The sequence below is a fragment of the Pseudomonas sp. CFII64 genome (assembly GCF_000416235.1).
Taxonomy (GTDB): Bacteria; Pseudomonadota; Gammaproteobacteria; order Pseudomonadales; family Pseudomonadaceae; genus Aquipseudomonas.
This window is the reverse complement of sequence record NZ_ATLO01000042.1, coordinates 1-55,741: the sequence shown is the minus strand read 5'-3', so window position 1 is coordinate 55,741 and position 55,741 is coordinate 1. Positions and strand designations below refer to the sequence as shown.

Annotated in this window: 56 protein-coding genes (1 of these 56 cut by a window edge); 33 read left to right on the top strand and 23 right to left on the bottom strand. The window is 57.1% G+C overall.

Annotated elements, in window-relative coordinates; genetic code table 11:
* Positions 1 to 663 carry the 5' portion of a LysR family transcriptional regulator gene (locus CFII64_RS18185; protein WP_020292284.1) on the bottom strand. Its footprint begins 189 nt before the window's first position, so the window shows 663 of its 852 coding nt (coding positions 1-663); it begins with the start codon at positions 661 to 663; the stop codon falls past the left edge of the window.
* A gap of 18 nt (positions 664 to 681) precedes the next feature.
* Here CFII64_RS18185 and CFII64_RS30160 point away from each other — a divergent pair, with 18 nt between their 5' ends.
* The 4 genes from CFII64_RS30160 to CFII64_RS18160 all read left to right on the top strand — a co-directional run bounded on the left by CFII64_RS30160 (position 682) and on the right by CFII64_RS18160 (position 5,665).
* Complete coding sequence (locus CFII64_RS30160; RefSeq protein WP_218187610.1) at positions 682 to 2,664, top strand: NAD(P)-binding domain-containing protein; 1,983 nt, start codon at positions 682 to 684, stop codon at positions 2,662 to 2,664.
* A gap of 9 nt (positions 2,665 to 2,673) precedes the next feature.
* On the top strand, positions 2,674 to 3,159 hold the full coding sequence (locus tag CFII64_RS18170; RefSeq protein ID WP_020292282.1) for a nuclear transport factor 2 family protein: 486 nt from the start codon (positions 2,674 to 2,676) through the stop codon (positions 3,157 to 3,159).
* A 207-nt stretch (positions 3,160 to 3,366) separates the two neighbouring features.
* On the top strand, positions 3,367 to 4,842 hold the full coding sequence (locus CFII64_RS18165) for an MFS transporter (protein ID WP_020292281.1): 1,476 nt from the start codon (positions 3,367 to 3,369) through the stop codon (positions 4,840 to 4,842).
* A 64-nt stretch (positions 4,843 to 4,906) separates the two neighbouring features.
* A complete protein-coding gene (locus CFII64_RS18160) occupies positions 4,907 to 5,665 on the top strand; it encodes an SDR family oxidoreductase (RefSeq protein ID WP_020292280.1) in 759 nt (252 codons plus the stop codon).
* A gap of 42 nt (positions 5,666 to 5,707) precedes the next feature.
* Here the strand turns inward: CFII64_RS18160 and CFII64_RS18155 are convergent, their stop codons facing one another.
* A complete protein-coding gene (locus tag CFII64_RS18155) occupies positions 5,708 to 6,370 on the bottom strand; it encodes a hypothetical protein (RefSeq protein WP_020292279.1) in 663 nt (220 codons plus the stop codon).
* A gap of 363 nt (positions 6,371 to 6,733) precedes the next feature.
* Positions 6,734 to 7,324, bottom strand: coding sequence for a TetR/AcrR family transcriptional regulator (locus CFII64_RS18150; protein ID WP_020292277.1), 591 nt, complete (start codon positions 7,322 to 7,324; stop codon positions 6,734 to 6,736).
* A 176-nt stretch (positions 7,325 to 7,500) separates the two neighbouring features.
* Here CFII64_RS18150 and CFII64_RS18145 point away from each other — a divergent pair, with 176 nt between their 5' ends.
* From CFII64_RS18145 to CFII64_RS18135, 3 genes are all read left to right on the top strand, one after another.
* On the top strand, positions 7,501 to 8,241 hold the full coding sequence (locus CFII64_RS18145; RefSeq protein ID WP_020292276.1) for an SDR family NAD(P)-dependent oxidoreductase: 741 nt from the start codon (positions 7,501 to 7,503) through the stop codon (positions 8,239 to 8,241).
* 135 nt (positions 8,242 to 8,376) lie between these two features.
* On the top strand, positions 8,377 to 8,862 hold the full coding sequence (locus tag CFII64_RS18140; protein ID WP_020292275.1) for a nuclear transport factor 2 family protein: 486 nt from the start codon (positions 8,377 to 8,379) through the stop codon (positions 8,860 to 8,862).
* A 53-nt stretch (positions 8,863 to 8,915) separates the two neighbouring features.
* Positions 8,916 to 9,644: an SDR family oxidoreductase gene (locus tag CFII64_RS18135; protein WP_154232587.1), complete on the top strand. Its 729-nt coding sequence runs from the start codon at positions 8,916 to 8,918 to the stop codon at positions 9,642 to 9,644.
* A gap of 175 nt (positions 9,645 to 9,819) precedes the next feature.
* On the opposite strand, the gene CFII64_RS18130 is transcribed toward CFII64_RS18135, so the two are convergent.
* Positions 9,820 to 10,464 (bottom strand): ABATE domain-containing protein, encoded by a 645-nt coding sequence (locus CFII64_RS18130; protein ID WP_020292273.1) that lies wholly within the window; start codon positions 10,462 to 10,464, stop codon positions 9,820 to 9,822.
* A gap of 32 nt (positions 10,465 to 10,496) precedes the next feature.
* Here CFII64_RS18130 and CFII64_RS18125 point away from each other — a divergent pair, with 32 nt between their 5' ends.
* Positions 10,497 to 11,438: an alpha/beta fold hydrolase gene (locus CFII64_RS18125; RefSeq protein WP_020292272.1), complete on the top strand. Its 942-nt coding sequence runs from the start codon at positions 10,497 to 10,499 to the stop codon at positions 11,436 to 11,438.
* A 109-nt stretch (positions 11,439 to 11,547) separates the two neighbouring features.
* On the opposite strand, the gene CFII64_RS18120 is transcribed toward CFII64_RS18125, so the two are convergent.
* Positions 11,548 to 12,525 carry a LysR family transcriptional regulator gene (locus tag CFII64_RS18120; protein ID WP_020292271.1) on the bottom strand — a complete coding sequence of 326 codons (978 nt, stop codon included), beginning with the start codon at positions 12,523 to 12,525 and terminating at the stop codon, positions 11,548 to 11,550.
* A 153-nt stretch (positions 12,526 to 12,678) separates the two neighbouring features.
* Between CFII64_RS18120 and CFII64_RS18115 the strand changes: the two genes are divergently transcribed.
* From CFII64_RS18115 to CFII64_RS18100, 4 genes are read left to right on the top strand one after another with little or no spacing between them, the layout of a single operon-like run.
* The gene (locus CFII64_RS18115; RefSeq protein WP_020292270.1) at positions 12,679 to 13,983 is read left to right on the top strand and encodes an MFS transporter; all 1,305 of its coding nucleotides are present in this window, start codon (positions 12,679 to 12,681) and stop codon (positions 13,981 to 13,983) included.
* Positions 13,983 to 14,738 carry a class II aldolase/adducin family protein gene (locus CFII64_RS18110; RefSeq protein WP_020292269.1) on the top strand — a complete coding sequence of 252 codons (756 nt, stop codon included), beginning with the start codon at positions 13,983 to 13,985 and terminating at the stop codon, positions 14,736 to 14,738. The genes CFII64_RS18115 and CFII64_RS18110 overlap by 1 nt, the downstream gene beginning before the upstream one ends.
* Before the next feature lie 2 nt (positions 14,739 to 14,740).
* Complete coding sequence (locus tag CFII64_RS18105) at positions 14,741 to 15,673, top strand: glyoxylate/hydroxypyruvate reductase A (protein ID WP_044901492.1); 933 nt, start codon at positions 14,741 to 14,743, stop codon at positions 15,671 to 15,673.
* A gap of 27 nt (positions 15,674 to 15,700) precedes the next feature.
* Positions 15,701 to 16,717 carry a histone deacetylase family protein gene (locus tag CFII64_RS18100; protein WP_020292267.1) on the top strand — a complete coding sequence of 339 codons (1,017 nt, stop codon included), beginning with the start codon at positions 15,701 to 15,703 and terminating at the stop codon, positions 16,715 to 16,717.
* A gap of 60 nt (positions 16,718 to 16,777) precedes the next feature.
* Here the strand turns inward: CFII64_RS18100 and CFII64_RS18095 are convergent, their stop codons facing one another.
* From CFII64_RS18095 to CFII64_RS18090, 3 genes are all read right to left on the bottom strand, one after another.
* The gene (locus CFII64_RS18095; RefSeq protein WP_020292266.1) at positions 16,778 to 17,647 is read right to left on the bottom strand and encodes an oxaloacetate decarboxylase; all 870 of its coding nucleotides are present in this window, start codon (positions 17,645 to 17,647) and stop codon (positions 16,778 to 16,780) included.
* Between the two features lie 315 nt (positions 17,648 to 17,962).
* Complete coding sequence (locus CFII64_RS29425) at positions 17,963 to 18,118, bottom strand: hypothetical protein (protein ID WP_020292265.1); 156 nt, start codon at positions 18,116 to 18,118, stop codon at positions 17,963 to 17,965.
* 26 nt (positions 18,119 to 18,144) lie between these two features.
* A complete protein-coding gene (locus CFII64_RS18090) occupies positions 18,145 to 19,455 on the bottom strand; it encodes an MFS transporter (RefSeq protein WP_020292264.1) in 1,311 nt (436 codons plus the stop codon).
* 105 nt (positions 19,456 to 19,560) lie between these two features.
* Between CFII64_RS18090 and CFII64_RS18085 the strand changes: the two genes are divergently transcribed.
* A complete protein-coding gene (locus CFII64_RS18085; protein WP_020292263.1) occupies positions 19,561 to 20,526 on the top strand; it encodes an AraC family transcriptional regulator in 966 nt (321 codons plus the stop codon).
* Positions 20,527 to 20,609: 83 nt separating this feature from the next.
* Here the strand turns inward: CFII64_RS18085 and CFII64_RS18080 are convergent, their stop codons facing one another.
* The gene (locus CFII64_RS18080) at positions 20,610 to 20,855 is read right to left on the bottom strand and encodes a hypothetical protein (RefSeq protein ID WP_020292262.1); all 246 of its coding nucleotides are present in this window, start codon (positions 20,853 to 20,855) and stop codon (positions 20,610 to 20,612) included.
* Between the two features lie 233 nt (positions 20,856 to 21,088).
* On the bottom strand, positions 21,089 to 21,481 hold the full coding sequence (locus tag CFII64_RS18075; RefSeq protein ID WP_020292261.1) for a RidA family protein: 393 nt from the start codon (positions 21,479 to 21,481) through the stop codon (positions 21,089 to 21,091).
* 709 nt (positions 21,482 to 22,190) lie between these two features.
* Here CFII64_RS18075 and CFII64_RS18065 point away from each other — a divergent pair.
* The gene (locus CFII64_RS18065; protein WP_020292259.1) at positions 22,191 to 23,564 is read left to right on the top strand and encodes an IS1182 family transposase; all 1,374 of its coding nucleotides are present in this window, start codon (positions 22,191 to 22,193) and stop codon (positions 23,562 to 23,564) included.
* A gap of 257 nt (positions 23,565 to 23,821) precedes the next feature.
* Here the strand turns inward: CFII64_RS18065 and CFII64_RS18060 are convergent, their stop codons facing one another.
* Positions 23,822 to 24,592 (bottom strand): helix-turn-helix transcriptional regulator, encoded by a 771-nt coding sequence (locus CFII64_RS18060; protein ID WP_020292258.1) that lies wholly within the window; start codon positions 24,590 to 24,592, stop codon positions 23,822 to 23,824.
* 93 nt (positions 24,593 to 24,685) lie between these two features.
* Here CFII64_RS18060 and CFII64_RS18055 point away from each other — a divergent pair, with 93 nt between their 5' ends.
* From CFII64_RS18055 to CFII64_RS18045, 3 genes are all read left to right on the top strand, one after another.
* Positions 24,686 to 25,591 carry an ATP-binding protein gene (locus CFII64_RS18055; protein ID WP_044901521.1) on the top strand — a complete coding sequence of 302 codons (906 nt, stop codon included), beginning with the start codon at positions 24,686 to 24,688 and terminating at the stop codon, positions 25,589 to 25,591.
* A 208-nt stretch (positions 25,592 to 25,799) separates the two neighbouring features.
* On the top strand, positions 25,800 to 26,861 hold the full coding sequence (locus CFII64_RS18050; protein WP_177325430.1) for a siderophore-interacting protein: 1,062 nt from the start codon (positions 25,800 to 25,802) through the stop codon (positions 26,859 to 26,861).
* A gap of 162 nt (positions 26,862 to 27,023) precedes the next feature.
* Positions 27,024 to 28,001 (top strand): alpha/beta hydrolase, encoded by a 978-nt coding sequence (locus tag CFII64_RS18045; RefSeq protein WP_020292255.1) that lies wholly within the window; start codon positions 27,024 to 27,026, stop codon positions 27,999 to 28,001.
* Positions 28,002 to 28,186: 185 nt separating this feature from the next.
* Here CFII64_RS18045 and CFII64_RS18040 read toward each other — a convergent pair whose 3' ends face one another.
* Entirely contained in the window at positions 28,187 to 29,176 is a 990-nt protein-coding gene (locus CFII64_RS18040; RefSeq protein ID WP_020292254.1) for a LysR family transcriptional regulator, read from the bottom strand.
* 128 nt (positions 29,177 to 29,304) lie between these two features.
* Between CFII64_RS18040 and CFII64_RS18035 the strand changes: the two genes are divergently transcribed.
* A complete protein-coding gene (locus tag CFII64_RS18035) occupies positions 29,305 to 29,565 on the top strand; it encodes a DUF2798 domain-containing protein (RefSeq protein WP_020292253.1) in 261 nt (86 codons plus the stop codon).
* A gap of 43 nt (positions 29,566 to 29,608) precedes the next feature.
* Here CFII64_RS18035 and CFII64_RS18030 read toward each other — a convergent pair whose 3' ends face one another.
* From CFII64_RS18030 to CFII64_RS18015, 4 genes are all read right to left on the bottom strand, one after another.
* Positions 29,609 to 29,830, bottom strand: a complete 222-nt coding sequence (locus CFII64_RS18030; RefSeq protein WP_020292252.1) for a tetratricopeptide repeat protein — start codon at positions 29,828 to 29,830, stop codon at positions 29,609 to 29,611.
* A gap of 211 nt (positions 29,831 to 30,041) precedes the next feature.
* Complete coding sequence (locus CFII64_RS18025) at positions 30,042 to 31,355, bottom strand: NTP/NDP exchange transporter (protein ID WP_020292251.1); 1,314 nt, start codon at positions 31,353 to 31,355, stop codon at positions 30,042 to 30,044.
* Between the two features lie 66 nt (positions 31,356 to 31,421).
* Positions 31,422 to 32,477 carry an SDR family oxidoreductase gene (locus CFII64_RS18020; RefSeq protein ID WP_020292250.1) on the bottom strand — a complete coding sequence of 352 codons (1,056 nt, stop codon included), beginning with the start codon at positions 32,475 to 32,477 and terminating at the stop codon, positions 31,422 to 31,424.
* A gap of 150 nt (positions 32,478 to 32,627) precedes the next feature.
* On the bottom strand, positions 32,628 to 32,849 hold the full coding sequence (locus tag CFII64_RS18015; protein ID WP_371106454.1) for a DUF2790 domain-containing protein: 222 nt from the start codon (positions 32,847 to 32,849) through the stop codon (positions 32,628 to 32,630).
* 247 nt (positions 32,850 to 33,096) lie between these two features.
* Here CFII64_RS18015 and CFII64_RS18010 point away from each other — a divergent pair, with 247 nt between their 5' ends.
* Positions 33,097 to 34,011, top strand: a complete 915-nt coding sequence (locus CFII64_RS18010) for a LysR family transcriptional regulator (RefSeq protein ID WP_020292248.1) — start codon at positions 33,097 to 33,099, stop codon at positions 34,009 to 34,011.
* A 93-nt stretch (positions 34,012 to 34,104) separates the two neighbouring features.
* On the opposite strand, the gene CFII64_RS18005 is transcribed toward CFII64_RS18010, so the two are convergent.
* A complete protein-coding gene (locus CFII64_RS18005) occupies positions 34,105 to 34,623 on the bottom strand; it encodes a nuclear transport factor 2 family protein (RefSeq protein WP_020292247.1) in 519 nt (172 codons plus the stop codon).
* Between the two features lie 301 nt (positions 34,624 to 34,924).
* Here CFII64_RS18005 and CFII64_RS18000 point away from each other — a divergent pair, with 301 nt between their 5' ends.
* Positions 34,925 to 35,824: an AraC family transcriptional regulator gene (locus tag CFII64_RS18000; protein WP_020292246.1), complete on the top strand. Its 900-nt coding sequence runs from the start codon at positions 34,925 to 34,927 to the stop codon at positions 35,822 to 35,824.
* Positions 35,825 to 36,246: 422 nt separating this feature from the next.
* Here CFII64_RS18000 and CFII64_RS17995 read toward each other — a convergent pair whose 3' ends face one another.
* Complete coding sequence (locus CFII64_RS17995) at positions 36,247 to 37,413, bottom strand: MFS transporter (RefSeq protein WP_020292245.1); 1,167 nt, start codon at positions 37,411 to 37,413, stop codon at positions 36,247 to 36,249.
* Between the two features lie 94 nt (positions 37,414 to 37,507).
* On the opposite strand from CFII64_RS17995, the gene CFII64_RS17990 reads away from it, so the two are divergent.
* Positions 37,508 to 38,401, top strand: coding sequence for a LysR family transcriptional regulator (locus CFII64_RS17990; RefSeq protein WP_044901489.1), 894 nt, complete (start codon positions 37,508 to 37,510; stop codon positions 38,399 to 38,401).
* Between the two features lie 9 nt (positions 38,402 to 38,410).
* On the opposite strand, the gene CFII64_RS17985 is transcribed toward CFII64_RS17990, so the two are convergent.
* Positions 38,411 to 39,409 carry an EamA family transporter gene (locus CFII64_RS17985; RefSeq protein ID WP_020292243.1) on the bottom strand — a complete coding sequence of 333 codons (999 nt, stop codon included), beginning with the start codon at positions 39,407 to 39,409 and terminating at the stop codon, positions 38,411 to 38,413.
* The gene (locus CFII64_RS17980) at positions 39,406 to 40,686 is read right to left on the bottom strand and encodes an MFS transporter (RefSeq protein WP_020292242.1); all 1,281 of its coding nucleotides are present in this window, start codon (positions 40,684 to 40,686) and stop codon (positions 39,406 to 39,408) included. Before CFII64_RS17980 ends, CFII64_RS17985 begins: the two co-directional genes overlap by 4 nt.
* A gap of 137 nt (positions 40,687 to 40,823) precedes the next feature.
* Between CFII64_RS17980 and CFII64_RS17975 the strand changes: the two genes are divergently transcribed.
* Entirely contained in the window at positions 40,824 to 41,282 is a 459-nt protein-coding gene (locus CFII64_RS17975) for a helix-turn-helix domain-containing protein (protein ID WP_020292241.1), read from the top strand.
* A gap of 147 nt (positions 41,283 to 41,429) precedes the next feature.
* On the opposite strand, the gene CFII64_RS17970 is transcribed toward CFII64_RS17975, so the two are convergent.
* Positions 41,430 to 42,443, bottom strand: a complete 1,014-nt coding sequence (locus tag CFII64_RS17970; RefSeq protein WP_020292240.1) for an NADP-dependent oxidoreductase — start codon at positions 42,441 to 42,443, stop codon at positions 41,430 to 41,432.
* A gap of 89 nt (positions 42,444 to 42,532) precedes the next feature.
* Here CFII64_RS17970 and CFII64_RS17965 point away from each other — a divergent pair, with 89 nt between their 5' ends.
* The 6 genes from CFII64_RS17965 to CFII64_RS17940 all read left to right on the top strand — a co-directional run bounded on the left by CFII64_RS17965 (position 42,533) and on the right by CFII64_RS17940 (position 46,914).
* Entirely contained in the window at positions 42,533 to 43,435 is a 903-nt protein-coding gene (locus CFII64_RS17965; RefSeq protein WP_020292239.1) for a LysR family transcriptional regulator, read from the top strand.
* A 143-nt stretch (positions 43,436 to 43,578) separates the two neighbouring features.
* The gene (locus tag CFII64_RS17960; protein ID WP_044901517.1) at positions 43,579 to 43,881 is read left to right on the top strand and encodes a helix-turn-helix transcriptional regulator; all 303 of its coding nucleotides are present in this window, start codon (positions 43,579 to 43,581) and stop codon (positions 43,879 to 43,881) included.
* A 61-nt stretch (positions 43,882 to 43,942) separates the two neighbouring features.
* On the top strand, positions 43,943 to 44,917 hold the full coding sequence (locus CFII64_RS17955) for a zinc-dependent alcohol dehydrogenase family protein (RefSeq protein WP_044901488.1): 975 nt from the start codon (positions 43,943 to 43,945) through the stop codon (positions 44,915 to 44,917).
* Between the two features lie 41 nt (positions 44,918 to 44,958).
* Positions 44,959 to 45,309 (top strand): antibiotic biosynthesis monooxygenase, encoded by a 351-nt coding sequence (locus CFII64_RS17950; protein WP_020292236.1) that lies wholly within the window; start codon positions 44,959 to 44,961, stop codon positions 45,307 to 45,309.
* A gap of 36 nt (positions 45,310 to 45,345) precedes the next feature.
* On the top strand, positions 45,346 to 45,570 hold the full coding sequence (locus tag CFII64_RS17945; protein WP_020292235.1) for a hypothetical protein: 225 nt from the start codon (positions 45,346 to 45,348) through the stop codon (positions 45,568 to 45,570).
* Positions 45,571 to 45,708: 138 nt separating this feature from the next.
* Positions 45,709 to 46,914, top strand: coding sequence for an MFS transporter (locus CFII64_RS17940; RefSeq protein ID WP_020292234.1), 1,206 nt, complete (start codon positions 45,709 to 45,711; stop codon positions 46,912 to 46,914).
* Between the two features lie 33 nt (positions 46,915 to 46,947).
* On the opposite strand, the gene CFII64_RS17935 is transcribed toward CFII64_RS17940, so the two are convergent.
* A complete protein-coding gene (locus CFII64_RS17935; RefSeq protein ID WP_020292233.1) occupies positions 46,948 to 47,844 on the bottom strand; it encodes a LysR family transcriptional regulator in 897 nt (298 codons plus the stop codon).
* A gap of 127 nt (positions 47,845 to 47,971) precedes the next feature.
* Here CFII64_RS17935 and CFII64_RS17930 point away from each other — a divergent pair, with 127 nt between their 5' ends.
* Entirely contained in the window at positions 47,972 to 48,886 is a 915-nt protein-coding gene (locus tag CFII64_RS17930; protein WP_020292232.1) for a dihydrodipicolinate synthase family protein, read from the top strand.
* Positions 48,887 to 48,980: 94 nt separating this feature from the next.
* Positions 48,981 to 50,183: a mandelate racemase/muconate lactonizing enzyme family protein gene (locus CFII64_RS17925; protein WP_044901487.1), complete on the top strand. Its 1,203-nt coding sequence runs from the start codon at positions 48,981 to 48,983 to the stop codon at positions 50,181 to 50,183.
* 84 nt (positions 50,184 to 50,267) lie between these two features.
* On the opposite strand, the gene CFII64_RS17920 is transcribed toward CFII64_RS17925, so the two are convergent.
* Complete coding sequence (locus tag CFII64_RS17920; RefSeq protein WP_020292230.1) at positions 50,268 to 51,164, bottom strand: LysR family transcriptional regulator; 897 nt, start codon at positions 51,162 to 51,164, stop codon at positions 50,268 to 50,270.
* A gap of 228 nt (positions 51,165 to 51,392) precedes the next feature.
* Here CFII64_RS17920 and CFII64_RS17915 point away from each other — a divergent pair, with 228 nt between their 5' ends.
* From CFII64_RS17915 to CFII64_RS17905, 3 genes are all read left to right on the top strand, one after another.
* Positions 51,393 to 52,049, top strand: coding sequence for a hydrolase (locus tag CFII64_RS17915; RefSeq protein ID WP_020292229.1), 657 nt, complete (start codon positions 51,393 to 51,395; stop codon positions 52,047 to 52,049).
* Between the two features lie 290 nt (positions 52,050 to 52,339).
* Positions 52,340 to 53,923, top strand: a complete 1,584-nt coding sequence (locus CFII64_RS17910; protein WP_020292228.1) for a ShlB/FhaC/HecB family hemolysin secretion/activation protein — start codon at positions 52,340 to 52,342, stop codon at positions 53,921 to 53,923.
* A gap of 7 nt (positions 53,924 to 53,930) precedes the next feature.
* On the top strand, positions 53,931 to 55,703 hold the full coding sequence (locus tag CFII64_RS17905) for a filamentous hemagglutinin N-terminal domain-containing protein (RefSeq protein WP_020292227.1): 1,773 nt from the start codon (positions 53,931 to 53,933) through the stop codon (positions 55,701 to 55,703).
* Positions 55,704 to 55,741: the final 38 nt, after the last annotated feature.

Sequence of the window (55,741 nt, the reverse complement as noted above, 5' to 3'; positions counted from 1 at the left end):
CATCTGCGCCTGAACGGTTCGGCTGCTGCTGGTGAACACGGTATTGGCGAGCGGAAACATCTCTTTTAACCAGAGTACGTCGGGATAGTGCGCCTGTGCTGTGTTCATGAGGATCAGCCCCTGGCCGTCTGCATTTTGCGCGGCAGAAAAGGGCAGGTGCGCTGCGACGTACAGTCCGTAGCTCAGTGTCGTCAGTCGACGTTGAACAATGTCCGGCTCGGTGAACGGCACGATGCGAAAGGCGATATCTGCATCGCGGCGTGTCAGATCGAACAGCCGGTGTCCGGCGATGACCTCTGGAACAATCAGCGGGTACCGGCGCGACAGTTCGCTGAGGACTGGAGCCAACACATAACCGGCGAACCAGTCCGCCGATGAGATCCGCAACAGCCCCTCAGGTTGATCGCTGTCTCCCGCCAGGTGCCGCTCGATGGAAAGAGCGCTTCGCTCCATTTCCTCGGCCAGGCCCAGAATTTTTTCGCCGCTGTCCGTCAGTACAAGACCTTGGCCGGTGCGGCGGAAAAAAACCTGTCCGCTGTGCTGCTCAAGAACATGCAGCCGTCGTCCTACGGTGGGATGGCTGACGCCAAGTTGCTTCGCGGCAGCGCCCAATGAGCCGGTACGGACAATCGCCAGAAAGACGCGTAAGTCGTTCCAGTCCATGGGTCACCCCTAACAAAAATGAACGGCGAAGATGCAGCAATGACAGTCGCGTTGCAACCCCATCCCCCCAGACAATTGATCCACGAATATTCAGGCGGCAAGCAAGAGGGGATTCACATGAATATCGGATTTGTAGGTGTCGGGAGGATGGGACAAGCGATGATTCCTTTGCTGGTTCGGGCAGGCCATCGGGTGAGTGCATGGAATCGCAGTGCCGACGCGCTCTGCGGGTTGGACGAAATCGATGTGCTTGCATCCGCGGCGACTGCGTTTCAACAGCCGGTGGTCATCAGCATGCTCGCCGATGACGCTGCGGTGCGCGAGGTACTGCTCGAGTCTGCGGTATTGAAAACAGCCTGTGACGGCTGCATCCATATCGTCATGTCGACGCTGTCGCCAGCGCTGATGGAGCAATTGCAGAAGGAGCATGACGAGGCAGGTCTGGTGTTGATTGCCGCGCCGGTTTTCGGCATACCTGCTGTCGCGGCCACGGGTGAACTGAACATTCTCGCGGCCGGCCCCGAGGCAGCCATTGATCGTGTTCAGCCATTGTTGGATGTGCTCGGTAAACAGACCTGGAGGCTGGGTGATCAACCCGTGCAGGCCTGCATCGCAAAAATCGCCGGCAACATGATGATCGCCCAAGCCATCGAATCATTGGCTGAGGCAAGCTTGCTCACCGAGCAATATGGCCTTGGCCCATCAGCATTCATCGAAGTCGTCACTCAGACCCTGTTCGCTTGCCCCAGTTACCAGCGTTATGGGCAGAACATTGCCAACGAGCGCTACGAGCCAGGTTTCAAGCTGTTCCTCGGCTTAAAGGACGTGAATCTCGCGTTGCAGGCAGCCGAGGAGCGGGGGCTCTGTCTGCCTGCCGCAAATGTGGTTCGGTCGAGAATGGAAACGGCCGTCGCGAACGGTTTGGGTAGCAAGGATTGGTCAGCGTTTTCAATCATGAGCAAGCGCCTTCGCCCGGCCGCGCTGACTCCAGAGCCATGGCATATGAACCCTGCAAAGACTTCCCGTCGAGGGCATTTCTGGATCACTGGCGAGCGGGTCAATCAAGACGGCAAGCAATTCCAGAAAGGCCCTATGTACGTGGAATGGGAGTCCCCGGAGTTCATTACCCAACCTTATCCTGTGGTGCTGGTGCATGGCGGCACGTTTCAGGCCACTGAATGGTTCGATACACCGGACGGTCGACCCGGTTGGGCTCAGCGTTTGGTGGAGTCCGGTCACGTGGTGTTTTGCGTCGACAGACCTGGCCATGGGCGTTCTCCTTACCACTCGGAGATATTAGGGGCGATGGGGCCAGCGTTTTCCTATGAGCGTGCACAAGAGGTCTATTTCCCGGAGGGTGGGAGCGGGACCCAATGGCCCTTTACTGCGGATGACGATGCTGCTTTCGATGCGTTCATTGCGGGATATGGCCCGATGCCCAAAGACCTTGCGGCCTCCCAAGAGATGGACGCGGATCGATTGGCGCAGCTATTGGACCGAATCGGCAAGGCAATCATTGTCACCCATTCAGCCTCCGGCCCTGATGGCTGGTTATTGGCAGATCGCAGGCCTGGGCTTATCGCAGCCATTGTCGCTGTGGAACCGATGGGCCCGGTCTTTGGCGATACGCCCGGTATCGGCGCTCTAGGCTGGGGACTGACAGCGACTGCGATTACGTACGATCCGCCACGTGCATCGGCGCAGGAGGTGCAAGCCGCTGATCCATCCACGCTACAGATACCGGCCCTCAAAGGAATACCTGTAGCGCTGCTGACGGGGGAGACGTCGAAATTCGCAACTTTCGCCACCAGCATCGTGCCGTTCCTGCGCACCGCTGGCGCTCGTGTCGACCACTTGGACCTGCCTGCTTTGGGCATTCATGGAAACGGTCACGGCTTGATCTACGAACGCAATTCTGACGAAGCGCTCGGGGTGGTTTTGCGCTGGTTGAGCCAGTCACTGCCACAGGTCAACCCACACCAACCGGGTTTGGTTGAGTAGGAGAAAGGCATGAATCTCAAAGCACTGGTCACCCGACTGGACCTCCTTGAAAGTCGTCTGGCAATCGAAACGCTCATTTCTGCTTATGCAAATGCCTTCGACCGTATGAACGGCGATGTTTTGCAGCAACTTTGGCACGAGGATTCAATCCTTGATCTGCCCGGATTCGGATCTGCGGCGAGTCGAAACGAAATCATTGCAATGGCCCAACAGAGCTGGCGACAGATGCCGCACATGCATCACTGGATGGCCAACCCTTTGATCAAGATCGAGGGCGACAGCGCTGTTGGGACAGTGGCCGCCAATTGCTTGTTTCACGACATCGAGCAAGGCCCGGTGCAAGTCAGTGGCCTCTATCACGACAGCTTCGAGCGTCGTGACGAGCAGTGGAAGTTTGTGTCTCGGCGCTTCGAGTTGCACTACCTGACGCCTCTCAAAGACTGGGTTCCCGTTGCTGGAAGCGAGCATTTCAAGTCGGCTTTTACTCCTGACTGAAGAAACTGCACAACGGGTGGCGGCCTTACAAAAATGCACGAAGAACGTGCAGCTATGGCAGTGCTGCCGTCGCTCGTTGATCCGGACAATAGACCGTCAACCACGGCAACAAACCCTAAGGCTTGCCGTTTTATCTGCCAGGCAGCGGACATGAATGAATATGAAGTCTGCCTGTGCTAGCTCGCTGTGTCTTTCTGGAGTTACCCAATGACATCCAAACTGGATTGCGCCCCGGCAGCCGATTCGCGCCGATGGTATGCGTTTGCTGTTCTTCTGGTCGGCGCCTTTCTTCCACCACTGGATTTTTTCGTCGTCAATGTTGCGTTGCCGTCAATTCGTAGCGGGCTGGCGATTACCCCCGCGCAGGTCGAATGGGTCATTTCAGGCTATGCCGCCAGCTACGCCGTCTTCCTTATCACGGGCGGTCGGCTGGGTGACCTGTTTGGCCGCCGCCGAGTGTTCGTTGCGGGTATGGCCGGCTTCGGCATTGCCTCCTTGATCTGTGGCCTTGCCAACTCGCCGACGATATTAATCTGCGGACGTGTGTTGCAAGGTTTGAGCGCGGCGGCAATGGCACCTCAGGGACTGGCGTCCATTCATGCCCTGTTTCCGGAGCATGAGCGTTCGCGTGCGTTAGCGGTGTATGGCGCGACGATTGGCTTCGCGGCAGTTGTCGCCCAGGCACTTGGAGGCTTGCTGATATCGATGAATGTCTGGGGCCTGCAATGGCGTGCAGTTTTCTTGATAAATCTGCCCATCATCATCGCTGTTTTTATTGGCGGAATACGGCTGCTTCCCGATACCCGGAGCCAGACTCCGGCGCCACTGGATCGCATTGGAGTACTGCTGTGTGCGCTGACGGTTGGGCTGCTGGTTGTACCGTTGGTTGAAGGCCGGGAAGCAGGTTGGCCATGGTGGCTTTGTCTGTTGCTGCTCAGTTCGCCAGCAGTCGCGGCGGCCTTTTGGCGCCACGAGATCGCGCTGGAGCGTCGAGGCGGCACACCACTGGTCAGTCCGCAACTCAGTCGAGCACCCGGGCTGGTCGCCGGGCTGACGGGCGTACTGTTTTTCTACGTGATATCGGCATTCTTTCTAACGTTTTCGATTTACCTACAGGACGCGCTGGGGGCAACGCCATTGACCTCGGGAATGATGTTCGTCCCGTTTGGCGTGGGCTTTCTGATTGGCCCTTTGACAACTCCCTTTGCCATCCGCTTGTTCGGCCGTTTTGTTCCCGCCATTGGAATGATGCTTGAGGTACTGGGATGTCTGATCCTGAGCGCAGCGGTCGCTATCGCTCCGGCAGGGGAGAGCCCTCAATTGGCGCTCATGATCCTCGCGGTGGGGTTACTCGGGTTTGGCCAGGGTTGGGCGCTGCCAACACTTATTCGAACCGTGATAGATCGTGCACCACCCGGCGGATCAGGAATGATCTCCGGCGTAGTCAATTCGGCATTGCAGATCAGCGCCGCGCTGGGGGTGGCAGTACTCGGTGGCGTGTTTTACGCACTGGCTACTCCTGCGCAAACCCCTTCCTCGCTAGCCGCCGGATTCATTGCCAGCCTGCTGGGCATCGTTGCCTGCCTGGTCGTTTCAGCGCTGCTGTCTGTGTATGCCTCGATGCCTCGTTTACCAAAAGCAACGGCTCCTTTCGGCGTTTCGGTCAGCCCGAACCTTGACTGACTCCAGCGCCGAGCAGTTGCCAAATTTTCAACTCACCATAAATGCGTTACTCAGGAGTCAAAACATGTCTGGTAAATTTATCAATCAAGTAGCAGTCGTCACGGGCGGCTCGACTGGAATCGGCTTCGCGATTGCCCAAGCGCTGTTAGCCGAGGGCGCTAAACGCGTTTATATCACCGGGCGCTCGGCGGCAACGTTGGACGCTGCGGTTGCCGCACTGGGCGATAATGCCGTGGCGGTGGTGTCTGATGTCGCTCAGCAGGCCGATCTCGATTCGCTCAAAGCATTGGTCGAAGCTCGGGACGGTCAACTCGACGCAGTCTTCGCCAATGCCGGTGTCTGCGAAAAAAACCCAGTGGGCGAAACGACTGAAGCCGCTTACTACAACATGTTCGATATTAACGTTAAGGGTGTGTTTTTCACTGTCCAGACGCTGTTGCCGTTGATGAAGGATGGCTCGTCAATCGTTCTGACCGCTTCCATTTGTTCTGTCACCGGGATGGAAGGTCTTAGTCTTTACAGTGCTTCGAAGGCTGCGGTGCGCTCATTCGCACGAACCTGGGCCAATGAACTTAAAGGTCGGAAAATACGCGTGAATGCGCTAAGTCCTGGTTTTACCAGAACACCGTTGATGGATAACGGGCTGAAGATGGACGAGAGCCAGATTCAGGCATTGAAAGACCATGTGGAGCAAACCGTTCCGCTGGGCTACATGGCCCAGCCTGAAGAAATTGCGTCGTCCGCACTTTTCCTTGCGTGCGCTGACGCTAAATATGTGAACGGTGTGGAGTTGATTGTCGACGGCGGCCTCACTCAAATCTAAGACTTGCCTGTCTGCGCAACGTGGCGGGGACTCTGCTTATAGTCACCCATTGGTGCTGACATCCGCATCCGGCTGATCAGCATGATGAGCCTCGGCGGAAGGGGGCTTGCGCCGGGGCCAGAATCGTACCCGTGGCGATTGCAATGGCGCTCGAACCGTTTCAAACGGTAGCCAGATGAGGGTGGTTCCCGACAGCGCCACGGCGATTGCTGAAGCATTAAGTCCGCTCCCGTATGGAGCGCCTTCAATAACATCGCTCCCGCAGGAATCGGCACGCCACACGCTCTGATCCTGGACCTGCTCTGGACACATAGCAGTCTTGTGCTCGTCAGTGTGAGCAAGGTTGATCGTCTCCGCACAGGCCTGAAAAATCTGATCGTCGATACTGTCGCTTGAGATCGCCCAGCTATTTGCTGAGGCCGAAGGTGCCAATCGACCCATCTTGTTCGGCGCATTGAACGTGATCTTGCGCCAAGCCAGCAATTGAAGCATCGCTTCCACGTCCGCCCGCCGAGAATCACTTTCGGCCAACTCCGCTGGCGCCTGTGCACTTGCTGGACCGGGTGGCAACGAAGCAGGCTTGGAATGAGTCTTCAATTGGGATTGAAAATCTGGGGTAGTGGTCGGCGCCCGCGGTTTGTTTTCGACCCCGGCAGCATTCGATAACACAGCAAAAGCTGGCGGCAGGCCAGGAATGCTGGTCATGAGATCGCCTCTTGACCAGAGGCTGGCGTGGCACTGGTGATGTCTTTCTTTCTGCCTACACATGCCAAAGGTTGCGAGATGATTATCAGCGGCGCATTGGGTAGGTCGAGAGTGAGCAACTTAGGGAACTGGGGCTGGTCCATGGGGCTCTCCGTTGCGGGCGGGCACGCTTGAAGGGTACGAAGTCCGTGGCCCAAGCCGTCATTGTCTACCAACTAGTAGGTTTGTTCAATGGCAGGTGACGTGACAGTCGTGCTGACAGGCACTGAATGAATCTTCGAGGTTTTTTTTAGTTTTAAGCCTGGAGACTTTCTCCCGGCCTCACGGCACAGGCATTGAGTGCAGCCAGTGAACGGTTGATGCTCAAGCCTGCGGGTTTTCCAGTTCGTAGGCGATGAACCTGCCAGCGGTCTGCGCTACTTCGATCAAGCGTTTGCGCGGCATGCCATTACAGGCCGCTGCCGACAGGCCGCGCAGTGTGACTGAAACATAATCCGTAAGCGTTTGGGCTCGTTGCGGGTGGACCTCGTCCAGATAGCTGCGAACGACCATCAAGCCCCCATCGGCGAGAGCTTCTGCGATCTTGCGAGCAATTGCGTCGTCTGCGCGCATGCCCTCGGCGACCATGCAGCCGCGCAAAATACTGTCCTTGCCATATTGCTTCGCCGCAGCCACCAGCAGCGCAGCCAGCGCTTCGCCCGGCGGTCGGTCAGGCGAAAGCAATTTGTCCATGGGCAGTGCCTTTTCGCTGACATATCTGAGAATCGCTCGCTCGAACAGCTCAGCTTTGCTGCCGTAGGCGGCGTAGAAGCTGGGAGGCTTGATATCCATGGCTTCGACCAGGTCCGTCAGACTCACCGCATCAAAGCCGTGCTCGTGGAACAGTGCCTGGGCAATGGCAACGCCCGCTTCTCTATCGAAAGCAGGGCGGCGCTGGCGGACCTTGTCGTTCATGTTGACCTCGTCTGTAGGATCAGCAGTGTAGCGACCGCTATATCCGAGATCAATTGCCTGGCAACCAAAGCGTTGAATATGTAGCAGTTACTAAATAGTTTGCATCTCCCTCTGTGCGTATGTAGTGTTCACTACATGATTTTATCGGTCTTCGATACAAACAGAGGTACAACGCTATGCAATTCCAGGACAAAGTCGCACTGGTCACCGGCGGTTCATCGGGCTTGGGGCTCGCCATCGCCAAGGAACTCGTAGAGCAGGGCGCCCATGTGGTAATCACCGGGCGTCGCCAGCAGCAACTGGACGAGGCTCTATCCAGCCTCGGAAACCGCGCCAGCGCGGTAGTGGCTGATGTTTCAAGCAGCACGGACCTCAGCGGCTTGTTCAGCGAGATCAAATCGCGTCACGGCCGGATCGACGTGCTCGTCGCTAACGCGGGGATGGGCGAGCTTGCGCCGCTAGGCAGCATTACCGAGGAGCATTTCGACCGAGTGTTCAATACCAATGTGAAAGGCGTGACGTTCACCGTACAGGGTGCGCTGCCGCTCATGGGCGATGGCAGCAGCATCGTGATCATTGGTTCTACCGCTTCCATCGATCCCGGTCCCGGCTTGAGTGTCTACGGCGCGACCAAGGCAGCGTTGCGAACGTTGGTGAGGAGCTGGGTTCTCGATATCAAAGGTCGCGGGGTGCGGATCAATCTGTTGAGCCCCGGCCCCGTCGACACCGATTCGTTGCGCAATATGCTGGCTGAACACGCAGAAGCCGTCATCAAGTCGCTGAGCGAAAAAAGCACCATCGGGCGCATCGGCCAAGCGCATGAAATCGCCAAGGCGGTGGCTTTCCTGGCCAGTGATGCCGCCAGCTATATCAATGGCGTGGAACTGTTCGCTGATGGTGGAGCTTCCCAGGTCTGAAGCAGCAGTGTTGCCTGACAGAACTGATTCTCGGGACGGCATTGGGTGTTAGCCAAGGCGCCTTGTCGAGTTCACGAAACCGTTTAGCCGATCCTCAACTCCATCCACCGCCGGCCTAGAGCCCTGGAGAAAAACATGAGCAACAATCTGGATATCGTCACCCGCCTTGCGGCCGAGAGCGCGATTCATCGACTTCACGCCACTTACATTCATCGTTTGGACAGCGGTGATTTCCCCGGCGTAGCAGACGTGCTTCAGCATGCCGTGATTCATGTGCTGGGCAATGAGGCGTCCACGCTGGAGGGACTGTTGACGTTTTTTCAGGCCGGTCTTCAGGTCCATTCAGATGGAACCCCGCGCACCTGGCATTCCATCACGAACGTGCTGATTGACGTGGCTGCGTCGGGCGATAAGGCGAGTTCGGCAAGCTACTACACCGTGCACCAGCAGCTCGATGATTTTCCCTTGCAGCCTATCTGTGCCGGCAAGTACCTGGATCAGTTTGAACTTCATGACGGTGAGTGGCGGTTCAGTCGCCGTGAAGTGACGTTACGCTTTGCCGGCGACCTTCGGCACCACGTTCAAGGTACGCAAAGCGAAGCGGTGGCGCAGACAGCCTGAAGCACAACACAGGCTTCATGATGGCAAAACTCCCAAACGACCAGGATAAAACCGTGAATGACAAACGACAGGCGCTGGTCACTGGCGCCAATAAAGGGATTGGTCTGGCTATCGCCAGAGGCCTCGCAGAGGCTGGCTTTTTCGTCTGGATCGGTGCTCGCGACAGTGCGCGTGGCGAGCTGGCCGTTGCCGATTTGCGCGATAAGGGACTCGATGTGGGCTTGCTTGAACTGGACGTTGCCGACGAAGCCAGCGTGCATCGCGCCACCGCCACCTTAACCTCTCAAATTACCTCGCTCGATATATTGGTCAACAATGCCGGCATTGCCGTCGATATGACGAAGCCGCCTAGCGAAGTTCAGATGAAGGATATGAAAGCGGTTTTCGAGGTCAACCTGTTTGGTCCTGTTCGCGTTACCCAGTCCTTTCTTCCTTTGCTCAAGGCCGCCGACCAGGCACGGATCGTGATGATGAGCAGCGGGGTTGGTTCGCTGACCTTGATAACTGATCCTACTTCGATCTACTCAAGCGTCAACCTTCTCGACTACACCTCTTCCAAGGTGGCGCTGAACGCCGTCACGGTGTCTTTCGCAAAAGAGTTGGAGCCGCTGGGAATCAAGGTGAACGCGGTCGAACCCGGACATGTGCGCACCGATCTCAACGGCAATTCAGGTGTGTTGACGCCTGAAGAGGGCGCAGCCACGGCAATCAGAATGGCATTGCTTGGACCGGAAGGGCCCACGGGCGGTTTTTTTGGCAGTCATGGTCGCCAACCCTGGTGAGTGTGGGCGGCTGCGAGGCAGGCAGCCGCATCTTGATGAAAGTATCTGGCAACGGCTGCCATGACAGATCGGAAACTGAAGGTGCTTTCGGTATCGGTCTCTGGAAGACAGGGCGGACATCGATTTCATACGGCTGACAAAAGCTTAACGTCGCAGTCGCGCGTGCCTGAAAAGGCTATTCAGATTGCTTCCTGGCGCGGAATGCCGCCACTTTCATGCGGTTACCGCAGGTCGCCATACTGCACCAGCGGCGGCGGTGTGATTTGCTCAAGTCATGGAAAAGCAGCACGCAATCATCGGCCTCGCACTGCCGGACGAATTCGAACTTATTGTCAGTGACCAGACTGACCAAGGACTCGGCCACAGGTCCAAGCAGGCTTGCCGCACTGCTGTCCCTTTGGTGAATTGCGACTCGGAACTTACGCAATTCATCGTTCCATTCCAGCATCCTCGTCGACCGGCCCGCTTCAAGTACCTGGTTGATGACGGTGAGATCGACTGGACCGCCGTGCATTGCAGCGTTTACCACCGCCCGGGAACACTCGCGAAGCTTGCGAGCATGAGCGAGCAACCCACGCGGTGTCCTCTGCTCAGCGTTCTCGGGCAGCAACCCTGCCATCGTCAGCCAGTTCACCACGCTTTCATCATCGGTGAGAATTTCATGGCGCTGATCGCCCACACCGTACTCGCTGTTTATGAAGTCAAGGGCAAGGTTGTCAGCCAGGAAGAGCGCGCCTGAGGAAGAGCTGGTCGAAGTCATGATGGCCTGTAACTGATAAATGACGTTTGACAGGTTACCAAAATAGAACGTAACCTTCAAACCTCGTTATTAACGGTTACAGGAGAATGATCATGACCTCTTCAAAATCCATAGCGGCTGCGGGGCTCGCGGCTACTCTGCTGATGGGCGGCGCGCAATCTGCCAATGCCGCCGCTCAGGTTCATTACCGCTACGAGCAGGTGGGCGATGTTAAGGTTTTCTATCGTGAGGCAGGCAGCCCAAGCGCACCGACAGTGCTGCTATTGCACGGCTTTGCCGCCTCGTCATTCATGTTCCGCGATCTTATTCCCGCGTTAGCTGACCGCTATCATGTGATCGCACCCGACCTGCCAGCCTTTGGTTTCACCGAAGCCCCGGGGAGAGGTGAATATGCGTATACCTTCAGCCAACTGGCGAAGACCATTGGCCTGTTTACCGAGCAACTCAAACTCGATAACTACGCGCTCATGGTTCACGACTACGGTGCTCCGGTCGGATGGCGCCTGGCTGTTGCCCATCCTGACCGGGTAACCGCAATCATTTCCCAGAACGGCAACGCCTATGAGGAAGGATTGGGCGAGGGTTGGGCGCCGATTCAGAAGTATTGGCACGAGCCGACTGCGCAGAACCGGAGCGCCTTGCATGACTTCCCGACACCGGCCTCGATCAAGTGGCAGTACCTCGAAGGGGTTACCGACAAGAGTTCCGTTTCACCCGATGGCTACACGTTGGAGGGGCTTCAGATATCTCGACCTGGAAATGCGGAGATCCAGCTCGACCTGGTTTTGGACTACGCCTCGAACGTAGCGCTCTACCCAACCTTCCAGGAGTACTTTCGCAAGTATCAGCCGCCGCTGTTGGCAGTCTGGGGGAAAAACGATCCTTTCTTCCTGCCTGCCGGGGCTGAGGCCTGGAAGCGCGATATCCCCAAGGCTGACATTCGCTTCTTTGATACCGGACACTTCGCTCTCGAAACCCACGGCAAGGAAATCATTCCCGTTATCCGTGAGTTCCTGGACAAGAACATCCGGTAACGGAGCCTGGCCATAACCAACGTTCACTCTGGGGGATCTTCTGTGTCGGCGATTGCCATCAAAGACTCGGAATTTGCCCCCAAGCAGGTAAGAGGCCGCTGATGACGATCTAAAACCTGTCAGCGGCTTCGGTAGTCATCAGCATTTGCTGGAAGCGCTCCAGAAAGACCGATTCGGCGCGGGTCATTTTCTGCTCCCGATTCCACAGCAGATAGACATTCACATCGCTGACGCCTTCCCAGGGAGGCAGACGCCAGATGTCGTCGGCTTGCACATCGGCAGCGACGATGTGTTCGGGTAGGCATCCAATGCCATAACCCGCGCCGACCAGGCGCAGGATTTCATCCAGGCTTGGCGAGGAAGCGACAATTCGTCCAGTGAAACCTTGCTGATCCCTGAACACGGTAAGCGGCGATAGATTGCCGCCAATCTGGTCACTGGTGAAACTCACAAAGTTTTCGCTTTGCAGGTCCGACAACGCCAGGTTCTTGCGACCAAATAATCGATGGCGCTTTCCACAGAAAAATGCGTAGCGCTGTTCGAGCATCACCCGCTGTTCGAGACGGGGCTGTGGTGTACGACACAGGCTCAAACCGAACGACGCTGTCTTCTGAAGTAGTGCGCTGATCACATCGGAGCTACGCAGTACATCAATCTCCAATTCCACTTGAGGAAATTCCGTGTGGAACTGCGCCAAAAAATCATCGTAGCTGCGAGACTGGATGCGACTGATGGACAGCAGCCTGATTTTACCCGTTACCGACTCTGCAGGTGCATCCAGCGCGGGGCCTAGACGGGAGACGGTACCATAGAGGTCGGCAGCGATCTGCATGACTTCCTCGCCTGCCTTGGACAGGGTGATACGTGGCCCGCGCCGCACGACCAACTCACTGGCCAGTTGCTCTTCCAGTCTTTTCAGCGCCTGACTGATCGCCGGTTGACTCAGGTGCAAGCGAGCGGCGGCCCGGCTAATGCTGCCTTCCTGACCAATAACCAGGAATGTCCGCAACAAATTCCAGTCCAGGCGATCGTTGAGAAAACGCTTGGCTTCGGGGTCTCTCTGAAAAATGGACGTGGAGTTTGTCATTATTGCCCAGGCTTATACTTGAGTATTTAGATTAGAAGCTTTTCCTAGCATAGGGCTTGGCTCACCATCCAGCAACGCACCGCGAGAGTGCGAGCTTCATGCCTACGCATGACCTTATCTCCTGCCTATAACAATGATTCCCGGGAGCCTCAAATGACGAGCAAAACTTCAACTCCGCGTCGTGCCGCGGCGGCCGCGTTTATCGGCACCACCATCGAATTTTATGACTATTACATCTACGCTTTCGCCGCTGCACTGGTGTTGGGACAGCTGTTCTTTCCCAGTGAAAACCCGATGCTCAGCACGATGGCCGCGTTCGGCAGCTTCGCCGTAGGATTCATCGCCCGGCCATTCGCCGGCATGGTATTTGGCCATCTGGGCGACCGCCTGGGCCGCAAGAAAATGCTGCTGGTGACCATTGTGCTGATGGGCGTTGCGACGAGCTGTATCGGTCTGTTGCCCACCTACGCTCAAGCGGGTATATGGGCGCCAATCGGGCTCGTCTTGCTGCGCCTGCTGCAAGGCATTTCTGTCGGTGGCGAATGGGGCGGCGCTGTGCTCATGGCCAGTGAGCACGCGCCCAAGGGACGCAAGGTATTCTTCGCCTCGTTCGCACAATGGGGCAGCCCGGCCGGTCTGCTGCTGGCGCTGATCGCCTTCCGCTTGATCACCGAAATGGAACAGGAAGCCCTGATGAGTTGGGGCTGGCGCATTCCGTTCCTGATGAGCGGCGTGCTGATGATCGTCGGCCTGGTGATTCGTTTCGGTGTACCGGAATCGCCAGAGTTCACCGAGGTCAAGGAGAACGACCAGACCTCCGACAATCCAGTGCGCGAAGTGCTGCGCACTGGCTGGAAGCAGATTCTGTTCGCAGCCCTGGCCGTCACCATCGGTTCGGGCGGCTTCTTCTTCACCAACACCTTCATGATCACCTACGTCACCCAGTACCAGGGCATCGCCAAGACCACGATCCTGGACTGCCTGTTCGTGGTCACCATTCTGCAGTTCCTCTCGCAACCCTGTTCGGCGTTGCTGGCCGAGCGGCTGGGCGAAGGACGTTTCCTCAAGTGGGTGGCGTCGCTGTGCATCGTGGTGCCGTATCCGATGTTCCTGCTGGTGCAGACCGGCAACCTGTTGTACATGACCGCCGGCATTGCCCTGGCCGTGATCCTGCTGGCTGCGCTGTATGCGGTGATTGCTGGCTACATGGCTGAAGCCTTCCCGGCGCGGGTGCGTTATTCAGGCATTTCCATCGCCTATCAACTGGGTAGCGGTTTGACTGGAGGCCTGACGCCGATGATCGGTACCTTCATCGCCGCTCAGTTCGCGGGGCAATGGGTGCCTTTGGCGCTGTTCTTCAGCGTGTTGGCGCTGATGTCGCTGGCCGGAGTACTGGGACTGGCACATCTGCGCAGCGTCAACGCGACCCTCCTGTCCACTACCCAAGGAGTCGCATGATGAGTAAACCTCTCGCCATGTCAGAGATCGAATGGCAATCGCGCTGCGAGTTGGCAGCGCTGTACCGCTTGATCGCCTACTACCGGATGACCGACCTGATCGACACCCACATCACCCTGCGTGTGCCGGGGGGGGCGCGGCATTTTCTGATCAACCGTTACGGCGTGGCGTTCGAAAAAATGCGCGCCAGCGATCTGGTCCTGATCGACCTGGAAGGCAGCGTGGTCGACAGCAGCTACACCGGTGGCAAGGTCAACGCTGCCGGGTTCGTCATCCATTCGGCCATCCATGATGCGCGCGCCGACCTGCACTGCATCATCCACACCCACACCGCGAGCGGTATGGCAGTGGCGGCCCAGCGCGATGGCCTGCTGCCGCTGACCCAGCATGCGCTGAAGTTCTACGGCAACCTGGCTTATCACACGTATGAAGGCATCGCGTTATCGCTGGAGGAACGCGAGCGGTTGGTCGCCGACCTGGGTTCGCACAAGGCGATGATCCTGCGTAACCACGGTTTGCTGGCGGCCGGCGGCAGCGTAGCGGCGGCGTTCCACGAAATCTATTTCCTGGAGCGTGCGTGCCAGGCGCAGATCCAGGCTATGTCAGCCGGTGTGGCCCTGACTATCCCCAGTGAAGAAGTATGCCGGCACACGGCGGCGCAGTTTGGCCGTGACGGCATCGACGGCATCATCGACATGGCTTGGCAGGCCGCGCTCAGTCTGATCGACGAGCAGCGCACCGACTGGTGCAGCTGACCATGGGTAGCCTCGTTTTGCTTTGCCAGAACCCTGCGCTGACCGATTGGCTCGCCACGCTGTTCGCCGTGCATGCGCCGCAGCTGAACGTACTACGGCCAGATGATGCACAGGCGCGGTTCGCCGAGGTCGCGGTGTGCTGGTTCCCGCCGTCGGGCAGCCTTGGGCGCTTGCCACATCTGCGTCTGGTGCATTCGATTGGCTCGGGTATCGACCATTTGGCCCAAGACGATTCTCGCGATGTCACGGTGCCGGTCTGCCGGGTGGTTGATCCTGATCACACCCTGGGCATGAGCGAGTACGTGCACTGGGGCGTATTGCACTTCCACCGGGGCTTCGATCAGGTGATCGCCGGCAACCTCTCGCAGCACTGGCAACGCCCGGCGCAGCGCAAAGCGGAAGATTTCAAGGTCGGCGTGATGGGCCTGGGCGCCATCGGCGCACCCGTCGCGGCACGATTGGCCGCAGCGGGCTACTACGTACGTGGCTGGGCTCGCACGCCGCGCACGATCGACGGCGTGACAACCTTCAGTGGCCCCCATTCGCGGCGTGAATTCCTCGACGGACTGGATGTACTGATCAACCTGCTGCCACTGACCCGCACCACCCATGGCGTGTTGTGCCATGAGATTTTCCAGTGCATGGCCAGAGGCAGTGCATTGATCAACTGCGGCCGCGGCCAGCACCTCAACTCAAATGACCTGCAGCAGGCGCTGGCGAGCGGGCAACTGCGCGGCGCCTTGCTGGACGTGTTCGAGGAGGAGCCGTTGCCCGCCGATTCGCTGCTGTGGCGTACGCCGGGCGTCTGGGTGACGCCGCACATGGCGTCAGCCGCCTCTGACCTGTGCATCGCCCAACAGGTCGCCGACAACGTGTTACGACTGGCCCAAGGGCTCGAACTGAACAATCTGGCCAATCCTGAACTGGGCTATTGACCGCATGCGCTTTGAAAGAGGTCAGCAATGAAAACATTTTTCCACCCCTCACAACGTCTTCACCAGCCCCGTTCCTACCTGTCGCGGGGCCAGATGCGGCAGCCTCAGGAATTGCCAGCGCGTATTGACCCGCTGTTGGCAATGGTCGAGAAACTGGGTTATCCGTTGTTCGAACCCAACGACTATGGTCAAGCGCCGCTGGCTGCCGTACATAGTCCGGCCTATCTGGAATACCTGAGAACCGCTTACCAGCAGTGGCACGACGTGCCGGAAGACTGGGGCGATGAAGTGATGTCCAATATCTACATCCGCGAAGGTAATCCTCTACGCGGGATTTTAGGCAAGACCGCACGCTACCTGGCTGATGGCAGTTGTCCGATTGGCGAGGATACTTGGCAGTCCGCCTACTGGTCAGCGCAGAGTGCGGTGGCTGCTGCGCACGCCGTGATCGAAGGTGACCCGTCGGCCTACGCTCTTTGCCGCCCACCGGGGCACCACGCCCGGGCCGAAGCGGCAGGCGGCTTCTGCTTCCTCAATAATGCTGCAATTGCCGCTCAGGTGCTGAGGGGCAAGTTCGCCAAAGTCGCTGTGCTCGATACAGACATGCACCACGGCCAAGGCATTCAGGAAATTTTCTACGACCGGGATGACGTGCTGTATGTGTCGATCCATGGTGATCCGACCAACTTCTACCCGGTGGTTGCTGGTTTTGACGATGAAACCGGAGCGGGTCCCGGTGCAGGCTTCAACCTGAACCTACCCATGGCCCATGGCGCCAGCGAGGCAGATTTCTTCGCCTGCATGGACAAGGCCGCAACTGCGTTACGCAACTTCGCGCCTGATGTGCTGGTCCTGTCGCTGGGCTTCGATATTTACGAAAACGATCCCCAGTCCAAGGTTTCTGTCAGCCATGAAGGCTTCCGTTTGCTGGGGCAGCGGATCAAGGCGCTAGAGGTGCCCTGCGTGGTGGTTCAGGAGGGTGGCTATGACATAGCAACCCTGAATGAAAATGCCTCGCGGTTCTTCGACGGCATGACTGCTTAGGGCAGGTCATGCATTGCCCCGGGTCGTATCACGAGCCATCGTGAGCCGCCCGGGGCCCGGTCATTCTTTCACGTTCATGAATTCTTTGGCCCACGCCACATAGCTTTCTGGCTGGGTGTAGGTGTGGGTCAGCTCTGTGGCACTCAGGTTTGAAGTGCTTTGCGTCAGATGACGTTGAGCACGAAGGCTGTCGTAGGTAGCCTTGATCGCCGCAAAGTAGGCCGCATGACCTGCAACCACGACACGCACACCGAGGTTCGCCAGGCGTTGGCTGTCGTTGAGCTTCGGATTGCCGTAGGTCACCAGCATCAGAGGCACCGTCAGCTTTTCCGAAATTTGCTCAAGGTGCTCGAAGTCTTTAATCCCGACGATACAGATGCCGTCGGCTCCGGCTTTCTCATAAGCGTGAGTCCGTTCAACAACAGCTTCGACAGGCAGCACTGCCGCGTTGGTCCGCGCGATGATCGAAAGTTCAGCATCAACGCGCGCCTCCAGGGCCGCTTTGACTTTACCGATGCCTTCGTCGATGGAAATCAGATCCGTCGATTTGCGGCCAAATTGCGCCGGCAGCAAAGTGTCTTCAATGGTAAGGGCGGCAACACCGGCGCGCTCCAGCTCTTCAACGGTTCTCATGACGTTGAGGGCATTGCCGTAGCCATGATCGGCGTCCGCGATGAAGGGGAGTTGCGCGACGCGACCTATTCGAGTTGCCTGTTCGACGAATTCGCTCAACGTAATGAGCGCGAAATCGGGTGCGGCCAATACCTGCAGCGAGGCAACAGAACCACCCAGAATGCCAACTTCAAAGCCAAGATCAGCCGCGATGCGAGCGGACATCGGATCGAAAACGGAGGCGGTTTCAAAGCACTGCTTTGAAGCAAGCAGTTCCCGGAAATTACGACGCAAAGCTGAGTGAGAAATTCTGGACATGACATTTCCTGGTTATGGCGATCATCAAGGTCCGATCAACGCCAATCTGAAAAAGTGATGAGATTACCACGCAGCAAAAAGCAGGGTTATGACGTTTGAGAGCGAAGTTCTGGCAAAACCGCCGGGCAGGTGAGAAGTCATCACTCTCGACCAGTGCCTCATGTACCGTCAGATTATCGCTTTCGTAGCGCAGGTATAGGCAAGGTTCAGTGACAGGAAAATTTGGCGGGATAGGTGAATGCGTGGCGATGCAGCGGCTACTGACTTCAGCCAGCGCCGCCCAACGGCAGTTTTCGGGTCAGGCTAGTGCCCGGCTTAAGCTTGCTCGTCTTGCTCGTCATCGTCGTGCTTGAGTGCGGGCTTCATGCCCGGCTGGGGCGCGTGCTCGGCATTGGGCGCGATTTCTTCGCCGTGGTTCTTTTTCTCTTGCTGCACTTTTTTGTCGTGAGCGACATTACGTGGATCGGTCATGAGAACTCCTTGATTTGGCAGATGATTCAAACACCCATCGACGCGACACGCTTACTCTGAGCGTCGGGGCAAGGTTTGGAGTCGGGGAGGGCGCAAGCGTTCAGTGCATTCTGACCTGTCGCTTCGCCGAGAGGCGACGGTTGGACTTTGACGCGCCATGCAATCAGCAGTGCTGACAGCAGCATCACAATCGCACCGGCGATAAATACGCCAGCAATGCCGCTGAAGCTGAACATTGCTCCTCCCGCAGCGGCACCTGCTGCGATGGAAGACTGCACCGAGGCCACCACCATCCCGCCCGCGCTTTCTGCCTGGTCGGGCACTGAATGTGCTACCCAGTTGGACCACGCCACTGGCACGCCCCCGAATGCCAACCCCCAAAACGCAACCAACAGCGCTTGCCCCGGTACCGAGGCAGGCAAAAACACCAGAGCCAGCGCTGCCAGCCCCACCAGCGCAGGCATGAGCGCCAGGGTCACGCGCAGACTGCGCGCAATCAGCCACCCGGTCAGCATTGTGCCAACAAAGTTAGCCACCCCGAACCCCAGCAACATAAGAGCGAGCCCATCCGTACCCACTCCGGTGGTGCTTTCCAGAAATGGACGGATATAGGTGAACAGGGCGAAATGGCCTGTGTGTGCCAGTACACAGCCAAACATGCCGATAGCGATGCCCGGACGCATCAGCACGTCCAGCACGGTTCTGAGTCGCGCCGGACTGCGCGGCGCCATCTTCGGCAGTGTGAACCACTGGAAGAGCAGAGTCAGGCAGCCCACGGCCGCCGCTGCGAGGAAAGCGGAGCGCCAGCCATACAGTCCGCCCAGGTAGCTACCCAGTGGGACCGCAACGACCGTTCCTACTGCAATGCCACTGAAAATGATCGACAGCGCGCGGGGAAGCAACGAAGCCGGGACCAAACGCATGGCGACGGCGGCCGCCATGCACCAAAAACCACCGAGTGCCACCCCTAGCAGAACGCGCATTGCCATGAGTACCCAGATGCTGGACGACAGGGCGACCAACAGGTTGGAAGCGATCATCAATACCGAAAACCCCAAAAGCACAGTGCGCCGGTCAAGCGATCGCGTGAAGCCGGGTACCAGCAGTCCGGCAAACAGTGCCACGACGGCGGTCACCGTCACCGCTTGTCCCGCGATCGCTTCGGATACACCGAGGTCGCTGGCCATCGGGGTAAGCAGGCTGGCCGGAAGGTACTCGGCTGTCAGCAATCCGGACACGCCCATCGCCAGCGAGAAGACGGCCATCCAGGCGGGTGCTTTTGGTTCTACATCTTCATCTTGAGCATTGAGCCCGGTGTTACATACGCTGCTGTTCATTACAAATGCCTTCCTGAAATTGACGCGAGCCCAAGTCTAGGCACCAAAATCAGGATGATCTATGATGGAACGTCTGTAACTTTTGATCAAAACACCGGATTTGCCATGTCAGATCATTTCGCCCTTTCTTCCGATCTCATCAGCGAATTACTGACTGGCATGCGCCTGCGTGGCGTGCAGTACCGTCGCATCCAGACGGGTCCGTCATTCGGCATAAGCTTGAATGCCCGGCCTGGACATGCCTATTTTCACTATCTCGCCATCGGTTCTGCTGTGCTGCGCACGGAAGATGGCGTGTTGCATGAATTGTCCGCAGGGAATGCAGTGTTTCTGCCGCAGGGCGCAGCGCATCAACTGCTGTCCAGCCCGGACGCGCCAACCCGGGACATCAGCTGTTTCGAGTCGGCGCCTCTGGGTGACACGGTCAGTGCCGTCAATCTGTGCCCTACAACCAGCGCCATTCCCAGCGCCATTCTCTTTTACGGCTGTATGCAGTTCGATCTTGGCGGAATGCAGGGACTGGGGCCGCTGATGCCGGGCCTGATGACGGTCGACGCGATGAGCAATCGCTACCCGGGGCTCATGCCGATACTCGCCGCGATGAAAGGAGAAATCTGCTCGGGTCGCATCGGCTTCGCCGGGATTCTCGCGCGCCTTGCTGATGTAGTCGCGGCGATGATCGTACGTGGTTGGGTTGAATGTGGATGTGACTATGCGTCTGGCTTGGTCGCAGCGCTGCGTGACCCCAGGCTGGCCCGCGCGATTCTGGCGCTCCATCGCGACCCGGGTCGCAATTGGACAGTGTCGGAGCTGGCAGAGGAATGCAATTCCTCGCGCTCTGTCTTTGCTGAACGCTTTCAGACAACAATCGGAACGCCGCCGCTGCGCTATGCAACTGAATTGCGAATGCGCCTCGCCAGTCAGTGGTTGGTCCAAGAGAGGCTCCCCATCGAAACCGTGGCGCAGAACCTCGGGTACACCTCGCAAGCCGCCTTCAGCCGCGCTTTCAAACGCATCACGGGCCAGCCGCCTGGTGCGAGCCGACTAGCCAATCGGCTGCCTGTTTCCTGACGTTTGTGGTTGTAGGCCCAGCTAATCGACTGTGTTACCAGGTTTGGGAAGCTAGGGCCCGGAGCCCTAGCAGATAGCAGATGTCACTTTTTCTTTTTCTCAGGCTTTTCCGCCTTCTCTGATTTCTTAACCTTCACTGGCTTGCTATCAGCTTTTTTTGCAGCCTTCTTCGGCTCATCTTTTTTCTTGTCTTTCTTCTCGGAAGATTTCGAAAGAGCCGAGGCCGCAGCTGACTTCTTCGCCGGGGATGACTTTTTATCCTTCAATTCCTTGCTGGCTTTCGAACCTTCACCTTTGCTTTTCTTGTCGTCTTTAGCCACGTCAATCACCTCTCGGAGTCTGCCTTTATTGGCACATGGCCTGTGGGAATAGCCACAAGCTGTTCATTAGGCGAATGCTTCCAAAAGCGGTTCAATTTTTTTGATATGTCGTATGCGTCTGGCCAACACCCCTTACTGATCCCGAAGTCATAGGCGATGGTGTCCACCTAAATTTGATCTGACCCCGAAAAGTTGGCCGCCTCTATGCCCGCCGTGCTTCGATTGCCAGCGTCTCCGAAAAATTATCGCTGCACGGCGATGCATTTGATCTCCACGAGGAGGCCCGGTCGAGCCAGTTCACTGACACCTATGCATGTCCATGCACAAGTGCTCCTAGGAAAGACTTCATCCTTCACCTGTCTAAAGATTGGCATGTGGCGATGCATATCGACGTGATAAGTCGTCATTTCGACGACATCCTCAAATTCGCAGCCACCGGCCGCCAATACGAGCCGGAGATTTTCCCACGCTGCCAAAAACTGCTGCTCCGGATTTTCGATGACTGATAATTCCGGCGTCCGGCCAACCTGACCAGCGCAGTAGAGAGTTTTCCCTACCTTTACAGCTGGCGCATATCCAGCATGCTCACAGAGCAATTTCATGTCGTCTGGAACGATGATCTGACGATCAGTCATGGTCGTGAAGCCTGAAATATAAAGGATACGAAACCTAACCCAGGTACCAGAGGGCCGTCCACTTAAGCAGGATCCGAGTGCTTTTTCAAACACTCTGGGCTGATAGCAGCTACCGGGAAAGAAGGTGAAAAAAGAGAGGGAGCCCTGCTAATCTCGCTACCAAGGTCGAGCGTTCTGCGACAGGCCTGACGTCTTTCGCCATTCCATCGCTCAAAACGTAATCAGGGACATCAAATAATAATGGATAACGCTATGACGGCTCTGTGCCCCAACTGTGGCCACATCCCCATCAGGGTGCCGCCAACCCATAAGTGCCCCGAGTGCGGAGTCTTTTCGCATGAGTGGATGATTTATGATTGGGAAAGCTATGCCTCCTCCAGACGTCAGCACCTCAAATGCAATATTCTGATAATCATCATGGTAGTCATTAACATAGTCGCCCTGGTGACGTTTGAATCCAGCAATGTCTTTTTCTGGATGCTAAACGTTCTATCTATTCCAGCCACGATCAGTTTGTTTCTATGCCTCAATGATCTTCGAGGACAGGCGGAGTACGAAGGGCATCACAGTCGCGCTGCTTTACCCTGGTTTGCGGGGTTCAGTGGATTCTGATCCGTATGTCTGCTTCTGGCCGATTCTGTTGAAAAAGTAGATCTCCTGCTCGGCCTTCGGCAAAATCAGGTCATCGGCCAGCGGGAGGATTCGCAGCATGATGGGACAATTGTCGAGCGGACAAGAGAGACTGTTTTACTCGTTCAACATTGAAGATCGCATCCCAGCCAATCACCTCCTGCGCAGCATTGATCGATGCCTCGATCTAAGCGATCTGCGCCATTATCTCGCCGATTTTTATAGCCCAATCGGGCGTCCATCGATTGATCCCGAGCTGATGATCCGCCTGTTGGTCGTGGGCTACTGCTACGGCATTCGTTCCGAACGTCGGTTGTGCGAAGAGGCTCATTTGAACCTGGCGTATCGCTGGTTCTGCCGTTTGAGTCTTGAAGACGAAGTCCCCAACCACTCTACGTTTTCCAAGAATCGGCACGGTCGTTTTCGTGACAGCTCACTGTTTCGCTGGCTGTTCAACGAGGTGCTGCGTCGGTGCATGGACGCGGGTCTGGTCAAGGGCGAAGGTTTTGCTGTGGACGCAAGTGTGATCAAGGCAGATGCCAGTCGGCAACGTGGCGTACCTGGCGATGATGAAATCAACTGGCGCGATCCGTCGCTCAGTACTCGCGCCGTCCGTGAGTACCTTGAAGCGCTGGATGAAGAGGCTTTGGCTGAAACACTACCGAAGCGCTTGTCGCTGACCGATCCCCTTGCGCGCTGGACGGCAGCTCCAGGCGGCCCAGCGTTCTTCGCTTATTCGACCAATTACCTGATTGATGTCGAGCATGGTGTGATCATGGACGTGGAGCCAACGCCTGCCCATCGAACCGCCGAGGTCGAAAGCACCAAGACCATGATTGAGCGGGTCGAAGAACAGTTCGCCATCAAGCCGGATCGGCTCATTGGCGATACCGCTTATGGAACCGCACCGATGCTGGCCTGGATGGCGGACGAAAAAGATATTGAGCCGCATGTGCCGGTTTGGGACAAAACCGAACGCAAGAACGACAGCCTCTCGATCAGTGATTTTCAATGGAATGAAGAAGCGCAGGAATATCGTTGCCCCACTGGACACGCCCTTTGTAGCGAGTGGCGGGCCTTCAAGAACCAGCGCTCACATGTCACGAAAGCCGGCACCATCATCTTTCGATCCCGACAAACCGACTGCGCTACATGCTCGATGAAAGCGCGCTGCTGCCCGAACACTTCGTTCCGAAAAATCGCCCGTAGTGTCCATGAAGCGGCGCGAGAGGTGGCCCGGCGGATCGCTACGACACCGCAGTACGTGTGCTCTCGCCATGAGCGCAAGAAGGTCGAAATGTTGTTCGCGCACCTCAAGCGAATCCTGAAACTGGATCGGTTGCGACTACGAGGAATGACCGGCGCGAACGACGAATTTACCTTGGCGGCTGCGGTACAGAATCTCAGAAGACTGGCAAAACTGACCTCGCAAGGGCCGCCAACCACGGGATAGGTACGCCCGCAATCAGCAAAAAACCTCAAATCAACCTATTAACCAAGCTGCAACGATCAACGCGGAACCGGAAAGCCACGCAACGTGGTGAATAGGTTCTGAAGAGACGGCCAACCTTGATGTCTTCCAGTCTGAAATTTCGACTTTTTCAACAGAATCGGCCGAAAGCGGACGCCATCCGGGCCACATCAGATCATTTACCTACTGCTTCGCGGAGCTAGCTGCACGCCGTCAGCACCACTCAGCTCAGTTGCGTTTCAGATTTTCTGAAAAGCACTGGGCGACATACCAAACTCGCGTCGAAACATGGCCGAAAAGGCACTGGGGCTGGAATAGCCAGCGTCGAGGGACACCTCCAATACGCTCTTTCCCAGCGCAAGGTTTTCTAGCGCAACGAACAGCCTGATTTGCTTGCGCCACTCGCCGAAGCTGATGCCCATGTCGGTCTGGAACCAACGCTGTACGGTTTTCAAGTTGATACCCAGAAACTGCGCACACTCCGCCAGGCCCCAGTCCAAGGCAGCGTTAGCTGATATTGCTCGGCACAAGTCCTTTAGCCTCTTGCTCCCGGGAATAGGCAAAAGCCTTGCGCTCGCGGGCGCGTCCACAAGCTCCTCGACCAGCAGCGCCATCAAATGATGATTACGACTTTCACGTGAGCCGTGCACTGTCACAAGCAGCACGGCTGAAATCAGCTCCTGGAGTAAGGCCGATATGCCGATCAGCGTGCAGGCAACGGGCAACCCCGCCGAACGCTCGTCACTGAGATAGACGGTTCTGATCCTGGAATTGCCGATGGTGCGCGTCCAATGAGGTTCGTTGGCGGGAATCCATAGGGCATGGCCACCAGGGACCACCCAGCAACCGGCGTTTGTCGTCACAGCCAGAACGCCCGCTGGTGCAAAAAGAAGCTGCCCCTCAGGATGTTGGTGGATGTTGATGTTGGTACCACTGGCGAGATCGAGGGCTAGCGTGTAGATGCTCTGGCCCGGATGCTGCCGAGCAATCTCAGGAATGGAAATGTCCATAACTCGACGATGCATGCCCCTTATGCGTTAGACGGGTAATCGCCAACTTAGCATGATGCAAGGCCTCATCGCCCTACCTGCGTGCTAATCATCGTGAACACTCCCGTCGACTCTCAGAACCAGCTCTCACTGGAAATACTGGTCCAGCTCAAGCGCATTGCCGATTCGCTCGAACGCGCTCACCCACCCAGTGCGGAATTCTCGCTGCAATCCGACATCATCGCTTGGCAATGGCAATACCGGGCCCATCGGGGCGTCAGCCATGCGGTACTGTTGCCTGTCAAACATCCGGGCCTGATCGATTTCAGCCAGTTGAAAAACGTGGATCGCCAGACCCAACTGATTAAAGACAACACGCAGAATTTCATTTCCGGAAAACCAGCCAATAACGTATTGCTCACGGGTTCCCGAGGCACGGGCAAGTCATCGTTAGTCAAAGCCTGCCTGAACGAATTCCATGGCCAGGGCTTGCGCCTGATCGAGATCGATAAGGAAAACATCGGTGACCTGCCTGAGGTGATCGAGCTGGTCAGTAGTCAGCCCGGAAAATTCGTTCTCTTCTGTGACGACTTGTCCTTTGAAGAGGGAGAGATAGGCTACAAGCGATTGAAAACCGTACTGGACGGTTCAATTGCGGGACAGTCCACGAATACCTTGATCTACGCGACATCCAACCGCCGCCACCTGATTGCCGAAAAAGCGTCGGACAACTTGTCCAGAATCCGAGGCGAAGACGGCGCTCTCCACCCTGGAGAAGAAGTTGAGGAAAAGATTTCATTATCTGAACGCTTCGGGCTCTGGATTTCCTTCTACAGCTTCTCCCCTGACGAATATATCAATGCGGTCAATCAATGGCTTATGACCTATGGGGTGCCCGAGGAGGCCTTTGAGGAAGCGCATATTCATGCGAACCGCTGGGCCACTCAACGAGGCTCGCGATCAGGGCGCATTGCATCGCAGTTTGCCCGCGACTACTGCGGAAAACTCAAGCCTCACTAATCAATGACGCGTTAACCCAAGCGGCAGGAGACTTCAATGCATTCGTCATCCCGCCAAACCTTGATCAAGATTGAGGAATGATCCGATGGAGAGTCGAAATCAGCGAACTTTACTATCCAGGCGTCACTGTGCCCCTCTAGAAGTCAAATTGCTCAAAGCGCTCCGAGCCTTGAACTGGAACAGCGCCGGGCCCCATCAGGCGGGATTCTTGCTCGAAGAACTTGGGGTAAATCCGGAGCATCATTTTGCGTTCGCGCGGCTGATGAAATCGATACAGGAGCACAATCCCGACTTTGAACTCCTCGGCCCAGGCTCACCTTTTATTTCGCAAAATGAACTGGAGTTACTGGGAGCGCTGAGCTCATTTTCGCGAAAAAAACCTCAGATGCAGGGCGAGCCGGCCTCGGCTGGATTGCCAGAGGCGATGGCCACGTTATTTGGTGCCTGTGGGATGGCCCTGCGCATCGGTGGAGTGATTATGAAGTCACGACCCATCCCCGCATTTACGTCACTTCCAGACATGGAAGCGACAACTCGCCCCCTGCGGCACCATGCCCGACTACGCCCAGCGAAAGTGGTGGAAGTGCTGGAAGTCTCACCCCGGCTGCGGCGGATAGTCGTTGCCGGCGTCAGCCTGTTCGACTATCCGGACGGAAGGCCTGGCCATTGGGTAAAGCTATTCCTTGAAGGCAGCAATGAGGGTGTTCCTGTTGGCAGAGCGTATAGCGTCCGTGAGTGGGATGCCGAGAGTCGGCGCATGACCTTCGACATAGCGCTGCACTGTGGCGGGCCAATGTCGCAATGGGCAGCCAACGCCCGCGTCGGTGATCGCCTTTCCTTATCGGGGCCGCGAGGAGGCCTCGTCGAAAACAATGCCAGAAGCTGGCTGTTGCTTGCGGGCGATGAGTCTGCACTCGCAGCCATCCAGGCAATCATGGCCCGAACCACTGCTGAAAAAGAGCTCTATGTTTTTATTGAAGTGAGTAGCGAGAGTGAAATCCTCGAGTTTCCGGCACGGCCCAACGCCGTGGTCAGATGGCTGCTTCGCGATGCTGAAAACCCCGAGACTGCCTCGACCATGTACGAAGCAATCCGCTGCTCATCGTTGCCCAACCAGTCCGGCGGGGCGTGGGTAGCTGGCGAGTCTGGCGTAGTCAAAAAGATCCGCCAGCATCTGCTCAGGGAGCGGGGATTCAACGCTGAAGATGTACAGGCGGCGGGTTTTTGGAAAAAGGGAGAAGTGGACTTCAAAGACCTGGCGGTGGGTTGAAAGCCACGTCGACTTTGTTCAGGCGCTTTCACGCAATGCCTCCGGCAAGGTGCTGGGTCGCCTGATAACAGAGCGGAAAAGTATCCGCTCTCCGACCGTTCTGGCTTATGGATATTTCGTTCGGACGAATACCTGACGGCGATTAATAAAAGGCGCGCGATCATGAATGATTTTTCTGGCAAGACAGCAGCATTACCCACCCTGAGCGTCCTTTTTAAGGCAGACGCAGTTTCGCAACAGACGACTGCTGTGAACGAAGCACTGACGGCGCAACTGGCCACTCTGACACCTCCTGACGACATCGTGGGGCTGCGTGAGGCTTACTCCAACGGCGGCCTCGGGCTGCCTGCTTCGCCAATGTCGGCACACGCGCGTGAAATCGTCATCGAAGGGCCCGCTGGGCCGTTGAGTTTGCGCGTTCTCGTTCCGGAGCAAATCCGCGGCGTTTACCTGCATTTTCATGGCGGCGGGTGGATGTTCGGCAGTAACGACACCTGGGATGAACAGTTCGAATTGTTCGGTCAGGTAGCGGGCATGGTGTGCGTCAGCGTGAATTACCGGCTGGCCCCGGAGCACGTTTTTCCCGCTGCCATCGATGACTGTCTGGCAACGGCGCGCTGGGTCATTGAGCACGCGCAAAATGAATTCGGCACTTCGTGGTTATCGATCGGTGGCGAGTCTGCCGGGGCTCACCTGGCAGCATCGACGTTGATACGTTTGCGCGAAATGGGGCTCGCTGAAAAATTCAGCGCGGCCAATATGTTGTTTGGCGTCTTTGACCTTTCGTTGACCCCCAGCGCGCGCGCAGCCTCCGGCACCCATTTTGTGGATCGCGGCGTAATCAATCAATTTGCGGACGCTTTCGCTGGCGATTTCGACCTTCGCGACCCCGCCGTATCGCCGCTTTATGCCGATTTGCGAAATCTGCCTCCAGCGCTATTCACTGTCGGATCGATCGATCCGCTGCTGGACGACAGCTTGTTCATGTACATGCGCTGGCAAGCGGCCGCCAATTGCTGCGAGCTCGCCGTTTACCCTGGCGGTATACATGGTTTTAGCTCGCTAGACAGCGACCTGGCGCGCTCTGCCAATCACGCGATGGCTGGGTATCTGTTGCGGGTTGAATCGGAGAATCATTGATGATTCCAGCGCTGACAAAATGGCAGCCGTAGCAGCGGGCCAGATCTTTGCAGTTATCGCAAGACTAATACATTGATCCTGGCAGAAGTGAGGTATTCGTGCTGGCCTGAACGACTACTATCGACCCAGAGCTGCCTGTCAAAGTCGGCGTCTAGATTGGTCACAATCAGAACAGTGATCGAAAATCACGTGTATTTCGGCCCCTCAGGTCGTCCTTTTTTTGCTTGACCGCTGCGTTGTGCCGCAGCCTGTGCGAGCGCATTGGGCTCGTGTTCCATCCTGCGTTCGAGAAAATCGATGAACGCGCGCACCTTTACATTCAAAGCCGACCGCTCGGTGACACAGGTATAGATGTCCATCGGCTCAGGCTCTGCGCATGTTGCGTGGCGACCTCCCGACTCGAATAGGGGCAGCAGTCGCCCGCTGTCGATAAGTGGCTGAGCGACAAAGCTGGCAAGGCGTGCGATTCCGCCGCCGTAAACGGCGATCTGCGCAATAGTATCGATGTCATCGCAGACGAAGCTCGGGTTGACCTTCGCCTCGAAACGTCTGCCATCAAGCACGAAGGTCCAGGGTAGAAAACGACCATCAGTTGGGTAGCGAAAGACAATGCAGGCGTGCTGTTTCAGGTCCTCAGGTGTAGTGGGCACGCCTGCGCGGTCGAGATACGCTGGCGACGCGCAGAACACGAACGGACGCGAGGCGATACGCCGCGCAATCAGCTGATCGTTCAGTTGCGCTTCGATGCGGATACTGACGTCGACGCCCTCAAGCCGATGATCAACGCGTCGGTTGGTACTGATCAGTTCGATGTCGATGTGCGGGTATGCCTCCTTGAATGCCGGCATCAGCGGCGCGAGCACATGACAGCCAAACGCGGTCGTGGTGGCGATACAAAGCGGCCCCCGTGGTTCGGTTGCGACGGCCGCGGCTTGCGAGGCGAGATCAACGTCGCGCGGAATGTGGCGCACCTTCTCAAAATATCGAGTGCCGCTTTCGGTAAGCGCCATCCTGCGGGTTGTGCGCGAAAGCAAACGCACTCCCAAGTGTGCTTCAAGTCGGGTGATGCTCTGGCTGACAGCGGCGGCGCTCATGCCTTGGGCGCGGGCTGCCGCCGCTATGCTGCCGTTTTCTACCACGCGTATATACGTATTGATCAAACCCAGAATATCCATCAGATGCTAAGTGCTCAATTCGTTGAATTTACTTAAGGATGATTTAAGCGCAACGCGTCTACCAGCACCTACAGGAGGTTGTTAGGTTAACCGCTCTTTCGCTACCCAAGATTGACAAGGATTAACTGATGACCGACGGAACAGCTCAAAAAACGGCGCGATTTCGCCTCCCGAAACAAGCGATGCCTTACGTCTTCGCCCTCTACATGGCGACGATCATGGCGTTTCTTATGTGTCTCGTCATCACCATTGCAGAATTCGGTGTTGGGGAGCATTACATGGAGCATGTGATGAATGCGTACCGGGTAGCAATGCCTTCGGCATTTGTCTGCGTGCTCGTCGTGCGCCCAATCGTTGCCCGGCTCGTTTCGTGGACGATGCAAGACTAGCGACTTGGAAACGTCCTCGGTGGCTTCGAGGCAATTTCACTCGCTAGCTGGGTGAGCAGGGCAGTAAGACGATTTCAAAACCGGGTCCAACGTTCGGTTGCAACAATGGATCGCCGGGATTGATAGCTTTGAATTCCTCAATGACCGCCTTCATTTTCGGGACTTCACCTTCATCCCGCAATTGGGCAACCAGGGCCATACGTACATCACGGTTTTCGGGATGCTTAGCGAGGGTTTGTTCCAGCTGGCGACGTGCGTCCTGCAATTCCCCTCGATCTTGCAGACTGAGCGCGAGCACATACGCAAAGCGGGCGCCAGCCGGTTGGCTTCCCTCAGCGCCTTCAGATCCGCTGTTCCTGTGTACTTGCAGTCATAAAAACAGTGTGTCAGCGACGACGCACAGTTGATTCACCTGACGCCAGTGGACGACGTGGAAGCACTCGCCATCCGTCATAGATGGAAAGGTCGGGAAGTAATTATAGCGACGACAAGGACACCCTCGGTGCCTCTGGTCGATTATCGACTCGCAGCCCGAGTTGCCATCCCAGATACGCCCACAACAGCGCACAACCGGCCCCGATAAACGCGGCAAGCCCGGCGCCCTGACCCAGCATGTCGAGCAGGCTTTTGGCCCAGCCGCCCACGGCATCTCCACCGCGATAGACCACTGTGTCGATGAAGTTCTTGGCCTTGTACTTGCTTTCAGCGTCCAGCGGTGCGAACAGCATTTCCCTTCCCGGTCTGACGAACGCGTACTCGCCAATGCGCCGCACTGTCATCAATATGGCTAACAGCGCGAATCCAGGCGCAAGTGCAAGGCCGACGAAGCCAATGCACATGAGCAAGGGCACGATTGCCAACAATCCCCGTACGCCAAACTTCGGCGCTATTCTCCCCGTAATGAACAGCTGCGACACCAGAGCACCGGCCTGCACGATGAAATCAATGGTGCCAAAAACGCGTACCTGAGATTCGCGGTCTGGGAAGTGCTCGGCCACTAGACGGGCCTGTTCGAAGTAAAGAAAGGTGGTGACAGTCGCCAGTAGCACGACGAACCCTGCGACCCCTAGCAGGTAAGGCGATCTGAGCACCGCCGTCATGCCGCTCAATGGATTGCCAGCCAGTGGGCGCCGAGGGCTTTGCGTCGGCGCCGCGCCGGGGCGGCCCGCTCCGCCCTCTTCACGCCAGCGCATTAATGCTTGTTTCAATACCAGCGTGCCCCCTAGCAACAGCGCGGCCATGAGCATCAGCCCCGACGCACCGATAGAACCGATCAACACCGCACTCAGGGCCGGTCCGAGCAAGCCGCCAACGCTGGCGCCCGCCGCAATGACTGCAAATAGCCGTTTAGCTTGTTCGCTGTCGAATACATCCGCCATCAGGCTCCATGCAACGGAGACGACGAACAGGTTGTAGACCGATATCCAGACGTAGAAGACTCGGGCAAGCCAGGTGCTATCAGGCATTAACTGGAACAGCGCGACGAATATCAGCAGGTTGATTGCGAAGAAGCCATAAACCCAGTCGATGAAGCGCAAGCGCGGTACCCGTGAGCTCAGCCAGGCGAACAGCGGAACGGCCACCAGCATGACTGTGAAGGTAAGGGTAAAGAGCCATTGCAGATTGTCGACGCCGGCAGCGATACCCATTGATTCGCGTATCGGGCGAAGCATGAAATAGCCGGCAAACAGGCATAGAAAAAGGAGAAATGCTGATAACACCGCCCCCAGCTCATTGGGTTGAGCGTTGACGACTTTGCCCCACCGGTGCAAAGAGGAAGGCGTACGCATGAAACCTCCGGATCGAGGGTAACGTGCCAAAAGGCAGGCGCGAGTCGGCCTCGCGCCCAAGGGTCATTACGGATATGTCACACCGGTGAGCTGTTCAGAGAGATTCCAGAGCCGCTCGGCATCTGCCGCGTTGGTGGCGGCGGGAGGCGTAATGGCAAAGCCCAACGGGCCGCGCTTCTGCTCCTCACCGGTCGGCCCGTAATAAGCGCCCGCCACTGCCTCGGGAGCAGTAGCGGCGTAGAGCGTGGGTAATGCCCCCTGGGCAGCCGAATGGTATTTTTCCCGATCCACAGCCCACTGTTTTCCGATTTCGCTATCAAGCCCGGGGCCGCGTGCGATCAGCTCGGTTACGGCTACGCCGGGATGTGCAGCGATGCTACGAATCCCCCAGCCTGCCGCATCGCTACGCCGTTGCAGCGCAAATGCCCAATGCAGGATGGAAAGCTTGGATTGGGCGTACGCGCCAAAGGGGTTGTAAGCCTGCTCGCTTTGCAGGTCCTCGAAGTTGATGGCCCCGCGCGCTGCAGCGATGCTTGAGACGCTTACTACGCGGGCATCCTTGCTCTTGCGCAACAGGGGCACCAACATGCCGGTCAACGCGAAATGCCCGAAATAGTTGGTTGCCATCTGCAGCTCGAAACCTTGCGCAGATGTACCTCGCTCAGGAGGCGACATAATCGCGGCATTGTTGATCAGTAAATCGAGACGCGGCAGCCTCTGGTTAAGTTCATCAGCCAGCGTGCGGACGGAAGACAAATCGGCCAAATCCACCGTCTTGAACTGCACATTGGCATTGGGCACGGCTGTCTTGATCCGCGCGATGGCCTGTGCACCACGCTCTGGGTTGCGTGCGGCAATGATCACCTCCGCGCCAGCGCGTGCAAGCGCCAGTGCATCTTCATAGCCCATGCCACTGGTTCCGCCGGTCACCAGGGCGATGCGGCCCTGCTGCGAAGGCATGTCAGCGGTGGACCAGTCCGGTTTTGGCGCGATGCGATCGGCGGCGAAGACACTTGCCGGGCTGAGCAAAGTGACACCAACAGTCAATGTGCGGGCAAGCTTCAACAGTCGGGTAACGCCACTGGCGACGTCAATGGCGGATAGTGCTGCGCTATGCCACATGGTTGTGCTCTCTCTTCAGATGGTGAACCGGCATGGCCGGATATGAACCGAAATCAGTGACAGATGCCTGGAGGGGGACACGCCAGTTGAACCCAGTGCTTGTTCGAGCTACCGGCGCCAGGGCACACATCGGCGGCGTCCGTGTGGGAGTCATATACGCCGGCATGCCTCTGCCTGCTTCAAAAAGCTGACCTGCTCGGTGACACCTTGCGTGTTCACAAAGGTCATCTTTGCTCGCACGATTTCGCAGGTCGGCGTCGCCGGCTCTTCGATGCGGATGACCCTCGCGATATTCAGTTGGGTGCCATATCGGTAGGCGGGGATTTCGGCCTGCTCGTTGGCGAGCAGAGATGGAGAGTTCAGAGCAGTCATCGTCATCATGCTTACGATTGACAGGCAACGGATATGCATAAGATTTCCTCTGTGTTGATGCCCGCCGCGTTGGCGGTTCGGCAGTGGCTCCAGAACCCGAGCGATCCGAACCAGGCATTCCCGTAGGGTGATTTCGGCTGACGGGGTGAGAGAGGAGTATCTGTGTACGAGCCCTTAATGATAAGCAGGGGTAAAGTGGATGGCCCGTACGGCATCGCGTACAGTGGGCTCATGTGGAGATGGACTCATGCGCAAACCAAACCTTACCGATGTATCGATCTTTGCTGTGGTGGTTGAAGCAGGGGGATTTCGCGCCGCTGCGCAAAAGCGCGGTCTTAGCGCCTCCTCTCTGAGTGACTGCATACGTCGGCTGGAAAGCGACCTTGGCTTGCGCCTGCTCAATCGAACCACACGGAGCGTCACGCCGACGACCGCGGGCGAGCGATTGCTTGAGCGACTGCGCCCGGCCTTACTGGAGATCGATGCTGCCTTCAATGATCTGGACGACGAAGCGCAGCGTCCGGTCGGCACGCTGAAGCTCAATGTACCGGTGCCTGTGGCACGCTTCCTGTTGCCTGATCTGCTGGCGCGCTTTCTGCGGCTCTATCCAGGAGTCAATGTCGAAGTCGTCATGGAGAACACCTTTGTAGACGTCATCGCCGGTGGGTATGACGCCGGCGTACGCTACGGGGAGAGCTTGGCCAAGGACATGATAGCGGTGCCCATCGGCCCACGCCGACAGCGCTTCGTCGCGGCGGCCGCGCCGCGTTATCTGGCCGAACGTGGCACGCCCTCTCAGCCTGCGGATTTGCTAAACCACGAGATGCTTGGCCATCGGTTCGAGAGTGGAAAAGTAGGCGTGTTTGAATTCGAAAAAGACGGCCGCGTCGTGCGCGTACCGCCCCGGGGGCAAATGCTGACGTCATCGCACGATCTGAAGATTCACTCGGCCATCAACGGGCTGGGCGTTGTGTATACCTTTGAGGACTTTTTGCGTGAGCCGCTTTCCGATGGGCGCCTCTTGCCGATTCTCGAGGACTGGTGGCAGGCATTCGACGGTCCATATCTTTACTATCACGGGCGCCGTCACATGCCATCGCCGCTCAGGGCATTCGTCGACTTTCTAAGGGCTGAAGCGCAAATGTGCAATGGGATTCAATAGTCATAAGCGCATTTTCGGCCCGATCCATTCCGGCACCCGTCAAGTGGCGGCAAGCCCGGGCTACCGCTGGCACGGAGGACCGTCAGGCCATTATCACTTGATCGCAGGTACAGGAATGCGCCGCAGTACGTCGTCGTAAGGCACAAGGTCGAGGAAGGCCGTGACCTCGAACGCTTTGCCGTTTCGCATGTGAAACACCCAGGCGTAGCTGTTGGAGTAAGCCTTCCCGTCACGCGCTACGGCGGCGCCGTCCCATTGAACGATCACATGATCGCCGTCCGCCCAGATTTGCTTGCTGACTGGTCGTACGGGGGTGGATAAGCGAGATACAAATGGCCGCACAGCACGCTCAACGAATGCTTTCGAGCCCTTATAGACACCCGCACTAGGGCCCGAGCCCTTGATTGTCCAAACAACGTCTGGCGACAATATCTCGGTGAAGAACGACGTTCCACCAGAGGCCCAGCGATCAAACGCTTGCGTCACGAGTTGCTTGTTGCGTACATCGGTGGGCGAATCAGCGCTAGCGGCGCTCGACAACACAGCCATGCCAAACAGTGTCACTAACGCAAAGGCGGCTGAACGGATAGTTTGATAGTTTGATGTGCACATGCTGAGAAGCCTCTTGGGTGAGTTGTGTTGCTGTGCGATCTTCCTGTCATCTTGGAGCCAAAGGTCTCGTGGCCAAGTGCGAGTGAAAAAACACGCATACCTGATCGTCCGGGATATCGGACGTAGACGAGTACCAAGATGTCGAGCATGACGACCGCTTTGATGGCCGGACTCTCACGCCTGAAGAATCAGTCTGCCTTCAAGGTGCGCCGACGCGTAGCTGGATTGTCCTGTTTTCTTACACGATTATCCGATAGGGTCGATGCCCAAGTACCGTCATATGGACTGTCGAGGGACACGGATGGAATCTCTGGAGAAGCTGGTCGATCTCATCACTCGTCACACCCCTGCTGACGGAATACATCGAACAGCGATTGCTGGCGTCAGCCTGGTTCGCTCGGGCACACCGACGATGGCGATGCCTGTTGTCTATGAGCCAACGCTTTGCCTCATCGCCCAAGGCCGCAAACGTGTGGTAGCCGGGACTACATCGTATGTCTATGACGCGGCAACATACCTCGTGGCGTCGGTGGACGTACCCGTGATGGGCTCTGTCACTGAGGCGAGTGAATCGGCGCCCTACCTGTGTCTGGTACTCAATCTGGACATAACCGTATTGAGCGATCTGACCTTGCGACATCCGGAACCGCAAGAGAAAAGCAATCTGCCTGCTTCGGGCATAGAACTTAACGACACAACCCCCGAGCTGCTGGACGCTGCGGTAAGACTTTGCAGGCTGCTGGACACGCCTGACGATGTCGAGGCACTGGCTCCGCTAGTGGTCCGCGAGATTTTGTACAGGCTTTTGAACAGTCGAGGTAACGGGGTGGTTCGACAGATGGCAAAAGCAGATAGCCGCCTGAACCAGATCGCCAAGGCCATTGCCTGGCTACGCACTCATTACAGAGAAACCTGCCGCATAGAGGCTATAGCTGATATTGCCGGCATGAGCCGTTCCACATTCCACACGCATTTCAAAGCGGTCACCTCCATGAGCCCATTGGAATTTTGTAGCCAGTTGCGACTTCAAGAAGCGCGGCGGCTGATGGTGGCCGAATCGGTTGATGCCGCAAGCGCAGGATACCGAGTGGGCTACGAAAGCCCCTCGCAGTTCAGTAGGCATTACGTCCGTCTGTTCGGCCTGTCACCCGCCAGGGATGCCCGCAGGCTGCGCAATACAACTGACATGTTCAAGAGCTGATGAGGGCTGTGGAAACCTGTGTTCTCAGCACGCTGATTATGGGTTTCTTCCATTCGAATGCATTTGTAGCGACTGAGTTTATGAAACTAATGGCGGTAGCAAGCAGCACAAAGTTTATGCCCCCAGCGTCAACGTCTGTTCAACGAGAGCTGCGAGAATAGCGGACCTGTGCTTCTGGCCGCTATCGACCGATAGTGTTGAAAAAGTCGCTCCGCTTAAACTGTCCGAAAATTGACCGGGGGAAACGCCATTTTTGCACGCTGCTACGTCAAATCTGAGCCTTGAAGCTTCAGCCAAAAGTAAAAATTTCAATCTCAGATGCGTACTTTTCTGCCGCGGAACTCAAGGCCGACTTCCTCAACAGAATCGGCCGAAAGCCGTCAGTCATCATGGCGACTGACGGCCCCCCCCCTATGCCATCGTCACACCACCGCAGCTGCAACCGTTCTGGAACGCCACACGAAAGCCAACACCATCAGCAGCCCCAGCCCCGCCATTGCTGCTCCGGCCAGGGAAATTGCCGGATAACCCAGCCCGGCATTGATCACAGCTCCGCCCAGCGCCGCTCCGATCGCGTTGCCGAAGTTGAAGGCACCGATGTTCACCGCCGAGGCCAGATTGGGGGCGTCCTTGGCAGCTTCCATGACGCGCATCTGGAGCGGCGGCACGAGTGCGAAGCTGGCGATACCCCAGATCAGAATGGCAACGGCGGCCGGCAGCGGCCAACGCATCAGTACGGTGAACGCCAGCAAGACGAGAATCAGCACACTCAGCGAAACGATCAGGGTGCGATCTATCGAGCGGTCGGCCGCCTTGCCGCCCCACATGTTGCCCAACGTCAATCCCACACCGAACAGCACTAGCATGGCGGTGATGTATGCGGTGGACGCATGGGTCTCGCTGCTGAGGATAGGCGCGATGTAGGTGAAGACGGTAAACATCGCACCCGAGCCGACTACAGTCAGGGCCAACGCCCCCAGCACCGGGCCACGGCCCAATACCCGAATTTCGGCCATTACACCGACGCTTTTCGGTGCCGGCAGGTTGGGCAGCGCGAACCACAACGCGACCATGGACACCACGCCAAGGCCGGTGATGCCCCAAAAAGCTGTGCGCCAGCCGAACAGTTCACCGAACCAGGCGGCCAGCGGTACGCCACCGATGGTTGCCAGGGTCAGGCCCATGAACATTGCCGCAACCGCCCCGGCACGTTTCTCCGGAGCGACCACGCTGGCGGCGACAACAGAGCCAACGCCAAAGAACGCACCGTGGTTCAGTGAGGTCACCACCCTGGCGACCATGAGGCTGTAGTAATCGGTGGCCAAGGCTGACATCAGATTACCCAAGGTGAAGATCGCCATGAGGCCGATCAGCAGATAGCGCCGGGGAATTCTGCCGGTGGTGAGGGTCATCAGCGGCGCGCCGAGCAGTACGCCCATGGCGTAAGCACTGACCAGCAGGCCTGCGGCAGGAATGGAGACGCCGAGATCCGCAGCGATTCCGGGCAACATGCCCATGGGGGCGAACTCGGTAACGCCGATGCCAAAGGCACCAATGGCGAGTGCAACAAGGGGTGGATTAATACGCATGGAGGGCTCCTTATCTGTGCTTAGAATGCTACGATTCTTCGTTTCCAAGCAGTAGATCGAATTTCTGGCAATCACCTTTGCGGGACAGGCACAAATGGATTTCAGCGGAAGGTCCGGTGAAATGTGCGTTTTCGCCACCGTGGCGCAGGAAGGCAGCCTGTCAGCCGCCGCACGTGCATTGGGGCTGACACCCTCGGCGGTCAGTCGGATCATCGCTCGTACCGAACAACGTCTGGGCACCCGCCTGCTGTTGCGTACCACCCGGGCGATCACTTTTACCGCCGAGGGCGTGGCTTTCCTGCACGGCGCCCGGCGTATCCTGGCCGACATGGCCGAGGTCGAAGAAGCCATCGCCGACCAAGGCGTACCAAGGGGCCGATTACGGGTCAGCGCTGCCCTTGGTCATGGACGACTAGCCATCGTCCCCTTGGTGGCAGCGTTCAGCGCCCGCTACCCGAACATCGTCGTCGACCTCACCTTGGGCGACGAAGTGGTCGACATTCTCGGCGGCCAGGCCGACGTAGCGGTACGCTTTGGCCATCTGCCCGACAGCCCGCTGACCGCGCGCAGGATCGGCGATACCGGCCAGATAGTAGTAGCATCGCCTGAGTATCTTCAGCGCCACGGCATCCCCCAGGCACCGGAAGATCTGCTAGGGCACAACTGCCTACGCTTCAATTTTCGGCGGGCCGAACCCAACTGGCCGTTCATCCGCGACGGAAAAGAGTTTTCACTGAAGGTCAGCGGGAACATCGAATGCAGCAGTGGTGAGGCGCTGGCACAACTCGCGCGAGTAGGTGCCGGGATTGCGCGTATTGGCGAGTTCAGCGTGAGCGAGGATCTGCAGCGCGGTGACTTGATACCTTTGCTGGAAGCCTGGAACCCCGGCGACCAGGAACCGATCCATGCGGTGTTCGTAGGTGGCTCGGCAATGCCAGCAAGGGTGCGACTGTTCGTGGACTTCTTGTTGGAACATCACCGGATGTAAGCGATGGCGTTAGCTGATCCTGCCGGTAGGTAGCAATGCTGTTCGCTTTAAGCAAGCGGTGACAGACACGGTGTCGGGCGCGCTATCAGTGGGGTGCTCTACCTGACTTGAATAGCATTTTGGCTGCTCACGCCGCTTGAACATCGCACTCAGGATACGTTGTCCATACAACCCAACCCCCAGTCCCGACACGATGAGAGAGACCGCTACGATTTTATTGAGTGATACCTCCTCATCGAAGATCATGGCTGAGCCGAACAAGCCGAAGACTGGCACCAGCAACGAAAGGGGCGCGACGGTAGACACCGGGTAGCGTTTCAAAAGGGAATTCCATACCCAGTAGCCAAACAGGGTGTTTGGGTAAACCTGAAACAGGATCGACAGCACGGATATATAGTCCAATTGATTGACCAGTTCGCGGTAGCCGGTCGAGCCGTTCACTGCGTAATCAAGCGCGAATAGAGGGATGGGGGAAAACGCACTGGACCACACCAGAAAGGCAAACACCTGCGTGGTTCTGGCTTTCTTGTTGATGACGTTGGCTGCACTCCAGGCCAATGCGCCCAGTAGCACCAGCATCAAGCCGGTCGCCGTGACTGTCCCGTCGACTATCGAGATGATGCTGACCAATCCACATAAAGCGATTCCCATGCCTGCGATCTGATACCGGGAAATCGCCTCCTTGAATGTCCAGGCCCCCAACAAGATAGTAAAAAACGCGCTGAACTGAAGCACCAGCGACGCGATGCCAGCCGACAGGCCTGACTGGATGCCAAGGTTTACGACTCCCCACAGCCCAATGCCGAAGACCAGCCCGTAGCTGGCGATATAGCGCCACTGCACATCAGGTTTGGGGATGAAGAAAATCGCGGGGAGGGCACAGAGTGTGAAGCGAACGCCCGCCAGAATGAACGGGTCAACCGTGGTGAGCCCCAGTTTGATGACCGAGAAATTCAGCCCCCAAATGGCGGTGATCGAAATAGCGAGCAACAGGTGGCGGATTTTCATCGTGGACTTCCTTGATGGGGGGCAGAGATATGTGTTGCTACACACCAGAGGACCAAGGCCGAAGCGCTGATCGAAGCACCCAGCAGGCTGACTGCAAACCATCCCCAGCGTGCATATGCCTGGGTTGCGGCCATTGCGCCTAGCGCGCTGCCGAGGGAGTAGAAGCACATGTAGGCGCCGACCATGCGGCTTTGAGCGTCAGGGCGAGCGGCGAAAATCATGCTCTGGCTGGTGACATGGACGGCTTGCACGGCGAAGTCCAGCAGGATCACGCCGCAGATAAGGGCGATCAGGGAAGTCTGCGCAAAACTGATCGGCAACCAGGAAAGGGTCAGCACCACCAGCGCGAGACCTGTGATTTGCTGGCCCCGCCCTTGATCTGCCCAGTGCCCGGCTCTTCTGGCAGCCAGAGCACCGGCTATTCCTGCCAGCCCGAACATGCCGATGGCGGTGTGGGACAGGGACAGCGGCGGGGCGCTCAGCGGGAGCACCATCGCCGTCCATAACACGGAAAACGCGGCAAAGATGAGCAGCGCCAGCAAGCCCCGAACCTGCAAGACAGGTTCAGTGATCAGGAGCTTGAAAAGCGATCGGATCAGACCTGGATACGAGTCTCGGCAGGGTGCCGACGCTGTGTGAGGAAGCATTTTCCACAGCACTGCGGCGAGCATGAGCATCAGCCCTGAGGACAGAAAATAGACTGCACGCCACCCCGCCAAGTCAGCGATCAGCCCGGAGGTGAAGCGTGCCAACAGTATCCCTATCACAATGCCACTCGTGACCGTGCCGACGGCCTGTCCGCGTTGTGAGGGTGTTGCCAGTGAAGCGGCATAGGCCACCAGCACTTGCACGACCACTGCCATCAAGCCCACAAAAATCATGGCGCCAAGCAGGGCCAGCCACGCGTGTGATGCACCGGCTACCGCAAGTGCAAGGGCGGACAGCAGTATCTGACTCAGAATCAGCCGTCTGCGGTTGATCAGATCGCCAAGTGGGACGATGAACAGCAGCCCCAGTGCGTAACCTGCCTGAGTGGCGGTGACTACGGCGCCAATCATGCCGGACGCCACGTCCAGACTCTCGGCCATCGAGTCAAGCAACGGCTGAGCGAGGTAAACGTTGGCGACAGCCAGCGCACAGGTGGCAGAAAACAGCAGAGTGAGCGATGAAGAAACACCAGGAGGGCGGACGTCGCAGGCTTGACTGATGGTTGGGGGCGTTGGCGTTGCGGTGGATCTGGATAAGCGGCCGGTTGGCAAATCGTTCTCAGCTGTCATAAAGCCTTCCATGTGGGTAAGCTGGTTGCAATTGGCAACTAGAACGATTCTGGTGCAATCCTGTTTCAAATTGCAACCAGATTTGGTTTTAGTTATCAGAATTGATCTGACCGCCCCGACACTTCGGAAGGTAAAAAATGGCCGAACACGATTCGCCACAAAGCAATGAATGCCCTGTAGCAAGAGCGTTGGAAGCCATTGGGGATCGTTGGTCGCTGATGATCATCCGCGACGCATTTGACGACGTTCGCCGATTCAGCGAGTTTCAAAAACGCTTGGGGGTTGCCAAGAACATCCTGGCGTCGCGCCTCAAAACGCTGGTTGAGATTGGAGTGTTCGACGTCTGTCCGGCATCGGATGGCAGTGCCTACAAGGAGTATGTGCTCACAGACAAAGGGCGGGAGATCTTTCCGATTGTCGTCAGCATGAGACAGTGGGGCGAACGTTATCTGTTCAGGCCCCACGAAACGCGTTCTGTGCTTTTGGACAAAACATCCGGACAGCCATTGATGGCAATTGCCGTTCGCGATTCAAAAGGTCAACTGCTTGGGCCATCTGATTGTCACCGCGTGAGGATTCTGGCGGGGAAGTCTTGAATGCAGCAAGCGTTTGAAACTCGGTTCGAGATCGCTCGATATCAGCGGACGAGATACAGAGGTAGCCGACGACGCAAAGCATTTTTGCCATCCTTTCGGTACAGGCCCCCGAGTAGAGACAAGCTCGGCATTGGGGGCGTTGATCACTCAGACGATAAGCACAATCTTTCCTTGAATACTTCCCCGTGAAGCTCGGTGGTGCGCATCCGATGCCTGGGCGAGCGCAAACGTACTGTCGATCAGCACACGGACAGTGCCGTCATCCAATAGGCGGCCAGCCTCTGCCAGTTGGATACCGTTGGAGCGCACCTGCGTCGAGGACACAGTGATTCCCAGATCAGCTGCTTCTTTATGGCCGGAGAAACCCATGGGGTTGACCAGGAAGAGGGCACCGCCTGGCCTGATGACGCTCAGAAAGCGTTCCATATTCGCGCCACCGACGGCATCAATCACCAGATCCACATCCTTCGCGACGTCTTCAGCGGGCGTCTTTTTGTAATCGATAAACTCCTCAGCGCCCAACTCGCGAAGCAGGCTCTCATGCTTACCGGAGGCAACCGCGATGACGCGCGCACCTTTCCATTGGGCAACCTGCACCGCCAGATGTCCCACTCCACCTCCAGCACCGTTTACCAGTACTGTCTTGCCTTGCAGCGGGACTGGCTCATGTCGAAACGACTGAAAGGGATTCGGCCGGTCATGGCCCAGGTCAATCAGAAACTGCCAGACAGTGAGCAGCGACATGGGCGCACCTGCGGCCTGGACGTGGTCTATCCCGTCGGGTTTCAACGCTAACTCGGTCTCATGGATGCGTATGTATTCAGCGTAGGCGCCGCTGCCGGTCATCAGATCTTCAGGAAAACGCACCATTGCGTAGACTTTGTCACCGACGCTGAATCTGCTGGCACCGTTGCCCAGCGCGACGACCTCCCCCGAAACATCTGTGCCCAAAGTCAGCGGAAACCTGGCGTCTGGCCGCCAGTCAGGGGGTAATGCGCGATAGCCGTCGCGCAGCAAAAGATCCGGCGGATTGAGACTGGCCGCATGGACGCGGACGAGCACTTCGCCAGGTTGTGCGATGGCTCTGGGCGCATCCTCGTAACGCAACACTTCAGGGCCGCCAAATTCGTGCAATTGCACCGCTTTCATCGTGTCGTTCATCACAGCCTCGTGCTTATCGATGGGGATGACTTAGGGTAAGCGGTGGCCGCGAGGTTGATAATAAGGTTGGGATTCGTTTCAATGATGCCATGAAGGAACCAATTGGATTTGAGCGACTGAGCGGGTTGATTGCGTTCGCCCGCGCTGGCTCGCTGGGCAGCTACAGGGCTGCGGCCCGCTCGCTGTCCATTTCACCGTCGGCGATCAGTAAAAGCATCCAGCGGCTGGAACGTCATCTCGGAGTGTCGCTGTTCACCCGCACCACACGCTCGCTGACCCTGACCGTTGAAGGACGCGATATTCATGAGCGTGTGTTGCAGCTGCTGCGTCAGGCGGAAGAGATCGAGCAGGTGGCTAAATCAGCGCGCTCCGAGCCCGCCGGCACGTTACGGATTGCGACGTCACTTCCCATCGGGTTGCACATCATCGCGCCCGCTATCACCGAGTTTCGTAAACGCCACCCCAAAGTATTGATTGACCTGCGGCTAAGTGACCAGATCGTGGACCTGGTCGACGAAGGCATTGATCTCGCAGTAAGGATCGGTGAGCTTTCAGACTCATCGCTGTTGTCCCGTCGGCTCTTGCCGTACACGCTCTGTTGTTATGCCTCTCCAGACTATCTGGCCAGGTGCGGCACGCCTCAGCATCCTGATGAACTGGCGGAGCACGAAACGGTGAACTTGCGCTATCAAAGCACCGGTCAAACATTACGCTGGCCTTTTCGTATCGGAGACAAGGAGATCGAAATACTGCCGTCATCGCCTGTCGTCGTTGATGCAAGCGAGGCTATTTTGGCAGCAATGGCAGCGGGCGCGGGGATAGGAATGGCCGCGAGTTTCATGGCCGCTCCCAGGGTGAAGCGGCAAGAGCTGATCCCGATTCTCTCTGAGTTCGCGGTGGAAAGGCACAATATCTCGGCCATTTGGCCTGAGAGTCGTCGCACCAATCCTGCTGTGCGCGCCTTTCTGGATATGCTGATCGACCTTCGCTGAAGTGGTGACGTTTTCACACGGTCTGGACCCAAAGCGGGCGAATATTCTGTAGCGATCCATCGCGCTATACGGCACAACCGGCATCCAAAACGGCAATTGATTTTCGTATTGACATATCGATAAATCTCGATATGATCGGGGTCATGGAATTGATCGAAATATTCAAAGCTCTCTCAAACCCTACACGCCTTCAAATTCTGAAAGGTTTGAAGGACCCCGCGAAGAACTTCCCTCCACAAGATGAAGGCGACGTTCTCACGGTGGGAGTTTGCGTCAGCAGTATTCAAGAAGGTATCGGACTGTCGCAGTCAACGGTGTCTGGCTATCTTGCAACTCTGCAACGAGTAGGCTTGGTCGACGTCAGGCGCATCGGTCAGTGGACTTATTACAAGAGGAATGAAGCAACCATCAGCGCTCTTGCCGAGATCATAGGGAAAGAGTTGTAATTTTTTATCGCATGATATCGAGATATCTCGATATTCCATTTTATAGATACGAGGATTTACAGTGAAAGCGATGATACTCAAATCATTTGGCGGCCCGGAATCGTTCGAACTTTGCGATGTGCCCAAGCCTGTGCCGGGCACGGGGCAAGTCCTGGTCCGGGTATACGCAACCTCCATCAATCCATTGGATTACCAGGTCCGCCGCGGCGACTATTCCGAGCTGGTGCAACTGCCGGCCATTACCGGACACGATATTTCGGGCGTCGTCGAGGAAGTCGGGCCGGGGGTGACAACTTTCGCTCCTGGCGACGAAGTCTGGTACACCCCGCAAATATTTGACGGGCCAGGAAGTTATGCCGAGTACCACGTTGCAGCCGAAAGCATCATCGGGAAGAAGCCTTCCTCGTTAAGCCATCTTGAGGCGGCAAGTCTGAGCCTGGTGGGCGGAACGGTCTGGGAAGCACTGATCGTGCGTGCGGCGCTTAGAGTGGGGGAAAGCATTCTGATACATGGCGGCGCGGGAGGAGTCGGTCATGTGGCGATCCAGGTGGCAAAAGCCATGGGAGCAAAGGTGTTCACGACAGTGCGCGAGGCAAATTCTGAGTTCGCACGAAGTTTGGGTGCCGATGTGGTCATCGACTACGAAAAGGAGGATTACGTCGACGCCATCATGCGGGAAACGGGTGGCCGCGGAGTTGATGTTGTGTTCGACACCATCGGCGGGAACACATTGTCACGCAGCCCCGACACGCTTGCGCAGCTGGGCCGCGTTGTCACGATCGTGGATGTAGCACAGCCACAAAATGTCGTTAACGCCTGGGGCAAGAATGCGAGTTATCACTTCGTTTTCACCAGACAGAACCGCGGCAAACTCGATGAGTTAAGCGCATTGGTAGCGCGAGGTCAGCTGCGGCCACATGTTGGCGCGGTCTATTCGTTGGCCGACATTGCGCTCGCCCACGCCCGGCTGGAGAGTCCCAACAACGGCGTTCGAGGAAAAATCGCGATTGCAGTCGAACCATCGCTCATCTCGTAGGTGCGTACTTCTAACCGTTCAAGTCATTGTCGAGGAACACCATGATTTATGAAATTGCATTGCTCCCTGTTCACCAAGAACGCATTGAAATGTTCAGACGTGCATTTGCCGAGGTCGCTCCTTTGCTTACCCGCGCGAAAGGTTACTGCGGCCACTTGCTAGCGCAAGGCATTGAAAGCCCCCAGCAATTCAACCTGATCGTGCGATGGCAATCCCTCGAGGATCACACGCCGGGCTTCGAAGCGAGTGAAGACCATCGGTTATTCATGATGGGCCTGGAGGAATATTTTTCGGAAGAGCCCAAGGTCTACCATATTGAGGGGGCAGCTTTTACTACGGGAAAACATGATGATCCGAACAGCATTGTTGAAAGGTTTACGCCAGTGCCTTGAGGGGCTAGTGGCTTTAATGCCCTGGCGGGGCAGGCATTGGTACTGTTCGCGTTTTTCTTCGTGGTGGAAAGGCAGGTTTCGCCAGGCACGTTTTTGTCGATGGTGGCGGTTGTAGTGGTGGTTTCACTGGCCTGGTATGGGAGGGTCGCAATCGCTCTTTCGCAGCCGAAGATTGCTCGCGCCTATCAAGGAGGGAAAAAAGCAATTGATCGACTCTGCGGTGATTTGATTCTGACACTGGGGATGCGGCAGCTGGCTTAGCTAGCAAAGGTGCTCAGCAAGGTCTGATTATTGCGCGCAAACGCCGTCAGTGGCGTGCGAATCCCTCTGCAGTGCAAGGCGGGATGTGTAACCATGTGTGGCTGAGATCTCGATGCTCAAATACAGGAAATAACGCGGATGCTTGCTGCCTTCAGACACTACCCTTTTTCGGTCAATCTGCTGCTGTCGTCTTCGTTGTTTCTGACACTGGGTCGCGCCATAACCCTGCCGTATATGGTGATTTATCTGTCGTCAAACTTCGCGTTGAGCATCAGCGACATCGGCCTGGTAGTGGGCGGTGCGATGTTCGTCAGCTCGTTACTTAGCCTCTACGGGGGCTACCTGACTGACAAAATGTCCAGCTATCGGTTGATCCTGAGCTTCACCGGCTTTTTTACCGTGGGCTTCATCGGTATGTGCGTCACGAGGCACCTGTGGCTGTTTTTCCTGTTTCTGGTGTCGTTCAATTTCGCGTATTCAGTGATCGATATCGTGGTCAAGGCGGCGTTTGGCAAACTGCTGCCGGAAGCCGAACGCGGCAAAGTGTTTTCGGTGCGCTACACGCTGATCAACATCGGTTACGCGGTAGGGCCGTTCATTGGCGCCGGCCTCGCGCACATGAACATGAAGCTGCCTTTCCTGGTGTCGGCGATCCTCGGCCTAAGTTATTTCGTCACGTACGCCGTCTGGGGTGACAAGACGCTGAGCTCAGCCGATCCGGCCAGTGCTCCGGTGTCGTTCGTCGCTGTCGGGCGCATCCTGCTCAAGGACTATCGGCTGGTCTGCTTCACCATCGGCGGCGCGCTGAGCGCGGTGGTCTTCGGCCAGTTCACGGGCTACATTTCGCAATATCTGGTGACCACCAGCACCCCGGAATTCACTTACCAGGTCATCAGTTCAGTGGTAGCCGTTAACGCAGCGGTGGTGATTTGCCTGCAATACATAGTGGGCAAGCGGATTACCAACCAACATCTGAATCGCTGGCTAACGGCCGGCTTCAGCCTGTTCCTGCTCGGTGTCGTCGGCTTCGCGTTGTCCACAAGCGTGCTGCATTGGGCACTGGCGGTGGCCATCTTCACACTGGGCGAAGTCATCGTCTTCCCGGCCGAATACATGTTCATCGACCGTATCGCGCCGAACCACTTGCGCGGCATGTACTACGGCGCGCAGAACCTGTCCAGCCTGGGCGGCGGGTTGGGGCCGATCCTGTGTGGTTTTGCCTTGGCCTCCCAGCCAGCGCATTTCATGTTCTACATGCTGGCGGCGTTCGTCGTGGCGGGCGGGTGTTTTTACCTGATGGGCGCGTCCTATTCGAAAGGCTACGACGCTGGCAGCAGACGGTGAGTCGCCGGGCCTTCCACCAAAACGCTGAAGTGCTTAGCTATCCCGTGCAGGGAAATGTTCCAGTACAAATGATTTGAATTTTAGGGTGACCGGGTCAATCTCGCCTTTGCGCCAAGCCAGGTGTAACTCTACCTGAGCGTTTCCTAGATCCACTTGTCTGAATACCACATTGTCCGTCTTGGTGTGCTGCGCGCTTTCAGGCACGAGGGCGCTGCCCATCCCGATATCTACCAGGGAAAGTATGGTATGAGTCTGATATAAATATTGAACATAATCAGGTTCAATATTTTTAGTTCGAAAAATCCCCGAGAGAATCTCGAAGGAATACCGTCCTTCTGACGGCGAATACATGATAAATGGCTGTTGGTGTAAATCCATGACGCTTATGTTCTCCCTCCAGCTCAATGGATTGCTGGTATGGACGGCAAGGACAAATGGTTCACGAAGTACGCAAACAGTTTCAATTTCACGATTAAACTTGTCTGGGCGTATAAGGCCAAGATCGATGCGTTTGCTTACTAAAGCCTCCTGTTGTTCAAGCGTTGAAATTTCTTTCAGCTCAATGTTGATGCTGCTCAAGGATTTACTGGCCTCTGAAACGATCACCGGAAATACCTTGAAGCGTGCGGCCGCTATAAACCCCAATCGCACCGTGCCAGCCTCTCCCTTGGCAGCACGCCGGGCGGCAATCATGGCCAACTCACATCGCAGGAGAATGTCCCGGGCTTCTGGCAAAAATCCAACCCCAGCCGGAGTGAGCTGAACCGCTCGTCTATCGCGGAAGAAGAGGCTGAGTCCCAGCGTGTGCTCCAAGGCCTGTATCTGACGACTCAGAGGGGCCTGAGTCATGTTCAGCCGCTGGGCTGCACGACCGAAATGCAACTCTGTTGCGACAGTCACGAAACACCTGAGATGAGAAATCTGCAGCATGATGCTTAATCCGCATTGGTGGATGCTCAACGAGCGCTAGAGGCGCCACAACGATACTGATTAGACTATCTGCGATGCCGCAAATGCAACGCTTTGTGCGGCGAGAACCTAACCTTCAGGAGTCATCATGGAAAATCGGTGTACATCTCTTCGAGAGGCGCTGGACGGTATCTCAGGGATCCTGGTGACACCTTTTGACGTTAATAATAAAGTTGATGGAGCCCGGCTCAGGCCTGTCGTGGACAGGGCTATCGAAGCAGGTGTGCACGCGCTGGTAACTAATGGGAATACCAGCGAGTTCTATGCTCTCACTCAAGAGGAATCAATAAGGTCACTGGAAATCAGTGCCGAGTTGATCGCCGGGCGTGTCCCCTTGATTGCAGGTGTGGGTAAAAACATCCAGGACGCTTGCTCTCTTGCGGTTCATGCTCGTACGCATGCTGCCGCTGCGTTGATGATTCACCAGCCGCCAGACCCTTTTTCATCGCCAAGAGGCTTCCTGGAATACGTCAAGGCAATAGCGGTTGCGGGTGATGGTCTGCCATTGGTTCTATACCTGCGGAACGAGAACATAGGCCTTGCGGCAATTGAGGAACTTTGTCGCCTACCTCAGGTTATGGGAATCAAGTGGGCGTCACCGACGCCTATGCTTCTGGCAGAGGCGATTCGTCGAACGAAAGATCTGGATCTGGCCTGGGTCGGTGGACTGGCAGAAACATGGGCACCAGCATTCTACGCAGTGGGCGCGCGTGGCTTCACGTCCGGCCTGATCAACGTTGCTCCTGAACGTTCCGTTGAAATTCATAAGGCGCTGGAAAGCTCCCGGTTCGATGTGGCGCGCAATTTGATCAACGAGATGTTGCCGTTTGAAGAACTAAGGTCAGCCGAGAATAACGGTGCAAACGTAACTGTTGTTAAAGCTGCTTTGCAGCTTATGGGTAACGACTGTGGTGCCGCCCGCCCTCCATCTGCGTGGCCTCTCACGACACCGGCTGCAGTTGAGCTGGAAAAATTGCTGCGTCAATGGAAGCTGATCGATTGAATGCGTGGTGAGTGGTGGCGCGCACGCCGACGTTTGCTTCTATGAATATCTGAGAGATGATTCTTATATAAATACAACAAGGTGAGATTTAATTTTGTCCAAGATAACGACTGTCCGCACAATCAGAATCAGTGAGCGTCCAAATTTGATCTGGGTGGAGTTGGAAACCACCGAAGGATTGATCGGCCTCGGAGAAACGTTCAGGGGTGCGCAGGCGGTAGAGGCAGCCATTCACGAACAAATTGCGCCTGGCTTACTGGGCGAGGATTCGCGGCGTATAGAATCGATTTCGCGAAAGCTGCTGACTCCCTATATTGGTTTCCATAGTTCAGGCGCTGAAGTTCGAGCCGCAAGTGCAATTGACATCGCGCTCTGGGACTTGAAAGGGCAGCGGCATGGTGTGCCAATCCATGAAGCGCTCGGTGGGGCATCCCGATTGCAAGTTCCTGTTTATAACACATGTGCAGGTTATGCTTATAACAGCGCCAGCAGTGCTCGCCGGGTTGTCGGTGAGAAAGACCAAGTGAGCGGTCCTTATGATGACCAGATCGCTTTCACCCAAGATGCTGGAGCATTGGCTGAGAGCTTGATTAGCGAGGGCTACGCGGCTATGAAAATCTGGCCGTTCGACATTTACGCTGGGGCGTCCGGCGGTCATGTCATCACGTTGGAACACCTGAAAGCGGGTCTGGAACCTTTCCGCAAAGTTAGAGACGCGGTGGGGGACAAAATTGAAATCATGTGCGAACTGCACAGTTTGTGGAGTACGCATGCTGCCGAACGTATATGCCGTGCACTGGAAGATTATAATGTCTTCTGGGTTGAAGACCCAATAAACAAAATGGATGATGCAAAGGCCCTTGCAGATTTGCGACGTCGCGTTAACGTTCCTATCTGTGGCAGTGAGACACTTGCCGGTGCCATTTCATTTCGCGAAATGTTGGAAGCTGGTGCTTTAGACGTTGTAATGCTTGATTTGTCATGGTGTGGAGGAATAACCGAGGCGCGAAAGATTGCAGCGATTGCAGAGTCGTATACCAAGCCAATCGCCCCTCATGATTGTACTGGGCCAGTCGCTTTAATGTCGGGCCTGCATCTCGCAATACACGCCCCAACCGCGATTTATCAAGAGGTCGTGCGAGCCTATATTTCAACCTGGTATCGAGATCTGGTTACGGAACTGCCGAACATTGTCGGCGGGCAAGCTCAAGCCCCCACTGGTCATGGACTTGGTACGGCGTTGAAGCCTGAAGTGCGCCGGCGCAGCGATGCCGTTGTGAAAGAAAGCAGAATTTGATGCGTATCAATAGCCGCTGACGGTCAAAGGTTGCGTGGCAACCAGCAATATGCGGCGCAGGCGTCAGGTGAGCCGACTGCTTGATTACCCCTTGGCGGCTGCCGCAAAGTGCGGAGACTGGCCAAAAGACTCGATCAGGAGTTCGGTGAGGACGCGTATCTTCCGCGCCGGATGCTGACTTGGCGGGCGGATGACGTAGGCTCCAGCCGGGGGTGGCGGATAGTTGGTCATGATCGGCACGAGCGCCCCGGAGGTCACATGTTCATGGGTGAGACAATCCGGCAGGTACGCAATCCCCAGTCCCGCCGTGGCAGCGGCGACTAACGCTGTGCCGTTGTCGGCCTTGAAGCGTCCTTGGGGTCGAAACGTAATGATCTTGGCGCCATCCATGAATTGCCAGGCTTCGGTGCTCTGCATAAGGGCCTCATGCTCGACGATATCGTCGGGTGTCTCAGGTGACCCATGCGCTTTAATGTAGTCAGGACTCGCAACGAGCTTCGTGTAAATCGGGCCGATACCTCTTGCAATGAGGTTGGAATCCGCAAGATAGCCAACCCGTATCGCACAATCGAAACCCTCCGCAATGAGATCTACAAAACGATCGCTGTAGCAGGTCTGGATTTGCAGCTGAGGGTGGCGTCGTGCCATTTCCGCGAGCATGGGGGCGAAGTGGGTAGGGCCGAAAGATAGCGGCACGGAGATCCGCAAACGGCCGCGAAGGGCGCCAAGAGGCAGAATCGCTTCCTTGGCCGCATCGATCTCGGCGCAGACCCTGGCCGCATAGTCGCGGAAAGTGGCCCCGGCTTCCGTGAGAGCTGCTCCGCGGGTGGATCGTGCCAGCAACTGCACGCCAAGTTCCGCCTCAAGCCTGGCGAGGCGGCGACTGACGATGGATTTGGACACGCCCAGGCGGACCGCCGCAGACGAAACTCCCTCGGCATCAGCAACCTCCACGAATGTCTGTAGCTCTTCGATATCCATGTCAGCGTTCCCCATTGTGCAACACAGCTAGTCTCGGAATGCTACTACTGCATTGGCTTTGGGAACAGCACAATCCTGCTTCCTGGAAACGTCATCACTGGGCGTATGTCTCCAGGACTACTAAATCGCTCTCTACATCAGAAGGCGTTGTGAGGGCGTCGCCCATCTTTTCGGATGGACTGCGGCCCGCCCACACGCGTGCATCACAACCAATAAAAGGACCTTGCAATGACAAGCGAAATTATCCGTAACCCTCATACCGACCAACTCTTGTCGCCCGAGAACTCGGCGCTCATCATCATCGACTACCAACCGATCCAGGTCTCCTCGATCCGTTCAATGTCACGCGAAGAACTCATTTTTAACATCACGAGCGTCGCCAAGGCCGCCGTCAATTACAACCTTCCTATTATTCATTCGACCGTCAACGTCGCGACCGGCCGCAACAAGCCGCCTATCCGCGAGCTACAGGAGGTACTCGGCCATCTGCCGACATATGACCGCACCTCGATCAATAGCTGGGAGGACACTGAGTTCAAGCAGGCGGTCAAAGCGATCGGGCGCCGGAAGCTCATTATGACCGCGCTCTGGACCGAAGCTTGTCTGACGTTCCCTGTGCTCGACGCTATCCAGGAAGGTTACGAGGTCTACGTGCCGATTGATGCGGTCGGCGGCACATCGCTCGCCGCACATGAGGCGGCGTTACGCCGAATCGAGCAGGCGGGCGCGAAGCTTATCAGCCGAGTGCAGATGTACTGCGAGCTCCAGCGCGACTGGTCGCGAGAGGCTACTGTCCCCGGCTTTATGGGCGTCTTCGAGAACTCCGACGGTTTTAACGCCGAAAAGACTGTAAAGGAAGCGAGCCACGACGACTCACGTAGCTGATAAATGACGGAGGTGGCGCTTGCGAAAGCAGCCGCCACCTTCATTTCGCGGACTTGGCGAGAGCTGACGCGGTCGGAACACAATCTGAGGAGCGGTTTTACGTAGAGCTGGAATGTTTGCAGGTGCAATCTTCGCTGATGACTCGAAATGCCAATCGTCGGCACAGTGTCCGGGTGATTCCAGTTTGATATTACACCGGCTAGACTGTGTAAGAGAAAACCCCCTGCAGGCTCGGCATGCAGTGCGTATTTGAGTATTTGCGTATCTAACTGCTGCCCAAGGGCCTGACAATGACCTACCGCTCGTTGCTGTTTCTGGTGCCTGCCTCATTGGCTGCATGCGCCAGTCTTGCCGCTGCCGATGAAGTTGCGTCCGCTTCCCCCCGTTTCGATATCAACAAGTTCGACGTGCGCGGCAATACCCTGTTGCCAGTTCAGGAGCTTGATCACAGTGTTGCGGGCTTCATGGGTCGCCAGCGTGATTTTGGCGATGTGGTCAAGGCCCAGGAGGCGTTGGAAGCCGCCTATCACCGGCGCGGATATCAACTGGTTCGTGTTGACCTTCCCGAGCAGGAGTTGAACGGTGGGGTAGTGGTCTTTCAGGTCGTGGAAGCTCGTATCGGTCAGGTCAGGATCGCGGGCAATCAGCATTTCAGCAACGACAATGTCCGCTATGCCTTGCCGGGCCTCAGGGAGGGCCAGACGCCTGACCTGACGGCGATTTCCAAAAGCCTGAAGCTGGCGAACGAAAATCCGGCCAAACAGACCGTGATGAAGCTCAAAGACAGTGATTCACAGGCCGCAGTTGATGCCGAGCTGCAAGTCACGGACGAGTCGCCATGGAGCGCATCGCTCAACATGGATAACAGTGGCACCGAGGAAACCGGCAAGACCTATGTGGGCGCGGTCCTTCAGAACGCGAACCTGTTCGGTCGCGATCAGGTCATGAGCCTGCAATACACCACCACGCTCGAGAAGCCCGAGCGAGTCAGCGTCTATGCACTTGGCTATCACCTGCCTTTATATGAGCTGGGCGATTCTCTGGACTTCTTCACCAGCTACTCGGACGTGGACAACGGTCTGGTCACGGCCGGTATTTTTGATCTTGCGGTCAGCGGCAAAGGCACGATCTTTGGCGGGCGCTATAACCATAACCTGGCCACGGACGGTAACTACCAGTCCAAGATCGTGTATGGCATCGACTACAAGGCCTACAAAAACAACCTTGAAGCCGAAGATGTACAACTCGGCAACGACATCACCGTGCATCCCCTCAGCCTGGGTTACCAGGGCACTTGGGTGCGTCTGGATGGCGATGCCAATTTCGCCGTCACCCTGGTGCATAACCTGGCCGGTGGCTCCCGTGGTCAGCAGAGCGATTTCGATCTGGCACGTACCGACGCCCGAGACGATTACAGCGCATTGCGTCTGGCGGCCAACATCACCCAGGCGCTGCCGGCTGACTGGCAGTTGCGCGGTGTGCTGAACGGGCAATACAGCCACGATGCGCTGATTCCGGGCGAGCAGTTTGGCGCAGGCGGGGCCATGTCGGTGCGCGGTTTCCATGAGCGTGAGGTGTCCAATGACTCGGGCATCAGCAGCAACCTTGAGGCCTATACGCCGCCGATTTGTGGCGGTGGCAGCTGGCAGTGTCGCGCGCTGGCGTTCTACGACACTGCATACCTGACGCGTAACCACGCTTTGCCCGGCGAATTCACCCATGTCGCCTTGAGCAGTGCTGGACTCGGCGTGCGGGTGGCGTATCGCCGCAATCTGAACCTACAGGTCGACTACGGTCACGTTCTGCACGCCGAGGCCAGTGAGACCGAGCGCGGTGATAATCGCCTGCATGCCCGCTTGAGCCTGTCGTTTTGAGGATGTCATGAAAATAAAAATCACCCTTATCGGCGCGTGCCTGGTTGCCGCCGGCAACGGCATGGCGGCCCCGCTCAATCCTGTCGTCGTGAACGGCCAGGTCAGCTTCGCGCAGCAGGGCAACCAGCTGACGATCACCAACAGCCCCAATGCGATCATCAACTGGTCGAGCTTTTCCGTCGCCCAGGGCGAGATGGTGAGGTTCCTCCAGCAGAGCGGCAACAGCAGCGTGCTCAACCGAATCACCGGTCAAGACCCCAGCGTGATACTGGGGACGCTGCAGTCCAATGGCCGGGTGTTTTTGATCAACCCTAACGGCATCCTGTTCGGCGCCAATTCGCAGATCAACGTGGCTGGCCTGGTGGCGTCGAGCCTGGCGATGTCCAACAGTGACTTCCTCTCTGGCAATAATCGTTTCGCCGCGGAGGGTTTTGCCGGGGCAGTTTCCAACCACGGGGCAATCACCACGCCCTCCGGCGGCCAGGTCTACCTGATCGCGCCGGATGTGACCAACACCGGCATCATCAACACGCCGCAGGGCGAAACAATGCTCGCGGCGGGTCATTCGGTGCAGTTGGTCGACTCCAGTAATCCCGGCATGCATGTGGTGGTATCGGCCACCGATGACCAGGCCCTGAACCTGGGCAGCATCATTGCCCAGGGCGGTACGGTCGGCATTTACGGCGCGCTCGTGAACCAGCGCGGCACGGTCAATGCCAACAGTGCCTCCGTCGGCGAGAACGGCAAGATTGTCTTGAAGGCCAGCCGCACGACCTTGCTGGAAGCCGGCAGCAGCACCACTGCTACCGGCGCAGGCCAGGGCGGAGAGATCAAGGTGCTCGGCGAACAGGTAGGCTTGATGGCCGACGCGCGAGTTGATGCCAGCGGCAAGTCAGGCGGCGGGACGGTGTTGGTCGGCGGCGACTATCAAGGCAAGAATCCGGCGGTCCAGAACGCCCGGCAAGCCTATGTCAGCAAGGATGCGCAGATATCGGCTGACGCCTTGACCAGTGGCAAGGGGGGCAGGGTGATCGTCTGGGGTTCGCAGACGGCGCGGGTTTACGGTGCGATATCGGCCCGTGGCGGTGCTTCGTCCGGTGACGGCGGCTTTGTCGAAACCTCAGCCAATGTGCTCGACGTGACAGGCGCACGGGTCGATACCCGTGCTGCGAAGGGCCAAAGCGGTACCTGGTTGCTCGACCCGAAGGACATCACGGTAAACACGCCGGAGGCGGGCACCTCCAAGACCCTGAGCGATGTATCAGCCTTTGCCAACGACCCTGACGAATCCACTGAAATTGATTCCGATCTGCTGAAAAACGCCACCAGCAACGTGGTGCTACAGGCCAGCAACAACATTAGGTTCTATACCGGCTTCGAAAATACCAACACTGGGGTGAGCCTGACGGCCCAGGCTGGCAATAATATTTACGTCAATTCCCTGATTCGTTTCGCAGGAGACATTACCCTGACGGCCAACGACAACAGTGCAGGTCTCGCCACTGGCACCGGACAGGTCTATCAAGAAGGGGTGCCCACTGCGGGCGGTACGCTAACCATCAGCGGCGTTAATGGCACAGTCATCACGCCGCCACCCACGCCACCCGGCCCAACGCCTGCCGAGATTGCTGCGGCGGAAGCTGCTGCGGCCCAAGCGGCTGCTGATGCTGCCGCCAAGGCGGCTGCCGATGCTGCGGCCAAAGCGGCGGCTGACGAAAGCCGCTGCCGCACAGGCCGCGGCTCAAGCTGCGGCAGAGGCTGCGGCCCAAGCGGCTGCTGATGCTGCCGCCAAGGCGGCTGCCGATGCTGCGGCCAAAG

Excerpts from the sequence above, each read along its gene's own strand:
- CFII64_RS30160 (WP_218187610.1), top strand. The coding sequence starts at position 682 with ATGAACGGCGAAGATGCAGCAATGACAGTCGCGTTGCAACCCCATCCC.
- CFII64_RS18170 (WP_020292282.1), top strand. The coding sequence starts at position 2,674 with ATGAATCTCAAAGCACTGGTCACCCGACTGGACCTCCTTGAAAGTCGT.
- CFII64_RS18165 (WP_020292281.1), top strand. The coding sequence starts at position 3,367 with ATGACATCCAAACTGGATTGCGCCCCGGCAGCCGATTCGCGCCGATGG.
- CFII64_RS18160 (WP_020292280.1), top strand. The coding sequence starts at position 4,907 with ATGTCTGGTAAATTTATCAATCAAGTAGCAGTCGTCACGGGCGGCTCG.
- CFII64_RS18155 (WP_020292279.1), bottom strand. The coding sequence starts at position 6,370 with ATGACCAGCATTCCTGGCCTGCCGCCAGCTTTTGCTGTGTTATCGAAT.
- CFII64_RS18150 (WP_020292277.1), bottom strand. The coding sequence starts at position 7,324 with ATGAACGACAAGGTCCGCCAGCGCCGCCCTGCTTTCGATAGAGAAGCG.
- CFII64_RS18145 (WP_020292276.1), top strand. The coding sequence starts at position 7,501 with ATGCAATTCCAGGACAAAGTCGCACTGGTCACCGGCGGTTCATCGGGC.
- CFII64_RS18140 (WP_020292275.1), top strand. The coding sequence starts at position 8,377 with ATGAGCAACAATCTGGATATCGTCACCCGCCTTGCGGCCGAGAGCGCG.
- CFII64_RS18125 (WP_020292272.1), top strand. The coding sequence starts at position 10,497 with ATGACCTCTTCAAAATCCATAGCGGCTGCGGGGCTCGCGGCTACTCTG.
- CFII64_RS18120 (WP_020292271.1), bottom strand. The coding sequence starts at position 12,525 with ATGACAAACTCCACGTCCATTTTTCAGAGAGACCCCGAAGCCAAGCGT.
- CFII64_RS18115 (WP_020292270.1), top strand. The coding sequence starts at position 12,679 with ATGACGAGCAAAACTTCAACTCCGCGTCGTGCCGCGGCGGCCGCGTTT.
- CFII64_RS18110 (WP_020292269.1), top strand. The coding sequence starts at position 13,983 with ATGAGTAAACCTCTCGCCATGTCAGAGATCGAATGGCAATCGCGCTGC.
- CFII64_RS18105 (WP_044901492.1), top strand. The coding sequence starts at position 14,741 with ATGGGTAGCCTCGTTTTGCTTTGCCAGAACCCTGCGCTGACCGATTGG.
- CFII64_RS18100 (WP_020292267.1), top strand. The coding sequence starts at position 15,701 with ATGAAAACATTTTTCCACCCCTCACAACGTCTTCACCAGCCCCGTTCC.
- CFII64_RS18095 (WP_020292266.1), bottom strand. The coding sequence starts at position 17,647 with ATGTCCAGAATTTCTCACTCAGCTTTGCGTCGTAATTTCCGGGAACTG.
- CFII64_RS29425 (WP_020292265.1), bottom strand. The coding sequence starts at position 18,118 with ATGACCGATCCACGTAATGTCGCTCACGACAAAAAAGTGCAGCAAGAG.
- CFII64_RS18090 (WP_020292264.1), bottom strand. The coding sequence starts at position 19,455 with ATGAACAGCAGCGTATGTAACACCGGGCTCAATGCTCAAGATGAAGAT.
- CFII64_RS18085 (WP_020292263.1), top strand. The coding sequence starts at position 19,561 with ATGTCAGATCATTTCGCCCTTTCTTCCGATCTCATCAGCGAATTACTG.
- CFII64_RS18075 (WP_020292261.1), bottom strand. The coding sequence starts at position 21,481 with ATGACTGATCGTCAGATCATCGTTCCAGACGACATGAAATTGCTCTGT.
- CFII64_RS18065 (WP_020292259.1), top strand. The coding sequence starts at position 22,191 with ATGATGGGACAATTGTCGAGCGGACAAGAGAGACTGTTTTACTCGTTC.
- CFII64_RS18060 (WP_020292258.1), bottom strand. The coding sequence starts at position 24,592 with ATGGACATTTCCATTCCTGAGATTGCTCGGCAGCATCCGGGCCAGAGC.
- CFII64_RS18045 (WP_020292255.1), top strand. The coding sequence starts at position 27,024 with ATGAATGATTTTTCTGGCAAGACAGCAGCATTACCCACCCTGAGCGTC.
- CFII64_RS18040 (WP_020292254.1), bottom strand. The coding sequence starts at position 29,176 with ATGGATATTCTGGGTTTGATCAATACGTATATACGCGTGGTAGAAAAC.
- CFII64_RS18035 (WP_020292253.1), top strand. The coding sequence starts at position 29,305 with ATGACCGACGGAACAGCTCAAAAAACGGCGCGATTTCGCCTCCCGAAA.
- CFII64_RS18025 (WP_020292251.1), bottom strand. The coding sequence starts at position 31,355 with ATGCGTACGCCTTCCTCTTTGCACCGGTGGGGCAAAGTCGTCAACGCT.
- CFII64_RS18020 (WP_020292250.1), bottom strand. The coding sequence starts at position 32,477 with ATGTGGCATAGCGCAGCACTATCCGCCATTGACGTCGCCAGTGGCGTT.
- CFII64_RS18015 (WP_371106454.1), bottom strand. The coding sequence starts at position 32,849 with ATGACTGCTCTGAACTCTCCATCTCTGCTCGCCAACGAGCAGGCCGAA.
- CFII64_RS18010 (WP_020292248.1), top strand. The coding sequence starts at position 33,097 with ATGCGCAAACCAAACCTTACCGATGTATCGATCTTTGCTGTGGTGGTT.
- CFII64_RS18005 (WP_020292247.1), bottom strand. The coding sequence starts at position 34,623 with ATGTGCACATCAAACTATCAAACTATCCGTTCAGCCGCCTTTGCGTTA.
- CFII64_RS18000 (WP_020292246.1), top strand. The coding sequence starts at position 34,925 with ATGGAATCTCTGGAGAAGCTGGTCGATCTCATCACTCGTCACACCCCT.
- CFII64_RS17995 (WP_020292245.1), bottom strand. The coding sequence starts at position 37,413 with ATGCGTATTAATCCACCCCTTGTTGCACTCGCCATTGGTGCCTTTGGC.
- CFII64_RS17990 (WP_044901489.1), top strand. The coding sequence starts at position 37,508 with ATGGATTTCAGCGGAAGGTCCGGTGAAATGTGCGTTTTCGCCACCGTG.
- CFII64_RS17985 (WP_020292243.1), bottom strand. The coding sequence starts at position 39,409 with ATGAAAATCCGCCACCTGTTGCTCGCTATTTCGATCACCGCCATTTGG.
- CFII64_RS17980 (WP_020292242.1), bottom strand. The coding sequence starts at position 40,686 with ATGACAGCTGAGAACGATTTGCCAACCGGCCGCTTATCCAGATCCACC.
- CFII64_RS17975 (WP_020292241.1), top strand. The coding sequence starts at position 40,824 with ATGGCCGAACACGATTCGCCACAAAGCAATGAATGCCCTGTAGCAAGA.
- CFII64_RS17970 (WP_020292240.1), bottom strand. The coding sequence starts at position 42,443 with ATGAACGACACGATGAAAGCGGTGCAATTGCACGAATTTGGCGGCCCT.
- CFII64_RS17965 (WP_020292239.1), top strand. The coding sequence starts at position 42,533 with ATGAAGGAACCAATTGGATTTGAGCGACTGAGCGGGTTGATTGCGTTC.
- CFII64_RS17960 (WP_044901517.1), top strand. The coding sequence starts at position 43,579 with ATGGAATTGATCGAAATATTCAAAGCTCTCTCAAACCCTACACGCCTT.
- CFII64_RS17950 (WP_020292236.1), top strand. The coding sequence starts at position 44,959 with ATGATTTATGAAATTGCATTGCTCCCTGTTCACCAAGAACGCATTGAA.
- CFII64_RS17940 (WP_020292234.1), top strand. The coding sequence starts at position 45,709 with ATGCTTGCTGCCTTCAGACACTACCCTTTTTCGGTCAATCTGCTGCTG.
- CFII64_RS17935 (WP_020292233.1), bottom strand. The coding sequence starts at position 47,844 with ATGCTGCAGATTTCTCATCTCAGGTGTTTCGTGACTGTCGCAACAGAG.
- CFII64_RS17930 (WP_020292232.1), top strand. The coding sequence starts at position 47,972 with ATGGAAAATCGGTGTACATCTCTTCGAGAGGCGCTGGACGGTATCTCA.
- CFII64_RS17920 (WP_020292230.1), bottom strand. The coding sequence starts at position 51,164 with ATGGATATCGAAGAGCTACAGACATTCGTGGAGGTTGCTGATGCCGAG.
- CFII64_RS17915 (WP_020292229.1), top strand. The coding sequence starts at position 51,393 with ATGACAAGCGAAATTATCCGTAACCCTCATACCGACCAACTCTTGTCG.
- CFII64_RS17910 (WP_020292228.1), top strand. The coding sequence starts at position 52,340 with ATGACCTACCGCTCGTTGCTGTTTCTGGTGCCTGCCTCATTGGCTGCA.
- CFII64_RS17905 (WP_020292227.1), top strand. The coding sequence starts at position 53,931 with ATGAAAATAAAAATCACCCTTATCGGCGCGTGCCTGGTTGCCGCCGGC.